The following is a 55,738-nucleotide window of genomic DNA, read 5'->3' as shown; positions in this document are numbered from 1 at the left end:
AGGCGTTGACGCAGGAGCGCATGCAGGGCAAAGAAGTGCATTTGGCATACTTGGCCGACGAGCTGGTCGGCACTGTCTCTTTAGAGGACACGGTAGATGACGATGGGGAAAGAGTTCTCTACCTTGGTCAGTTGGCAGTGCTACCCGCCTGGCAAGGTCATGGCTTGGGGCGTGTGCTGCTGCGACTAGCGGAAAAAAGGGCGAAAGAAATAGGCATCCGCCGTATCCAGTTGGATACGGCGGTGCCAGCGATACATTTGGTGCGGTTTTACGAGAGCGAGAACTATATCATTGTGGATACAGCGCGCTGGGAGGGTAAGACATATCAGAGTTACATTATGGAGAAGACGCTCAGTGTTTGACTTTTTACTTGGTGAAGGTGGCAGCCCGCTCCGGCCCCACAGAGATGAGGGTAGCTTTTGCCTCTAGGTAGCCCTCGATGAGTGTGACGTAGTTTTGCGCCTCACTGGGCATTTCCGCAAAGCTTCTGGCCTTGGCGGTGGGTTTTTTCCAGCCAGGCACCTCTGTATAGAGCGGTGTCACTCTGTACAGCTCTGACGCCAGAGGCATGTAGTCTATGGGCTCCCCATCTAGCAAGTATCCTGTACAAATTTTGAGAGCTTCTAAGCCATCCAAAGTGTCTAGCTTCGTGATAGCAATTTCCGTGAAGCCATTTAACATGGCGGCGTACCTCAAGGCGACAGCGTCTAGCCAGCCGCAGCGGCGAGGGCGTCCGGTGGTTGCACCGAATTCCTGCCCAATTTCGCGCAAGTACTTACCGGTTTCATCATGCAGCTCGGTAGGGAAGGGGCCGGCGCCAACGCAAGTTGAGAAAGCTTTTACTACGCCGAGGACATGGTTTATTTTATGGGGCGGTATGCCCGCACCTGCCGCGGCGCCACCTGGCAGGGGATTTGATGAGGTGACATAGGGGTAGATGCCCCAATCTAAGTCACGCATAGTACCTAGTTGTCCCTCTAAGAGTATGCGCTTGTTGTGGCGCATACTCTTTTGCAATAGGGCCAAAGTGTCGCCGATATGTGGCGCTAGTCTCGCGGCGTGGCTTACTAAGCGGTCAATCGTTTTTGGTACGTCAATTGGCTCAGCGCCGAAATTATTGACCAGCACTTGATTGCCAAAGCTAAGAATTTCTCGCAGGGAAGCGGCGAGTTGAGCGGTGTTTTTGTACTCGCCCATTTGCAGCCCCACGCGCAAGGCCTTGGCGGCGTAGGCCGGAGAAATGCCGCGCAGGGTCGAACCATGCTTACGAACACCGCGCGCCGTCTCTAAAAGGCTCTCAAAGAGAGGATAAATGGGCAAAGACATATGGGCGCGTTCGCTTATGAGGAGGTTCGTAGTGTCGATGCCGCTTTGCTCTAGCATGTCCATCTCTTTGATGAGCTCCTCCACGTCTACGACCGTGCCGGTGCCGATGATGTTGACTGTACTAGGGTTAAATATGCCGCACGGAATTAAGTGTAAGGCAAATTTGCCCTTTTCGTTCACTACCGTGTGCCCCGCATTGGCCCCCCCTTGGTAGCGCACGACTACATCTGCCTCTTGTGCCAACAGATCAACGATTTTGCCTTTTCCTTCGTCGCCCCACTGGGCGCCGACTACTGCTGTAACTGCCACTGGAAAACCCCCCAAAAGCAGTAGGGACGGAGCCTACTGCTTGAATTTTAACTCTCCTACGCAAACCATGTCGTTACTTGGTCTAAGGTCTTTCGCGGGCGCGCGGACGGCGCCTCATCTGGGTAGCCGAGCGCAATGGCCGCTACTAACTCGTCGCTACGCCCCAGAAACACATTTATGGCCGTCTCCGCATAGAACACATCGCAAATCCACAGCGTCCCAAGCCCTAATTCTTCTGCCCTGAGGAGCATGTTTTGGATGGCGGCACCTATGCTTTGCGTGTCGACAAGCGAGCGATAGCGATTCACTCCGTTATGGTCCTCGTCAGGGGAGAAGTGAGGATTATGAACGACAATGCATACCGGGGCTTGGCGCATAACTTTTGCGGTAAATTCAGCACTCCCTGTGGCCTGCCCACGTTCCTTTAGAGCCTGTACTCCAGACTCTAAGAGATCAACGAGCTGTTCCTTGTTGTCACCTTGCAGCACTGTAAAGTGCCATGGTTGCCTGTTCTTGCCCGAAGGAGCAAGGCTCGCCGCCGTGATGAGACTCTCGATAACCTCTGCGGAAACGGGTGTGGCGAGAAACTTACGGATGCTTCTGCGACTAGACATCAGTGTAAAAATTGACACAATGCCCTCCCTTATCATGCGCAAATTCTATCTATGTAGTTTGCATGTATACAACCAAGTTCTATTCTAGGAAAGGGCAATCTTCTCCTGCCTGGCCCACGAAATATCGCTCTAGTCTCAGCCAGCAGGGTACTTGTCAAGGAGTAAAATGTGTGATAACTTTAATGATATTAAGAATCAATATCATTGGAGGTAGCGGCAATGTCCATTGTCCTTATCGGGGGTCACTCTCGCATGCATGAGCACTACCGCAGCCTAGGGCGCTCTCTAGGTCATGATGTCAAAGTATTTACCCATATGACTGCGAACTTAGAGAAGTGTATTGGCTGTCCGGGGGCCATAGTGGTCTTTACCTCTACAGTTTCACACTCCATGGTCACGGTCGCCGTTAAGACGGCGCGCAAGAAGAATATTCCTCTTATTAAGACACATAACAGCAGCAAAGAGGCTTTAACTGTAGCACTTAGTTCATTTGGGCTCCCCGAGTAGAGTTAGCCTGGGGTAAGGGGGACTATTTCACTAACATACCGCGCGGAAAGCGTATTTTTGCGGACGGGCCTTGCAGGGCCTTCTTTTTTTGCCTCTATGACAGAATGTTAAGCACATCTCATATTATTTCTTATGTTCTCAATAAACATTGCTAATATACGTTGCCCTTCAGTATAATTCTAGTGCTTCCAGAGAAGAGGCCGGGCGCCTCAAAATGAAAGGGGATTTTTTGGTGAATAGTCAGGACGTAGTGCAGAGCATTCGCGCCAAGGCAGAGGGGTATTTTTCCCGGGGAGAATTCTTTTGTTCAGAGGCTGTGGTCCATACCATCAACGAGGCACTGGGTTGGCCTTTTCCAGCCGAGATAACTAAGCTCTCGTCGGCATTCCCCATAGGTCTTGGCAAGTCAGGCTGTCTATGTGGTGCTGTCAGCGGTGGCGCGATGGCGCTCGGCATGGCCTATGGGCGCAAACATGGTGAACCGATGCCAGAGGGGATGTTCCGCGAGGCCGCGAAATTGCACGACCACGTTAAGGAAGTTTATGGCTCTACTTGTTGTCGCGTGCTAGTCAAGGGTTATGTCTTTACTTCGCCGGAGCGCAAAGCTCACTGTGTAAATATCACCGGTGAAGTTGCTGCATTTGTGGCAGAGCAGATGCAAAAAGATTCCACGCTAGCGGCTAAACTGACAGCAGTAGGGGAGTAGACAGTTATGCAATTTACTCTAAACGCTGCACAAAGCGTCGCGGCGGTACTCGCCTTTCTCTTGATTGGCTATGCCCTGCAGCGGCACATTCCCCTGCTTAAAAACAATTATGTGCCTGCGCCGTTTTTGGGGGGAGTAGCTCTCTACCTCGCCATGGCCTTAACTAGGCCTATACTGGACATAACTTTAGATTCATCCTTAGTCGTCATTTTCTCCACCGCGTTCTTTGCCTCAATTGGGCTGCGCATTAATCGCGCCCTGTTAGCGCAGGGTGTGAGGCAGCAAGTCTGCTTCTTGCTGCTTGTGGTTGGAATTGCTGTGGCGCAAAACATACTGGCTTTGCTTGTCGGAGGCATTCTTGGTTTGTCTGCCGCAGAAACACTGCTGCATGGATCCCTCGTCTTTATGGGCGATGCTACCCTAGCCCCACTCTTTCAGCAGCTAGGTGGTACGGCAAACTTACTGCCTGAGCTTAACGCGGTTTCGCTGCTGGCCGTTTTAGTAGGTACTCTCCTCGGAGGCCAGGTGTTTGTCGCTTTAAAGAGCAAGGTCGATTTGTCCGGGACACTGAAACCGCCGGCACCTGCTTTCACACCGCTCGATCTACTACGCTATCTCTTCATTTTTGCACTGGCCATGGCGATAGGGTTTCTGCCCAGCCAGCATGGGCTCGGGCAATGGTTCTCACCAGTGGGCGGCGCTTTCGTGGCGGGTCTAGCACTACGGATGATTCTCGATAGAACAAAGTGGATGGAAGTCAGCCTGCCTCCTGTAAATTTGCTTGGCAATGTCAGCTTGTCGCTATTTTTGACCTTTGTTTTCGCCACCCTCCCCTGGCAAGGGCTGCACGACATCACACTTACAGGTGTACTGCTGGTATTGTTCAACTCGATCCTTCTCGTGGTCGTAGCGGTATATGGCGTTGGCAGGATTATGGGGAGAAATACTTTGGCGACCTATGTGGCTGCTGGTCTGCCGGGCTTTAGCTTAGGGAATCCTGCATCTACTATGGCTACTTTGCAGTGCATTAAAGAGAACCATGGTGCGTTACCATTAGCGATTTTCATCGTCCCGCCTGTCGGCGCGTGGCTAATCAATGTCATTAACCCCTATATTATCAGGCTATTTTTCTAGAAACTATCATCTGCACGCAAGAAAGTGCTAGGGTCGGTGCCGCGCGTCGCGGTGCCGGCCCTTTTGCACTAACAGGGCTCTTGTGGCTTGCAGGATTTACCGCTTGCTTGTTGAATTATTCCGCATATCTATTTTGATAGGAAGGGTGGGCGTCAAATGAACACTTCTCTCTTGTTTAGCCCCCTAGCTATTCAAGGCGTCTCATTGCGCAACCGGGTGGTGATGCCGCCCATGTGTCAGTATGCGTCTGACGAATGTGGGCAGGTCAAAGCCTACCACTTAGCCCATTATGGAGCTCGCTCCCTAGGTGGTGTGGGACTCGTAATTGTCGAAGCGACGGCCATTTTGGCGGACGGACGTATTTCGCTCGCGGATCTTGGCCTGTGGGCAGACGACCAGGTGGCAGGCTTAACAAGGCTGGCGCAGGCCGTAAGTGAGCACGGTGCGGTGCCCGGTATTCAATTGGCGCATGCTGGCCGCAAGGCGGGCAAAGGAGTACAACGTCGAGTCGCGCCAACACGTCTAGCCTTTTCTGCGGAGATGGGCCTGCCAGAGGAGCTGTCTACAGAGGAAATCAAGGACATAGTGCATGCTTTCGCCGAGGCGGCTCGGCGAGCTGTCGACGCGGGCTTCAAAGTGCTTGAGATTCATGGTGCACATGGCTACTTGATACACGAATTTTTGTCGCCGCTATCTAATTTAAGGGATGACCAGTATGGAGGAAGTGCCGAAAATCGCAGGCGCTTCTTGTTAGAAGTAGTGGCCGCCTGCCGTGCTTCTATCCCCCCAGAGGTAGTTTTGGCGGTGCGGCTATCGGGGAGTGAATACAGTGACCTTGGCTATTCTCTAGGCGAACTCGGCGAGGTATGTCACGATTTGTACCAGGCAGGCATCAGCTTGCTACATATTAGCAGTGGTGGCAATTTGCCTGCACAGCCTGAAGTGTGGCCGGGTTATCAACTGCCCTTCGCACAAGCTGTAAAAAAAGCAGTACCCTTGCCAGTTATTGGAGTGGGACTGCTCAAGTCACCAGATTTCGCGGAGTTCGCCCTGCGGGAAGGCTACTGTGATTTGGTTGCTGTAGGTCGTGCCTTGCTCTCTGACCCCCACTGGGCGATAAAGGCCGCTGCCGCTCTTAATGCGGTCCTGCCCGTTCCAGCGCACATGGCGCGGGGTCTGCAGCGTTAGGGCCGGTCTAGCCTGACGCCCTAAGGCCGTGGGAAGGTGATGCGTTTTAATCTGTAACCCTCTTCGGGCTTTACCATCACGACATAGAGGGTGTGGCCTACCCACACAGCCTCGGTGACTTTGCCGTGGGCCGTGAAGAGGGGAGTCTCCCTCCCGCTAGCGTCGACAAAAGAGCCGATGGTTAGGCTTAGTTCCTCGCCCTCCTGCAGTGTCTGCCGCAGCAGAAATAGGGAGCCGCTCGCCTCATGATAAGCGGCGCTCGCCACACTATGCCCACTTGGCGGGTCTATCAGTGTGGTCAGCTGGTCGGTCGCAGGGTCGTACAGCCAAATTTGACGCTCTATGAAGGAGCCATCACCCGCAATACCCAGCAGTTCAGTAAGTACTAAGAGATTGCTTCCTTGTATCACAGCCATGACGGTCAGCTTGTCGGGCAAAACGCGTGCTAAGCGTAGTTCGCCGTCGTTGTAGCTATACACTGCCGTCCCCGCAAAGGAATCATCTGTGGTGCTCCTTAGACCTACAGCTACAAGGCTATCGCTCGCCCAAGTTAAGGGGCCGCTTAAGTTGGGCCTGCCGGCCTCGTCGCTCGAAGAAAGCGGGACTTCTACGCGCTCGCCCTTCTGCAGAACGAGGTCGTAAATCCAAACATGTGACGGCAGAGGTAATTCCCCTGTCCTAAAACTCGGGCGCAAGATTAACATAAGCTCATTTTCGGCGGGCGACATAGCAAGGGAAGTGGCGCTGTACCCCTCCTGTCCAGCCAAAAGTTCCGTGTTAGTCTGGGTCTCGGGATTGTAAACGAACAGCCCAAGGAAGGCCTCATGGGCAGCTTCCTCGGTAGAAAGTGTGTAGTACAAGAGGCCGTTAGACCATAAGTGTCCAAAGGGGGGTTTCTCGCCAGCAGAATTAGGCAAGAGAAAAGAACCGCGGCGAGTGTGCACATAGATACCGCCGCCATCGCGAGTGATGACATAGGACAAAGACCCGCTCACAAATTGCCCTTGACTGGCAGTATAGATGCGCTGCCCTTTGCCCCTCGGCGCGACTAGGCCTACTCGACCGTTAGCCTCATAGGCCAGTCTATCGCCGTGCCTCCAGATGCTCACTTCCTCTTTGCTCTGCATAACCGTTGTAACGGTTGCCTCGACACCGGCCGCAAACTCAATGTCCGCTCTAGTATCGTGGCTTTGCTTCTGCTTGAGAGTCAGGTATCCAGCTAAGAATGCTACGGCCATGAGGACGATAAATATTCTGACTTTCAAAAAACAATCCCTCGTTTCCCGAATTCGACTGTAATGCTATCGTTGCAAAAATTCGCTGTGGGGAAGCGATATCCTGCCCGTCCTAGCAATCTTACTTCACAAACTCGAGTTGGCAATTTTTATCGCCCCTAGAGTGTAGATTAGGGGAAGTTTGTACTACATCAAGTAGAAGGGATGATGGCTATGCTTTCGCAAATTAAGTCGCAGTTGCCCGAGATGTTAGAGTTGCTAAAAACCATGGTGGAATACGAGTCTCCCTCACACGACAAGGAAGCCTGTGACGCCCTGGTAGAGTGGCTCAGGGGGGTTGTGACAGAGCGGGGCGGGTTGGCAGAAGTCATGCACAGTGAGGGGAGTGGTAATCAACTGCGCGCGACATGGGGGAGTGGAGAGCAGCAAATTCTCATCCTCTGCCACCTCGATACAGTGTGGGACAAGGGCGAAATCGCCCGCCGGCCCTTTCGCGTTCAAGGTGACCTAGCTTTTGGGCCAGGTATTTACGACATGAAGGCGGGAGCAGTAATCACTCTCTTTGCCCTTTCTCATCTCTTCTGGCAAGGTTGGCCACTGCAGAAAAAAGTAGTCGCCCTCTTTACGTCTGATGAAGAAGTCGGCAGCCCCGTCTCGCGGCCCATAATTGAGCGAGAGGCTAAGAAGAGCACCGCTGTGCTAGTTCTTGAGCCTGCCATGGCCGTAAGTGGTGCACTAAAGACGGCACGGAAAGGCGTGGGTGATTTTCACATCAGAATAGAGGGCGTCGCCGCTCATTCTGGCTCTGCCCCAGAGAAAGGCGCCTCGGCTGTTCTAGAGCTAGCCAAGCAAGTAATCGCCCTACACGCTATGACCGATATGGCACAGGGCACCACGGTCAACGTGGGTGTCGTGTCCGGTGGAACGCGCGCTAATGTGGTGGCCGCTTTAGCCGAGGCCCATGTTGATCTCCGTGTTTCTACTATGGCGGAAGCAGAGAGAGTTATCCCCCAAATTTTGGGGCGTGTAGCCGATACCCCGGGCACTACAGTCACCATTACGGGCGGTCTCAATCGTCCACCCATGGATAGAAGTGTAGGCATTGCCATGCTCTATGCCGCAGCCCAGTCGGTCGCTACGTCATTAGGCATAACCCTGTCTGAGGGGAGCGCCGGTGGCGGCAGCGATGGCAACTTTACGGCGGCCCTCGGCATACCAACTCTTGATGGCCTCGGAGCAGTTGGCGACGGGGCGCATGCACTCTATGAGCAGGTATCCATTCCCCATTTGGCCGAGAGAACGGCTTTGCTCATTGGTCTCTTAGAACAAATTGGGCAGTAGTGAGCTTGTCTTTATCTTCATGTGCAAATCTGCTAGAGTAGGTAGTGGTTCAAGTTACGGCGGAGGTGCACAATGCTAAGAATTATTGTCGTCAGACATGGAGAAACCGATCACAATAAAAACAATATCTTGCAGGGACATCTGGATATTCCCTTGAATGAAACTGGCGTAAAGCAAGCAGAGCAGCTCGGCACTTGGCTCAGCCAGCGCTACACTATTGACCATATCTACAGCAGTCCGCTCGCTCGTGCGCTAAAAACGGCCGAGTTAGTAGCCGAGAAGCAGCCAGCCAGGCTGACCCTGCTGCCTGGCTTGATGGAGATAAATGTGGGTACGTGGCAGGGTTTGACGAGCGAACAGTGCAAGTTAGCAGACCCAGAGCTCTGTCAGCAGTTGCGCGAAGATGGCCTCCATACGCGCCGACCCCAGGGGGAATCCTACTGGGACCTATACCAACGTACTTCAGCAGCCCTTGAGCATGTAGTTAAAGAGCACACTAGGGGCACTATCGCCTTGTTTACGCATGGCGGCTGTGTGCGTACCATAATTGCGCACGCTATGTCGGCTCCGCCAGAGCTTTTTGCTTTCAATTCGGCTCTCATGGTGGGCAATACATCTTTTTCGCTCCTGGAATACCTGCACGGTTCACGTAGATGGCAAGTCCGGACGGTCAACTCCACCTGCCACCTGCATCACTGAGGCAGTAGGGCTCGGCGCACTGTCTACTAGTTAGTGGCGTCCTCCTCGTCTTGCACATAATATGAGTAAGATTGAGCATGGGAGGCGAGGGGATGACACTGGTGGGTAGGCATTTTTTCCCGGGGGGAAACACTCCTAGTGGGTTTTTTTCGTTTTACGACTACGTTGGTGGCGGGCACAATACCAAAACTTTTGTCCTTAAGGGTGGTCCTGGCTCGGGAAAAAGCAGCTTTATGAAGCGAATTGCGGCCGAGTTACAGTATGAGATTTCTGAGACGGAGTTTCACCATTGTTCTGCCGACTACCACTCCCTTGATGGGATTTCTTTCCCGGCCTACGGCATCAGTGTTCTAGACGGGACATCGCCGCATGTCGTAGACCCCAAACTACCAGGGGTGGTCGATGAAATCATCAATTTAGGTGAGTACTGGCATACACCCTCACTGCGCAAACACCGTGACAATATTACGGGCATAACTACTGAGATTTCTCGGTCATTTCGCAAAGCCTATAGTTTTTTAAGGGTAGCACGCAACTACTATGATGACTATCAGAGTTACTTTGTGGACACAGGCGCTATTAATATAGCGCGACTAAACGAGGTGGCGGCGACTATACAGGCCGAGCACTTTCCGCAGAGGGTCTTTGTACAGGGGTCTAGAGAGCGGCATCTTTTTGCTACCGCCCTCACCCCCATCGGACCGATCAATTTTCTGCCCTCGGTCACCGCAAACTGTAATCGTCATGTCGTTCTTCTAGGCGAACCTGGCACAGGTGCGGAATACGTAGTTGATTTACTGCGTCGTAGAGCACTGTGCAGCGGTTTAACCGTGGAGTCTTACCACTGTGTGATGCGGCCTGATGTGGTCGAACATTTAGTCATACCGCAACTATCCTTAGCTATAGTTACCAGCAGAGAAGCTCATTCTTACCAAGCTCCATCAGGTGGTCATGAAGTTCTAGGAGCAGTAGTGGAGTCCACTCGTCTAGCAGCCCTGCGTGCCGATATGGCTTACGTCGACGCGGAAAGCAAACGCGCCCTAGCTCAAGCCATCGCATTCTTGGCTCGGGCAAAGGCGCTGCATGATGAACTAGAGACTTACTATGTGCCGCACATGGATTTTTCGCAAGTTGACGCACGGCGGGAGCAAGTCTTGGCTGAGATCAGGGGGCTTATCTGCGAGAAAGACGGTCTAAAAAGTAGCTTGTAAAGAGAAGCGGGCGCCGTTGTAGAAAGTGCTTGCTACTATTCGTTAACGGCGCAGATTGAGCAGCAACTTCACGGGGTCGATAACGATAACCATGCGGTCTTTAAGTCTGGCTACGGCTTTTGGTACCGAGCTCATGCCTTCAATGGCTGCCGGCACTTGGTCAAAAGCGTGATCCGGGATATTGATGACATCGCTGACGTCATCAACTAAGAAGGCGGCGGTGTGCCCCTCTTCTTCTAGGACAATGGCGCGCAAGCCCTCGCCGGCAGTAGGCAGTGACAGCAAGCGCCCGAGGTGAATAAGGGGTATGCTCCGCCCCCGGAAATCTATAATGCCAAGCACATAGGGCGGCGCCTCGGGTACAGTCACGACCGCAGGTTTGCGAAGAATTTCTTGGACGGCCAAGGCTTCAATGGCGTATGAGTCTTTGCCTAAATCAAGAATAACTACTTGCATGTTGACACCTCCGATTAATTGCAACGAACGCATGTTTGGTATAAGATATGTGTTACAGGGATAGGGGGTGTGCACGGTGCTGATTGCAGTGATAGGCAGTCGAGCATGTTCGAGCAAAGAAAGCGAGATCGCCTACCAGCTAGGCGAGGGTTTGGCCGCCCATGGCTGTGTGGTGATGTCTGGCCTAGCCAAGGGGATCGATACGGCGGCGCTAACGGGGGCCGTGCGCGCCCAAGGCAAAACAGTGGCCGTTTTACCTACTTCTCGCCAAGAGCAAGTCTACCCCCGTGGCAATTGGGCGCTAGCGGCAGAGTTGCGAGCGGCGGGCGGAGTACTTGTCACACCTTTCGCCACGCCCTGCCAAGATGTTAATAGTTTGCGGCGAAGACTCATAGAGCGCAATTTCCTCATGGCTCTTTACTGTGATGCGGCCATCGTCGTCTCTGACAGCACCCATATCGCGGGAGGTACGGCTTGGATGTTAGCATTCTGTCAACAGTTAGGGCGGCCTATCTACCGCTTGAATAGTGCGCGGGAAATCGACTGTGCGCTAGCGCCAGTACGGCGCACTACATGGTGGCAACCAGAGCTGGTGGAGCTAAGGAGCCATATCGGGCAACACATCTCTAGCTGACTATTCTAGGACATTATCGTATCTCCTGCTTTGCTGTCGCGCTATATTTGCGGTAGCAAAGCAGGATTTTTTCCACGCGGCACGAAGTAAGTGTTGTTATCGGTAACGGGATTCCAACAAATGAAATGAGGTGGCTGCCATGGCGATTGCGACTACTTTTGCCAAAGGACTAATGGTGCTCGAACTATTCACCGTCGAGAGACCTCGTCTGACCCTGCGACAGGTTGCCGAGCTCGCGGATCTCTCTAAGCCAACGGCTTTGCGTCTGCTTAACACGCTCGAAGACAAGGGCTTTCTTATGCGCGACAAGAGCAAGGCCTACTGTCTGGGCATGAAGCTCTTAGAATTAGGTAACTTGGTCGCCGAACGCCTCGATGTGCGGGCCGCTGCCATCCCCTACATGGAAGAGCTGTCCGTGATGGCAGACCAGGCCGTCAACCTAGTGATACGCGATGGCTTAGAAGGTGTTTATATTGAAAAGAGGGAGACGAGCCACCCCGTGCGCCTCTACACTCGCATCGGCCGCCGTGCTCCTCTCTATGCTGGCGCGTGCCCTCGCGCTTTGCTTGCCTTCTTGCCAGAGCGCGAGAGGGCCGAAATTGTAGCGCAACTTAAGTTTGTCGCTGTCACCGCCACAACCCCAGCTACTGCTTCTGCTCTAGAAGAAGTGATGAGGCAGGAGCGAGAGCAGGGCTATACTCTTAGTCTAGGCGAACTGCACGAGGGGACAGCAGCCATAGCCATGCCAGTTCGCGATCATACCGATAGAGTAGTTGCTAGTATCAGCATTGCCGGCCCTCTAGGAAGCTTTATCCCCGAAAAGCGCGATTACTTAGTCCGAGCCTTGCAGCGCTCGGTGAGGGCCTTGTCGCAGGAGCTAGGCTTCGTAGCCAAGGAGAGCAAATTGTGATGCCTATGACTTCATGTGACCTTAACTGCGACATGGGTGAGGGTTTTGGCGTTTATCGGCTAGGTTTTGAGCGCGAGCTCATGCCATACGTCTCGTCAATTAGTATCGCCTGTGGCTTTCACGCTGGCGACCCTAGCACTATGCGTGAGACTATAGCCCTGGCTAAAGCTAAAGAGCTAAGTGTTGGGGCTCACCCTGGGTATCCTGACTTAATCGGGTTTGGGCGACGACCCATGCAACTCACTCCCGGTGAGGTTTACGATGCCGTGGTCTACCAAGTGGGGGCATTTCTTGGTGTAGCAAAGTCTCTTAAAATAGAGGGTACTCATGTTAAAGTTCATGGGGCTCTCTACAATGCCGCTTCCGCCGATATAACCTTAGCCTCTGCCGTGGCGCGGGCCGTACGCGCAGTTGACGGGGGGCTGACTCTAGTTGGTCTTGCCGGTGGCAAACTTATTGAGGCTGGGCTCAGCGAAGGGCTCTGTGTCGCGCGCGAGGCCTTTGCCGACCGACGCTACCATGCAGATGGTAGCTTGGTGCCGCGTAGCCATCCTCTGGCACTTTATCACAGTTTTACTGAGGCCAAGGAACAGGTACGAGAACTGCTCACCACGGGCTGTGTCACGTCTCTGACGGGAGAAAAAGTGGCTATTGCGGCAGATACCATTTGTGTGCATGGCGACAGTGCGCCGGCGGTCGAGTTCGCCAGTGGCCTTCGCTCGCTCATGACTGAGCTAGGCGTAGCCCTCTCTCCCCTTACCCGAGGCTAAGGATATGCGACATTATTTCGACGCCGGTGAAAGCCATCTTATCGTTGAATTTGGCGATACCATTGACCCGAGTATTAACCGTGAGGTGCACGCTCTAGGAAAAGCGCTGCAAAACCTCGGTGCCCCTTGGCTACGGGAAGTACTGCCCACCTATCGCTCTCTTATGATTTCTTACTGCCCTTTATCTATCACGCGGAGTGAGCTACGGGAGGTATGCGAGAGCATGGGCACTTTGTCCCTCTCGTGCTCTAGTGAGAGTCAAGAAGTAGTCGAAATACCGGTCTTGTATGGTGGAGAGTGGGGCCTAGACATGCTAGAGGTGGCCAAAGAAACAGCGATGTCTGTTGACGAGGTTATTCTTTTGCATACGTCACGCCCCTATCCTGTCTACATGATCGGATTTCTGCCGGGCTACCCCTACCTGGGCGGGCTCGACCCGCGGCTCTCCCTGCCGCGCCTCAAAGTGCCACGCACCAAGGTGCCAGCAGGTTCAGTCGCCATCGCCATGCAGCAGACCGGTGTTTACCCGCTCGCTAGCCCAGGCGGGTGGCGGATTATAGGGCATACCCCACTCTGCCTTTTTGACCCCCACCGCAGCCAACCAAGTCTACTTCGGGCGGGGCAATGGGTGCGGTTTAGGTCAGTTTCCTTATCTGAATATCATACCATCGTCGCTCTTCTCCGGGCGGGGCAGTTCAGTCCCTATACTGAGCTGATGGAGGTGTCTCATGGCTAGCCTTACTGTCCTCGACCCAGGTTTCCTGACCACGGTGCAAGATCTAGGGCGGCAGGGCTACCAGCAAGTTGGTGTTCCAGTCGGGGGCGCGATGGATACTTATTCTTTGCGAGCTGGCAACCGCCTGGTCGGCAATGAGGATCACTTGGCCGCGCTTGAGGTCACCCTGCAGGGGCCAAGGCTCATAGTCAGGGGTGAGACCGTTATGGCCGTGACAGGTGCGAAGTTAAAGGTGTTTAAGAATGGTCAGCGTGTTCCACAGTGGGAGGCGCTCTACCTCGGTGAAGGCGATGAGTTAAGTCTTGGCGAGGTTGAAAGAGGTGCGCGAGCCTATCTCTGTGTGGCGGGGGGCCTTGACGTGCCGCTTCTTTTGGGCAGTCGTTCCACCTTTCTCGGTGGCGGTTGGGGTGGTTTTCACGGACGAGTACTGCGTGCACGAGATATTTTGCCCCTTGTTGCCGCTACTCGCGAACGCCTTAAGACAGTGGGAAACTTTGCTCTGCAAGAGGATCAGTCAGTGCTACCCGTAGCTGTGACGCCTATACGGGTGATGCTAGGCCCACAAAGCAGTTTGTTCCCGGCCGCGACTTTAGAAACCTTGTGTGCGGGTAGTTATCAGATTTCACATCAGGCAGACCGCATGGGGTACCGGCTGGCGGGGGAAGTGCTCGTTAGCTCAGTCATGGCTGACGTAATTAGCGATGGTATCGCTCCAGGTAGTATTCAGGTGGCAGGGAATGGACAACCGACGATCATGCTCGCTGATAGGCAGACTACAGGAGGATACGCTAAAATTGCTACCGTCATTGGTGCCGACTTATCGCTGCTCGGGCAAATGAAGCCACAGGATAGAGTGCAATTTGTGGCCGTAAACTATGAGGCAGCCGTGCAGGCACTCGTTAACAGCGAAGACAAGCTGGCTCGCCTGCCAAGGCGCCCCGCTCCTAGTCGCATCTTTCAGGTTTTACTACAGGGAAGTAGAGTCCGTGCGGAGGTGAGCGAGATTTGAGCTTTAGCAATATGGCGAGCAGGAGTGGAGCAGCATGGCGTGAGCTGTTTCGTGCGGGGCATGAGGTGGCAACTACAGCTGGTCTCGCCCCTGGCTTGGCACAAGCTAACTTGGTCATACTGAGAAAAGAGTTGGCCTATGATTTTCTGCTTTTTTGCCAGCGCAATCCAAAGCCTTGTCCCATCCTCGAAGTAACCGAATTGGGCTGCTATGAGGCGAAAGAGACTGCCCCTGGCTCAGACTTGCGGACCGACCTGCCCAAGTATAGAGTTTATCGGTATGGTGAACTAATTGATGAGCCGACTGATATCAGTAAGTACTGGCAAAACGACTTTGTCAGCTTCCTTCTGGGCTGCAGCTTTACGTTTGAGTCAGCCCTGCAGGAAGCGGGCATCGAAGTTAGACATATCACTATGCAGCGCAACGTGCCTATGTATATTACCAATAGACCGTGCCAAACGGCAGGCATTATGCAGGGTCCACTGGTAGTGAGTATGCGCCCCATGTTACCGAGTATGGTAGCTAAGGCGGTGCAAGTAACTTCGCGTTACCACGCTGTGCACGGGGCCCCCGTGCATATTGGTGACCCGCTTAGCTTAGGCATCGTAGACCTGTCAAAGCCCGATATGGGTGAGGCGGTTGATGTTTTACCCGGTGAGATCCCTGTGTTCTGGGCTTGCGGGTGCACACCGCAAGCTGTAATAATGCGTGCTAAACCACAGCTAGTTATAACTCACGCGCCCGGGCACATGTTTATTACGGATTGGCAGGACAGAGATCTGTTAACTTACTAGCGTCACTCTGCCTAGACAAGTATACTTTTCTTAGAGAGAGAAATTTGCTAAAGCACAGAGAAAACGCGAAAAGGAGCATCAATATGCGCAAACTTGGTCTTGCTTTGTCTGCGGTAGTCCTGGTTTTCTCACTGCTTGGCTGTAGTCGCGATACCACGCCCCCCGCAGTTGTCAAAGTTTCGCCTGTGCCCCATAGTGAAGGGGTGCCGCTTGAGAGCACTATTTCTATCACCTTTACCGAGCCCATGGACAAAGAAGACGTACTAAGATTGCTGCGAGTGGTCCCTTCGACCGAAGTTCGGTTAGAGTGGCAAGGTAATGAGTTGCGACTCCTGCCTTTGCAACCTCTTGCACCGGACACTCTCTATCGCGTAAGCTTTGCTACCCATCCGAGCGATCGAGCAGGGAACTTGCTCCCAGATTTTTCGCTGGTCTTTAGAACCAAAGTACTTTCGCAGGCCTACAACAATTTGGAGACACTCCTGTGGATGCCGGACAGCCGGAGTTTGCTTTTTACTGCCGAAAGTGGTGGGGTGCCTAGACTGCACTCGCTGAACATTTACAGTGGGGAGGTTGAAAGTTTTAGTGATGCTCCAGGCTATCAACTTGAGCCAACAATTAACAAGAGCGGGACGAGCATTGCCTTTGTGGGGGGTGTCGGTGAACCTAGGTTGCACCTCGTTGACCTAGCTAGCTACACTACGACAGAGGTCGAGCTCCCCATGCAGGGACTTATGCCTAGTTCGCCTAGTTTCTCTCCCGACGGTCATATGTTGGCTCTCTATGGCGTCACCGGTAGGTCGGATGCCCACTCGGACATTTACCAGAGTCTGTGGGTTTACAACCTCACGACGCAAGAGGCACAACTTGTTAGTCCTGAGGGAGGTTCCGTGCGCTTCCTTGGCTTTAGCGCCGATTCGCGCCGTTTGTACTTTCTCAGTACTTTTGGGGAGTATATTCACTCCCATAATTTTCGCTACGACCTCTGGGAGGCAGACCTCGTCTCCGGGGAAGAACGCCAGCTTTCGCAGGGAGGGTTAGTGCATAATTTTTATGCGGGGCATCAATCGGCGAGCGATGGTCGATTCGTTTACAGTACATGGGAAGCGCGAGACATAGAGGCCAACATCGTTCTCTATCCGCGCGACATATACGTGCTACAAGTGTCTCCCTTTGTGCATGAGAGGCTTCTCCTCGGGGGCAGTAATGCTAGCCCACAGTTTTCGCCTGCCGGCACGGCCGTAGTCTTCGTCAGTGACCGGGCGGCGGGTTCGGGGCAAGACTTGTTTGTCATGAACGCGCGGGGAGAAGATATTAGACAGCTGACCTTTACCACTTCACCGAAGCTCTTTCCGCGATGGTCTCCCGATGGGCGGCGTATAGCATTTATCGAAAGACAGGGTGAGTCTTTCGTCATCTACATCATGAATGCCGATGGAACAGAGCTTCGCCGGACCATGGAGCTAGTGTTCGCTACTCAGTAGAAAATAGTGACGATTTAGGCAAAGGGGCGACGGTTGTGAATGATTTTTGCGCGAACCCAGGTAAGAAGGTCTCGATTGAGGTTCTTGGCGCGACCTACTTACGCCATGCCATTAAGACACACTTTGTAACTCCAGGCGAGAGTTACATTGAGCTGGTCCGTCAATATGTCAGCCCCTTGTACCAAGAGGGAGATATCCTATCGTTGAGCGAGAAAATTGTGGCCCTCTGTCAGGGTCGCATCTTAGACATGGAGGATATTAAGATTGGCTGGTGGGCGCGCTTGCTCTCTCGTTTTGTCCATATGACGCCAGCAGGTGAATCCGTGGGCAATCCTTACAAGATGCAAATTGCCATTCGTTTGGCGGGCTTGCCGCGCATCCTTCTGGCGGCAGCGGTCGCGGCAATTACCCGACCCCTTGGCATCAGGGGCATGTTCTACCGCATCGCCGGGCATGGCATCGCTGGCATCGATGGTTTTTGTGCCGATGCTTTTGACTATTACTTAACTAAGGGTGTGTTGGTGCCGGATAAACCTGATGCCGTCTGTAACGAAATCCAGTCGGCTCTCGGAATTCACTGCATGGTAGTGGATGCCAATGATCTCGACGTAGAAATCCTAGGCCATTCCGCGGGCATCCCCTACCCTAGACCCACGCTCAAGGCCCTCATTCGCGACAACCCCGCTGGTCAGGGCGGAGAACAAACCCCACTCATCCTCATTAGACCGGCATCTCGTGCCGAAAAAGCAGAGAAGGCCCTGTAAAGAGAGGAGCTTGCGCCTACATTGGGCAAGCTCCTCTTCCTTGTCGCACGTCTTGGGTTTCGGTCTAGGGTTACTAGCAGGAAATAGGTGAAGGATGCCGAACTTGCACTAAAGAAGAAATTAGGGCGGTGGACAAGGTGAGCCAGGAAGAAGTGCGTGTGTACCTTCTGCGCTGTGCTGAAGCTTTTGCCGGACGGCGTGGCCGTAGCGGTGTGGTCAACTTTCTTCTCGGTCAAGCAAGCCCGAGCACATTATCTCTAGCGGCCCAGCAAGGGGTAAGTAATCTCTTTGCCATCTTAAAAGATGCCGAGCAACAAGAGCTACTGCAGTCTTTTAATGCCCTACAGCAGCTAGGCATGCTTGAACTGCGCCACGTAAGCCTAGGTGATAAGTCGCTGCCCTTAGTGTTTGTTACTTCACGCGGCTTAGCGGAGCTCGAACTCCATCGTGCTAAATTGCCAGTGCCCATGACTATAGAGCAGCGAGCAACTGATAACATGTTGCTTGTTCTACAGAGAATAGGCATGCTCATTAAGGCCTTGCGCCAGGTAACAGGGGAAGAACTGCCCGCTGTGGTCGGCTTGACCAGAGAACAGCTTCAGCACTACTTAGAGCTGCTGTGTAAAGCTCTTCACTTGCGCCCGGAAACAGTCCTGTTGTCACCAGGTTCGCAACAACACTTTGCTGATGCCCTGGAAAAAGGTCTCTCTGCTCTTATCTTTGGTGAATTGCGCGAAGTCGAGGCCCAATGTCTACGTCTCCATGTCGACTTAAGCATGCCGCATCAACTAGACAAATCGAAGCTGCTGCATTACTATGGGGTAGTGTCTATCGATGAACAAGCGCGTAAGGCGGCTGCTCGCTTAGTCGCACGGGAGTGGCAGGCCAAGTGTCAGCTGGTTTCGGTTCTCAGCTTTTTAGCACTGGCCGAAGGTCTAAATGCGCGGCGAGAAGTGAGAAGCGGTATATGAGAAACAAATGCGCAGGGTGGAGGGGATGCGAGAGATGAAGGGTCCACAGATGAGGAACAGTCTTCCTGAGGCGCTATTAAAATCGCGCCGTACCCCCCGCGAGACCGATCTTAGGGGAGATTACTTTCGCGACGTCACAGCCATAATTCATTCCACGCCCTTTCGTCGGCTTAAACATAAGACACAGGCCTTTTATGCTCCGCAAAACGATCATATTTGTACGCGCATTGAACATGTGCTGCATGTGTCCACCATAGCCGCAACTATCTGTCGGGCCTTAGACTTAGATTCTGACATGGCACAGGCCATCTCGCTCGCTCATGACCTAGGGCACGCGCCTTTCGGCCATGAGGGAGAACGAGTGCTCAACAAGAGAACAGTCGCCGCGGGCGGGTTTATTCATGAACTACATGGCCTACGCGTGGTCGACGTGCTCGCTAGGGAGGGCCAAGGTTTAAACCTCACCTATGCTGTGCGTGACGGTCTCGTTTCGCACTGTGGTGAGAGTTTTGAGCAACGACTGTACCCCCTTCATGCCGAAAAAGATTTGGCGACTTTGGTGGATCGGGGGCACATGCCTTCTACCTTTGAGGGCTGTGTGGTGCGCGTCGCCGACAAAATCGCCTACCTAGGGCGCGACCTCGAAGACGCCATCACCGCAAAATTCATCACCATCGGTGAAGTTGATCCGCTCGTGCGCGAAGCCTTAGGCTCGACGAACGGTCAGATTATAGGCACCTTGGTGGCCGATGTGGTGGCAGAATCCTGTGGTAAAGACTACATTGGCTTTTCCGATCTGCGGATGGACATCATCCATCGGCTCTATGCCTTTAACAAGCAGCGCATTTACCGCCACCCGCGCATGGAGCGTTACCGCGTGTTTTGTCAGCGCATTATTGATGGTATTTTCGACTACCTGCTGGCGTTGTTCTCGGCCCATGAGTGGGATATCGCGCTCTATCAAGCCGGGGTCATACGTCTAGAGCGCCAATTTGGTAGTTTCTTAGCAGGAATGGAGTCGCACTACAGGGCAGAGCAGGCTACGCCCGTTCGCATAGTGGCTGACTACGTGGCTGGCATGACTGACGACTATGCTATTGAATGCGTTAAACAAATCATCATTCCCGAACCTGTAGACATCAGTATTTATCACTAGGGGAGGTCAACATGCTCTATTTTTTTACCCTACTCCATCTGCTCGCCGGAGTAGCCTTTATTGGGTATTCTTTAACACAAAAGAATAAGACCCCTCTCTACCTACATGTAGGTTTGGGAGCCTTAGGTCTCGGGGCCGGCATGCTCTTTATGCTTCTTGCTCTACTATACCTATCCCCAAGTTAAATGAGGCCGCGGTCTCATTTTTTGTTTTTGGTGGTTCTAGGTGGGCCGCACTGCGCCCGACGGCGACGCTCAACTCGATAAACCGATAGCGCGTAAAAAAGCAGTATGCAGCCAAAGAACAGGGCTAGGGTCATGTTGAGGGGAAAGTTGCTGCCATATCCGACCGCCACCTGTTTATCTACGACCGTTAAGTCATCTCGTACTCTGTAAGTGTAGGTAACGGGGCGCGTGGTATCACCCGCTGGAGATAATTCAACCAGGTAGCCGTCGTGGTGGCGGCGTACCACTTGGGTGCTGTTCTCCCATACTTCAAGTGGCACGACCTGTCTTAAGGCCTCCGTATGGGCTATCGGTAGGCTGACTGTGGGGGGTGTCAGCAACAGAAAAGCGGCGACGACGCCGACTGCCGCCAAGCAGATGATGATGGTCAGTCGTTTAGTCCTGTGGTCCACAGCCAAATACCTCCCCTAAGCGTAGTATGACCTACAAAGTAGTACGCAACACTCTGGCCAAAGTTTCGCTAGGCGAGAAAACTTTTGTTTAGCACTCGCCTCCTTTTAGAGTATGGGCCAGGCGTTTTGTTCACTTAAAGCCTGTAGCACAGCTACACCGGCCACGCTGTTCCCCTTGGGGTCGAGAGCGGGCCCATAGACGCCTATGCCTAGTCTCTCAGGCACCACCCCCATAATGGCACCCGAAACACCACTCTTAGCGGGTATGCCTACTTTAATGGCGAACTCGCCCGAGGCATCGTACATCCCACAAGTGAACATAAAAGTACGTATGATGCGAGCATAGGCAGGGGGGATGCGGCACTGCCCAGGCCTCATAACAGACAGGCTCTGCCCGAGGTGTGCTAGCGTTACGCAGTCCACCTCGATGGAACACTGGCGAAAGTACAAGTCTAAGCATTCCTCGGCTTGGCCGTCGATGGCCTTGATGTCGCGCAAGAAGTAAGCGATAGCGCGGTTGCGATCACCCGTTAGGCTTTCCGATTTATAGACGTCAGCATTAAAACCAACATGGCAACTAGGGGCGAGCTCCTGTATAAACGTGAGTATCCTTGCAAATTTCTCCGCGGGGGAACTGCCCTTTATTAAGGCCGTCGTGGCGATGGCCCCTGCGTTGACAAGCGGATTAACTGGCTTAAGCGAGGAAAAAGTCTCAAGCTTCATCAGTGAGTTAAAAGAATCGCCCGTAGGCTCCATGCCGATGCGTGAGAATACAGCTTCTCTGCCATTGTCCATCAGGGCTAGGGCTAGGGCAAAGGGCTTAGATACGCTTTGCAGGGTAAATTTAACGGCCGTATCACCACAAGTCTCGACCATGCCGTCATCATGGCAGATGGCAACGCCTAGACTTGCTGGGTTGGCTTTAGAAAGCTCCGGAATGTAGCGTGCGACGCGACCTTCGGCGGTCCTAGGGCGTAGCTTGGCGAGTAGATCTTCTAGCATGTAGCTCATAGCCATCCTCCTCTGTCACTACGAAGATTATACTTCGCAGAGACTCAGTCGGCTAGGCTACTGGCCAAGAGAAAAGAGCAGGCTTTCGCCTGCTCTTGGGAGGATAAGGGTGGGCGTTTTAGTTATCTGCGCTTGGCCTTTTCAAGGGCGCGGGCAACAGCGGCCATGGCGTTAGTTGAGGTGATGGTTGCGCCGGTAAAGACGTCTACAGTGGCACTGTTCGCAGCCACAAAACGCTTGGGGAGTTCAACCCTAGCCTCATGGTAAGGAGCAAAAGCGTAGAAATCGGGGCTCGCAGCGTCTACGTTCTTGCGTACGAACTGGTCGGGGATAACTGCGCCGGTAGCATCTCTGGCAGCGGTTGTTTCATGGATGACAACATTCGTGATCTTGTCGTTGCCGATAGTGACCCAAGCGATGGCCCAGCCTAACTGGCCGCGGTCTGACATGGCCATGTAGGTGCCGTCAAAGAACTGCGCGGTGGTGGAGGGGGTGACGCGCGCTTTTTGCAATGCCCTTAGTGCGGCCATGCGTACTTGGTTTGAAGAAGCAGTAGCGCCGGAGACCAAGTCGATGTCCCAGCTGTTTTGCGCTACGATACGCTTGGGGAGTTCCGCCTTGGCGGTGAGGAAGGGTTGATGGCGGTAGGTTTCTGTCTTTTCTAAGGCTAGACCGTCAAAACCGCGGACATGGGCTTCAGTAATTTTGTCGTTCTTAATAGTCAGTTCTACTTCCATGTAGCCTCTGTCTGTGGCGTCAGAAAAGGCTGTGAATGTACCATCATTGTAAACTCGGGCGGGCTGGCAGCCTACGAGTAAGACGATGGCCATGACAGCCACCATAAGGGCAATTGCGATTTTCTTCACTTGACCGACCTCCTTGAATGCTAAGTTAAGAGTTGCTCGGCAGTCCATCACTATCTCTCCCCCCAGAAGCAAATGAAGAACTTGCCTTAACGCTTATATTATACTTCGTTAAACTAGTTATATTTCCTCCCAGTCAATAAAAAATTAAATTAATATTTAACCGGGTCTTGTTAATTCATGCCAAGTAGCCTCGTCTTGAAAGCTAGCGCGGTGGTAGAGGGCGTGAGCTTCAGGGCTTTGGCGCGGGTTGACGAAGAGCTCACAAGTACGGTAGCCGTCGCGCCGAAGTTGCTGCAGGGTATGCCTTAATAGTAGTTTGCCTATACCCTGTCCCCTAGCCTCCCTCCTCACCTCAAAATCGCATAATGCCGCGCTCCCTGCCTGAAGCATGGGATACCAAGCGGTATGACCGATAATGCGATGGCCTTTTCGTAAGACGTAGGCTGAAAGTGATTCGTTACGCAGACCGAACTCCCCGGCGGAGTTTTGCCCATACCAGTCATAGGCATTGTACCAACAGTCGTCCCCTCGCAAAATCTCGAACACTAGGCCATCTGGCAGCAATCTTAAACTAAGGGTGCTGTCCTGCTCTAAAAAGGACAATTGCTTGGTCATGGTAACATAGTTTTCTCGGTCAACATATCCCCTTTGCCAGAGAAACTCTTTCAGTAATGTGTCCGCGCCACTTACTTCGAGAGTCTCGGTTCCTCCCCACAGGGGTTGGAAGCGCCCCTCGACAGCTTGATACAGGGGAGTGTAAGGTGAGCCAATAGTGATGCTGGTAGCAGCAGACAGCGCACTGTGCGCGGCATCGATAAGCAGAGGCCAGACCATATGTTCTTCACCTGGCACAGATAAAAGGTAGGCGAGGTAGCCCTGTCGCTCTTTGCCGAGAGTAAAAACATGGCAGGCACCGAGCGGGCGGTGCTCGTCACTAAGCATCAACAGTTTCCCTGCTGTTCCGCGCCTGCCGCGAGCGAGAATTTGGCGTATTTCATTACGACTGACGGTGCTGTAGTTACGTTTCCCCTGGCAGCACGCGTTCATGAGGGCCGACAGACTCTCTTCTTCTCCGGTGACGAAAAAGTGCTTTGGCATGGCTTTCCTCCCTGTAGAGATGGTGCAGTCACCTTCAAGTAGTATATAATATCCGCAAGGAATGTTGGAGGTGGATCTATGCTCATACATGACAAAGCACACGAATTAGCGCGAGCCCTGAGGGCGACCCCCGAATTTCACACGCTTAAACAATGGCAAAGCAAGCTCAAAGAAGACCAACCCGCCTACAAGATGTTTGTTGATTACAGGCGTAAAGAAATAGCCTATCAGGCACAGCTCATGTCTGGGAAAGCCCCAGAGTCAGAGCAAGTTCAGGCGATGCAACGGCTATCTGAAATAGTCGCACTCAATAGCATTGTGCGAGAGTATTTGCAAGCCGAAGCTAAATTTGCCACTATATACAATGATATTCAGCGCATTATCGGTGACTCTATCGAGGAGATCAGCTCAATCTACACGGAGGAACAGGAAGGCGGTAACAACTAGATGCCATCATGCGGTATAATCGGGCTACCCATGTCCGGAAAAACGACAGTATTTAACTTGCTGACAGGGGCTAGGGCCCAAACAAGCGCTTTTTTCTCTGGTAAGACAGAGGCCAATCTTGGTATGGCTAGGGTGCCAGATCGCCGGGTCGATTTTCTCACCGCACTTTACAGACCTAAGAAGACCACCTATGCTCAAATAGAGTTTATGGATATGCCAGGCTTAGTTAGGGGCGCATCCGAGGGGCAAGGGGTTGGTAATGCCTTCCTCGAGTCGGTGCGCAGGGTGGACGCCTTGGTACATGTGGTGCGGGCCTTTAATAACAGTGACTGTGAGCATGTCGAAGGTAGCGTGTCTCCCTTGCGAGACGTGCAAACCGTCTCTTACGAACTGCTTATGGCTGATATGGCCTTTGTTGACAAGAGGTTAACTCGACTTAAAGAGGGGAAAAAACGCCCACCTCAAGCCGAGGAAGAAATCGCCTTACTCGAAAAAATCCTCACCCACCTTGAGAACGAACGCCCCCTAAATACACTTTCACTTAGTGCTCTAGAGCGCCATGCACTCACGCAGTACACTTTCTTAACGGACAAACCCATGATCTTGGTCATTAATCTCGACGAGAGTCAGTTGTCTACGATGGATTACTCGGGTAAGGCAGAGCTTATGGCCTATGCTGCTAGCTACGCGTGGCCCATTATCCTCCTTTCTGCTAACACGGAAGTGGAGCTATCTGAACTTGAAGAATCAGAGAGACAGGAGTTCTTGCGGGAGCTTGGTATCACCGAGCCTGGTATTGACCGCATTGCTAAGGCCTCGTATGACGTGCTGGGGTTGCTCTCATTTTTTACAGTAGGAGAAGACGAAGTACGAGCCTGGACCATACGTCGCCACAGCACAGCCAAGCAGGCTGCAGGTAAAATTCATTCCGATCTCGAACGCGGCTTTATTAGGGCCGAATTGATGCGCTATATAGATATGGAGACCTTAGGGTCGCCTGCCAAAGTAAAAGAAAAAGGTCTGTTTTCGCTCGAGGGCAAAGACTACATCGTGCAGGATGGAGATATTCTCAGTATTCGCTTTAACGTGTAGTAAGGGGGAACTTCTCATAGAAACTTCCACGGTAGCGAGCAAACTCGTTTCTTGGCTTACCAAGCAGGTTGAGTCGGCAAACATGCAGGGCGTCGTCTTTGGACTTAGTGGAGGTATCGATTCGGCCGTGGTGGCAGGGCTCGCGAAGCGCGCCTTCCCCCACAAGGCTCTAGCGGTATGCTTGCCATGCCATTCAAACCCGCTAGATCGTGAGCATGCCGCGCTCACAGCAGAGACCTTTGGCCTCGAAATGCTTACAGTTGATTTGTCGTCCGCTTTTGACCAGCTGGTGTCCACTCTCGCCCTAGGACAGCAGGGTAGGCCCGTGGTGCCAGAGCTAACCCTAGCTAATGTCAAACCGCGGCTACGCATGACAGCTCTCTACTACTATGCTAGTATCCATGCCTACCTAGTCTTGGGCACCAGTAACCGTAGCGAGCTGACCATCGGCTACTTTACCAAGTATGGGGATGGCGGAGTTGACCTCATGCCTCTCGCTGGCTTGGTCAAGACTGAAGTGCGCGAGTTGGCAAAGTACTTGGGTGTACCACAAGTTATAATTGATAAACCACCCACGGCGGGGTTGTGGGCTGGGCAGACCGATGAGGGCGAAATGGGGCTTACATACAGGGAGCTAGATGAGTACATACTCATAGGTGACGCCGCCCCCCACATAAAAGAAAGGGTAGATAGCTTAGCGGCTACCAGCACACATAAGAAACGCCTGCCACCCATCCCAAGACTCTAAATTAGAGCTAATGAGGCCCCGGCGCAAGCCGGTCTTTTGTTGGCTTGAATTATGAAGGTATCTCGAGGCAAGTGGCGAACTAATGTTCAGGGGGGATAGGGATGTTGGTCCTAGGTATAGACCCAGGCCTAGCTTTGACCGGCTTTGGCGTTGTAGAAGAGATAAACAACAAAGTACAGCTCCAACGCGTAGGCTGCATTCGCACCCCAGCCACTCTTCCCGCAGCAGAGCGCTTACAGATCATCTTTAACGAATTAGCGGCGGTTCTTGTGGAGGGCAAAATCAACACGGCTGCGGTTGAGCAACTGTTTTTTAATACCAATGTGACCACAGCGCTAGCGGTAGCGCAAGCGAGAGGAGTTATACTCTTAGCGCTGGCCAATCAGAACATACCCACGGCTGAATACACCCCTTTGCAGGTCAAGCAGGCACTGACGGGCTTTGGCAGAGCGGATAAGGGGCAAATCCAGCGCATGGTGCAATCCATGCTGGGATTAAAAGAGATCATTAGACCGGATGATGCTGCCGACGCTGTAGCGATAGCGCTCTGTCATTTGCAGTCATATCGGTTCTCCCAGGCCATAGGGAAAGGGGGGCAGCGCTAGTGTACAGCTATATTTCCGGCCTACTAAGAGCTAAGACGGCTCAGGCCGCTATTATTGATAATAATGGCATAGGTTACCGTATTTTTACCGCGCAGCGCGCTCTCGAGCCCTTGCGCCTTGAGGATACAGTTAAGTTCTACACTTATCTTCTGGTTCGAGAAGACGAGCTATCCCTCTATGGCTTTCCCGAAATGGAGGCGCTAGCCCTTTTTGAAATGCTTTTGACTGTCACGGGGATCGGGCCTAAGGCGGCCCTCAACATATGCGGTGCAGGCAGCTCGGCCGAAATCTATGGTGCGATCGTCACGGGCGATGTAGGCTGGCTAACCAAGGTGCAGGGCATAGGCAAGAAGACAGCGGAACGCTTGATACTCGAGTTAAAGGAGAAAATCGCCCGCAACATGGGTGATGGTGGTGGGTTCATGCTATCAACAGGGGCCCAGCCCTTAAGTACAAGTGGCGCTCTAGGACAGGCTTTAGGTGCGCTCCTGAGCCTAGGGTATCAAGAACACGAGGTGGACAAGCACCTCAAGCAGGCGCGTGCACTTTTTGGGGCTGAAGCGACGGTAGAGGAACTGTTAAAAGCTGTTTTGAGAACCATGGCAGAAGGACGGTAGAGAGATGGCAGAGCGCGTAGTAAACCCCCTTCCGCAGGCGGGGGATGAAAACATTGAAGGCAGCCTGAGACCACGCTACTTGCGCGAGTATATCGGTCAAACAAAAGTAAAGAGCAATTTGCAGGTGTTTATTGAGGCCGCGCGCCTACGCCGCGAAGCGCTCGACCATGTACTTTTGTACGGTCCTCCGGGCTTAGGCAAGACGACGCTCGCCACTGTCATCGCTAATGAACTCGGCGTAAATTTGCGTATCACTTCTGGGCCAGCTATTGAGCGCCCTGGAGATTTGGCGGCCTTATTAACGAACTTGTCCGAATACGACTGCCTTTTCATCGATGAAATACATCGTTTGAGTCGCGCGGTTGAAGAGGTGCTTTATCCCGCCCTTGAAGACTACGCCCTCGACATTATTATTGGCAAGGGGCCGAGCGCGAGAAGCATTCGCTTGGATTTGCCCAAATTTACTCTTATCGGTGCAACAACTCGGGCGGGCTCCCTTTCGTCCCCTCTCAGGGATAGGTTTGGAGTCATCAGTCGCCTCGACTTTTACACGCACGAAGAACTAGAAGAGATAGTGATGCGTTCAGCCCGTATATTAGACGTCCAAATCGATTATCTTGGTGCGCAAGAAATCGCCAAGCGCTCGCGGGGTACACCTCGTGTAGTAAACCGCCTGCTTAGGCGCGTGCGTGATTTTGCCCAGGTCAAGGGGGAGGGCAGCATAACGGCGAGGCTGGCCGATTCCGCCCTTGCTCTCCTAGAGGTTGACGCCCTAGGGCTAGATGGAACCGACAAGAAGCTGCTGGCGACCATGATCAGTAAGTTTGAGGGGGGACCCGTGGGCTTAGACACCTTGGCCGCGGCTGTTAGCGAAGCCACGGAGACCATCGAAGACGTGATCGAGCCGTACCTCTTGCAGCTAGGGTTTATTCAGCGCACCCCCCGCGGCAGGGTGGTTACGCGCCTAGGTTGGGCTTACCTGGAGCAAGAGCCGCCAGACTCCTCTCGGCAGCAGAGGTTGTGGTAGTGCGCCTTTTACTCCACATTTGTTGCGGCCCCTGTGCGACCTACGTTGTTAAACATTTGCGCGAGGCGGGGCATGAGCTGACTGGGTACTTTTTTAACCCTAACATCCATCCGCCCGAAGAGTACGAGCGGCGACTCCTTGGCGCAAAGACTTTTTGCCAGAGTGTAGGCCTCGAGTTAGGCCTTGACGAAAAATGCAGCCAAGCAAGTTGGCAAGCCGCCACCCTAACAGATCTCGCGGAGCGCTGCTACCTCTGCTACGGGTTGCGACTAAGTAGAGTGGCCGAAATCGCCGTGCGCGAGGGTTATGACGCTTTTAGTAGCACACTCCTAATTAGTCCCTTTCAGCAGCATGACGAGATTAAGAGAGCGGGGGAGGTGGCCGCCCTGCGCTACGGCGTAGCCTTCCACTATGCCGACTGGCGTTCTTACTTTAAGCTCACTTACCAACTCGCCCGTGAGCGCGCCCTGTATCGACAGAAATACTGCGGTTGTTTTCTGAGTGAACGCGAACGCCTAGCCGAAAAGGCCCTTGTGCCACCTAAGCCCAAATCCTAGGCAATATTTACTAGTTGAGCCCTAGAGGAACTTTTGCGTAGTCGTCGAAATCAGCACTTACCTTGTGTGAAGGAGAGGGATGCACCATGTCGTTTCTTAACGCCAAGTCTCGCCTACTCATCATTGGCCTCATTGGCGCCCTGCTCTTGGGCCTGCCTCTCTGGTACGGTAGCCCCCTCTTTGCCGATGGGGGACCACTCTTGGCGAGTACATTTCGCATTGGTCTGCACAGTGGCAATTTAACTCTACCTGCCGCAACGCTACGCTACAGTGGGCAGGTGCGGTTCTTTATGGCCGATTTTCTCGAGAACACCGTTGAAATTATGGTCGACGACGCAGGCTCTTGGCGCATAGAACGCGAGGCCATTCGCCTACAAGTCGGGCCCTTTTCTACATTAGCTGAAGCCCAAACAACCCTGGGACGCTGGCCAGCAAGCTTGCAACCTAGCTTTGTGGTGCAAGAAGGCGCAGGGTTTTTGGCAGTGGGAGGACTATTTTTCACAGCTGCGCAGGCGAGTGAAGCCTTGCTATCCCTGCGGCAAGCCGGTATAGAGGGTAACGTGCGTGGAGCTATGTTCCTCGTCACTGATCATGCCTTTTCTACCCGTGCTGAAGCCGAGTTGCAGAGGGTCAGCCTCGTTGCTGCCGGTATTTCTACTACGCTTTTCTTCGACGGCACCTACCGCCTAGCCGCTGGCAGGGAGTTAGACTCCGTAGGGCTTAGCCGTCTGCGCGCGGAACTAGCCGTAGTTCTGCCTCTCTTTACTTTTAGCGAAGTCCCCACAGATTTTCGGCGCATTGAAGTGATTCGACAGGACGGCAGGCATTTGTTTACTTTTGCCAATCTTCCGCGTAGGGTTTTGCGCGCGGAGATCGTGCAGGGCCTAGATGTAGCCATGAGTATAGATGGGCGCCTGCACCGAGGTATTTTTGAGTTTGCCGTCAATAGTGCGCATCGCTTCTTAGTGGTCGGCATTATGGACGTTGACGATTATCTTAAGGGCGTTGTGCCGCGCGAGATGCCCGCCTCGTGGCCCCTCGAAGCACTAAAGGCGCAAGCCGTGGTGGCTAGGACCTATGCTTATGCCAATCGTAATCGTCATGGTGCGGACGGCTTTGATTTGTGTACCCTGAGCACTTGTTGTCAAGCCTATGGCGGGGTAGCCTGGGAACACGAAGCATCGAGCCGCGCGGTGGACGAGACGCGGGGAGTGATAATCTTAGCTAACGGTCGCCCAGCCGCCACCTTCTACCACTCAGACAGCGGCGGACATACCGAAAACGTAGAGAATGTGTGGGGCGGTACGCCGCAGAGTTTTCTGGTCGGGGTGCCCGATCCCTTTCCGGCGGCGGCAGGTAGCACACATACCACCTGGCATAATGAAATCACCCAAGAGACCATGCAGAGTATTGTGCGCCATAATAGGGGCGATGTGGGGACGATACTTTCGCTACATGTGGCGAGGCGCTACCAGTCTGGCCGGGTGGCAGAGCTCGTTATCAATGGGACTAGGGGCTCAGTCACTTACACGAGACAGCAGGCTCGCCTTTTTGACGGCAGTGCAGGGTTGTTTGCCTTACGTTCTACCATGTACAATGTAACAGCCACACTCCCGCAGTTGTTTGTTCACCAGGGCCAGTCGGTCGGTAGAGCGTCGTCGCTGCAAAACATGCATGTAGCCACGGCCGCGGGGCAGCAGGCTTTGCCAGCTAGAGAAACTTATGTTGTCCAAGGTGCTGCGGGCACTAGGAGCATCAATGCCGTACCCACCAGTTTTGTCTTTAGCGGCAGTGGTTGGGGACATGGTGTAGGCATGAGCCAGTGGGGCGCACGTGGCATGGCTACGGCTGGGCATACTTTCCGCGACATTTTGTTACATTACTACCGTGGGGTTGACCTTATCAACTTAGTCAACTAGTTTTTTTGCCGAAGTGGCGCGACCATGCAGTATGGAGGCGGTAATTTGCGAGTATCTGATTACGATTTTGAACTACCCGAGGAACTAATCGCGCAGCACCCCTTAGCAGAACGAACGGCTTCGCGTTTGCTCGTGCTCCATAAGAACAGCGGTGCCGTTGAGCACCGCCGTTTTCCTGATGTTTTAGAAATTTTAAACCCCGGCGACTGCCTCGTGCTCAATGATACGAGGGTGCTTCCGGCACGGCTCTTGGGGCGTAAGGTAGGGGGTGGGGCGGCGGTAGAGTTTGTCCTGCTTAAACCACTGGCGCATCATCTCGAATGGGAGGTGCTCGCTCGTCCTGGAAAGCGGTTGTCAAAAGGTACAGTGGTGCAATTTGGCGCTGGAGAATTGACGGCAGAAATCCTAGATGACACCGCAGCAGGTGGCAAGTCAGTGCGTTTTACTGTTGACGGGGATTTTTATGCCATGCTCGATAAACTTGGGCAGATGCCCTTACCTCCCTACATTAAAGAGCAACTGCTCGATAGGGAGAGGTATCAGACCGTCTATTCGCGACACTTAGGTTCGGCTGCTGCTCCGACGGCAGGCCTACACTTCACCGCGGAGCTACTCGACGAAGTTCGCGCTAGGGGGGTTAAGGTAGTCTTTCTTACCCTGCATATTGGCCTGGGTACTTTTCGCCCTGTGCAAGTGGACGACATTGCCGACCACAAGATGCACAGCGAGTATTTTGAAGTCTCGGCAGAGACCGCAGAGGTCATTACACAGACCAAGCAAGGCGGGGGCAGGGTAGTGTGCGTTGGCACAACCCCTATGCGCACGCTAGAATCCATTGGCACGGAAGATGGCCTAGTGGTGGCGAGTTCGGGGTGGACGGATATTTTCATTTACCCGGGCTTTAAGTTCAAAATTGTCGACGGGCTAATTACTAATTTTCACTTGCCGAAATCCACACTCATCATGTTGGTGGCGGCATTAGCCGGGCGAGAGAATGTGCTAGAGGCCTACCACGCGGCGATTCGCGAACGCTACCGATTTTTTTCTTTTGGCGATGCTATGTTGATAATTTAGGAGTGAAACCCCTTGGCCATTAAATTTACCCTACATAAAACTTGCGCACAGACTGGGGCTCGTCTTGGCACCTTGGAGACACCGCATGGTAGCTTCCCTACGCCTATTTTTATGCCTGTCGGAACTCAAGCCACAGTAAAGACGCTGACCCCGCAGCAAGTAGAAGGCATAGGCGCTAAGATTATTCTCAGCAATACCTACCATCTTTACTTACGCCCCGGCCATAAGTTAGTGGAGAAGGCAGGGGGCTTGCATAATTTTATGCAATGGCCAGGCAGTATTCTCACGGATAGCGGCGGCTACCAAGTTTTTTCGCTTAATGATCTGCGTAAGATCAGCGAAGACGGGGTGGAGTTTCGCTCCCATATCGATGGTTCGAAACACTTTTTGAGCCCCGAGAAAGTTATGGAAGTACAGAATGCCCTTGGCGCAGATATAATAATGTGTTTTGATGAATGTGCGCCCTATCCTGCCGAGCGGAGCTATGTGCTTCCGTCTTTAGAGCGTACCATTCGGTGGGCGAAACGCTGCCATGAAGCACACCACGACACCCACAGACAAGCTCTCTTTGGCATCATACAGGGCGGCATGTACCATGATCTGCGGGCGCGCAGCGTAGAGAAAATGCTAGAATTCGATTTTCCGGGCTACTCTATCGGCGGCCTAAGTGTGGGCGAGCCGAAACCTTTGATGTACGAAATTCTCGACAGCACTGTGCCCTTGCTGCCGCCTTTCAAGCCGCGTTACCTAATGGGTGTGGGTTCCCCAGATGCCTTGGTAGAGGGTGTCTTGCGCGGCATAGATATGTTTGACTGTGTTTTACCAACGCGCGTGGCGCGTAATGGTATGGCGCTCACTCGTTTTGGCAAAGTAGTGGTGCGCAACAACCCCTACGCGGAAGACTTTGCCCCTCTCGAAGAGGGCTGTGACTGCTACACTTGCCAGAAGTTTAGTCGCGCCTACCTGCGGCATCTCATCAAGGCGGACGAAGTGCTAGGCCTAGTGCTCGTCTCGCTGCACAACTTGCGTTTCCTGGTCAGGTTAATGGAACAGATGCGGCAAGCTATTAAAGAAGACAGAAGTGGCGACTTCGCCAAAGAAGTCCTCGAAGTACTAGGTAGCAATAAGAAATAAAAATTGTTTCGGCACTAGTGCAAAGAGGGTTTGGGGAAACGTTTTCAACCACAGAGATCACAGAGGCGTGGATCCTTTCGTCCAACCTCTAACTTCTAACCGTCCAACCTCCAACCTCTAACTTCTAACTTCTAGTTATACGGTGGTCCCCCAGCTAATAGTCTTTACAAAAGACAGATGGGGGGCTTTGTTATGGCGCGAGTAATGCCAGGGCGTAGAGCTGTGCGAGGGGCGGAGGCAGCAAAAACAGCATTTCAGGTAATGCCTATCCTCAAAGGCACGGGCGCAGCGATTCTTCTCTCGGTTGTTCTTTTTGGTGTCGTCAGTATTCTCTTCGCCTATACCGCCCTGCCCGAGCACTATATGTCGCTGGTTGCCACTCTTGCTGGGGTCTCTAGTGTGCTGTGGGGCGGCGGTTATGCAGCGCGTAAGAGCGGGCGCAGTGCCCTTTTGTACGGCAGTTTAGTGGGGTTAATGTACAGTGTGCTGGTGTTGGCGTTTGGCGCTATGGTCTTGGCGGAGCCCGTAGCCAGAGAAGTGTTGTGGCGCGTTGGCGGTGCCGTGGTCTGTGGAGGAGTGGGTGGTCTTCTCGCGCCTAAGGCAAGGGAGTCTTTGCGCCATCGCAGGTAACGACACTCCTTAAATCCAAGACTTTTTCGGCGTTGATGCTAACACTACGTCTGCCTGTACGCCGCACGGTGCCTTCGATGTAGAGCAGGGTCGCCTCTAAAGCGCAGGCGGCGTATTTTTGCTGGGCATGGGAAAACACGGCGACATCAATCAGGCCAGTGGGGTCTTCAATGGTGAGAAATATCACCCGCTGCTTACTCCGAGTAGGGGGTGTTTGCCTTGCCACGATAAAGCCGGCCACCTTGAGGCGTGCGCCATGCGTTTGTTTTAGCAGATCCGCACTGTAGGTTATATTTAGTTTGCGGTAGTAATCCTCATAGAGGCGCAAGGGATGCATGGTGTAGGTCAGACCGGTAATAGCTAGCTCTCCCCGCAAACGCTCTTTGAGGCTCGGGGGAGCCGAGCCATAGTCGCTGGCCTCCTCTTCAATCCAGAGAGAAAATTGGCCGCGGGTAGCTTTCTTTGTGGTAGCGAAAGAGTGCAAGATGGTGTTCGCCAAGCTACTGCGCGCGCCAAAACAGTCTAGTGCTCCGGCCTGAAGCAGGCTTTGCCATAGCTGCTCTGGGAAGGGGAGGCGTCTTAAGGCATCTGACAAGCTTTGCAGTTCTTGTGCGGTGCGGTTGTCCTCGAGCAGGGCGTAGTGGGCCGCTGTAAAAGAGGGGATGCACATCAGGCCGACACGTAGGGCACTACCTTCTACGGTAAAGTCATACTTGCTATGGCCAAGATCGAGAGGCAAAATAGCAATGCCAGAAAGGCGCGCTTCATTTAGGACAACGCGCGACGGGTAGAAACCCATCGGTTGGTTATTGAGCACCCCAGCGAGAAAATGGGCGGGGTAGTGCGCTTTAAGATAGGCAGTCTGGTAGGCGACCAGGCCGAAATTCGCGGCATGTCCCTTATTAAAGCCATATGCGGCAAAGGCCGCCAGCTGCTTAAACACCGTCTCCGCAACCTCGTTGGCAACGTGGCGTTCGCGGCATCCCGCCAAAAAGGCCGTCTGAATAGTCTCTAGCTCTTCTGGCGAGCAGTTCTTAGTCATGGCACGACGCAAAAGGTCGCCCTGACCGAGGCTAAAGCCGGCTAGTGCTGCCGCGACTTGTAGCACTTGCTCCTGATAGACAATGACCCCGTAAGTTTCGCCCAAGATGGGGCGCAAGCTTTCGTGGCTGTAGCTTACTTCCTCTTCCCCATGGCGCCGAGCTATAAAGGGTGAAATCATATCGGCCTGCATGGGGCCAGGGCGGAAAAGGGCGATATTGGCCACGACATCACTAAAAGTAGTTGGCTGTAGTCGCCCTAGGAGCTCGCGCATGCCAGGGCTCTCTAATTGAAAAACACCCACAGTGTGGGTCGACTGCAGTAGGGCGAAGGTCTTTGGGTCGTCTAAAGGAATTTCACTGGTGCTGATATGAACTTCAGCCCGAGCGAGAGAGTCCACGGCATACTGTATAGCCGAAAGCACTCTTAATCCCAAGAGGTCCATCTTAACAAGGCCGAGGGCCTCGATGTCATCCTTGTCGTATTGAGTGACAATAATGCCCTTAGCGCTCCATTCTAGGGGTACTAGGTCGGTAAGAGGTTCGCGGCTAATTACCACGCCCCCTAAGTGCACGCTTAAATGGCGCGGTACTCCCTCCAGTTCGGCACAAATCGCGAGTAGATCATCATAGCGTGGCCCCTTAGGAAAGGAGGATAGCTCTGGCAACTTCTCTATAGCCGCCTCCATGTTACTGGCCGCGGTGCGGGGCATAAAGGCGGCGAGATGGCTAATCTCAGAGCTAGAAAAGGAGAGGGCCTTAGCGACCTCACGCAGAGCACTGCGCGAACTATAGGTGTTGACTGTGCCCACCATGGCCACTTTGCTTTCGCTGTAACGGTGGTAGACATAGGCGAGCACTTCGTCGCGCCGCGCCGAATCGAAGTCTAGGTCAATATCGGGCATGCCGCGGCGCTCAGGGTTTAAAAACCTTTCAAAGATAAGGTTGTTGTCGACTGGGTCTGCCGCGGTTATGCCGAGTACATAGGCAACCAGCGAATCTCCCGCCGAACCCCGGCCAGAGCAGCGTATTTTTTCGCTGCGGGCGAAATTGACAATGTCCCACACCACGAGAAAGTACTCCACAAAACCTAGCTCGCGAATAACGCTGAGCTCGTAATCGAGACGGGAGAGCGGCGCAAGGTCTTTAGGGTAGAGCTGCCCTAGACCATCTAGGCAGAGCTCTTGCAAATACAAAAAGGCATCGCTTTTATCTGCTGGTAAAGGGAAGTAAGGAAAGCGATACGTCCCTAGCGGGAGCTCTAAGTTGCAGCGTGCGGCTACTTGGCTGCAGTTTTTTACAGCCTCGGGGTATTCCTTAAATAGAGAATCCATTTCGGTGGCACTCTTAAAATAGCGTTCGCTATTGGGATGTCGCGTCGACCCTAGATGCAGAGCGGTAACGTTCTCGCCCATGGCCGCTAAAATATCGCGACAACGGTGATCAGGGGGAGAAAGAAAGTGCACATTATTGGTGGCTACTAACGGCAACTCTAGTTCCTCTGCGAGATGAACAAGCTGGCGCAGGACGCGAGGGCTATCCTGTGTGAGGGGGTTCTCTAGCTCCACGTAGAGTCGGTCAGCGAAAATTTCTTTGAGATTAATCAGGCAGGCACGGGTAATTACTTGCCGCTGCGAGCAGGCGGTCAGGCAAATTAGATCCATACTGTGTTTTTCAACCATGGCGAGGGAGGCTTCCGTCTTCTTGCTAGGGTTTGAGAGGTGCATGGCTGTCACAAGGCGGCAAAGGTTGCCGTAGCCTTTGATATTCATCGCCAGTAAAACAAGGTGGTGTCCTGTGTCGAGGGTGATTTCGCACCCAATGATGGGTTTAACATCATGGCGCCGGCAAGCCTGGTAGAAACGAATAGCACCGGCTAGTGTGTTGTGGTCGGTGAGCGCTAGAGCCGACATTCCGAGCTCTTTGGCTCTTTGCGCTAGTCGTAGCGGGGAAGGGGTCGCGTCTTTAAAACTAAAATGCGAGTGAACATGCAGATGCACAAACATATTAATCAACGACCTTAAAGAGAAACCATTGCTTCTCTAGACACTCAAAATACAATTCGAAGACCCCTCGAGCATGGTTGTGGCTAGCCGCTACAAGGGAAAACTGGCGATCTTTGGCGTTTTTATGCCATAACCCGCTGCTCATGTTCCAAGATTGTAGGACTTGTTCGACGCGATAAAGTTTCTGTCGCCACACAAAGGCCTCTAGACGCGCCTCCTTGCCAAAGACACGAATTGGCTCGTTATATCGCTTGGACACAGCATTTCCCCCAAACAAGTGTTCGTATTTAAATTTATGATAGCACCTCCCAAGCCATTACGCAAGGCGTCTTCCCCCGCACCTATTATCGTGGTAGAATGAGTCGGATATCTAAAGGGGGGCTTTTGCAATGAATAAACACATCAAGACCCTAGTAAAAGGCAGCATCATAGCTACCGAAAAAAACACCGCCTGCAGGGAATGCCAAACTTCATGTCAATCTGCCTGCAAGACTTCTTGCACCGTTGGCAATCAGGTCTGCCAAAACAAGAACTAGCGTGCACGTATTTACTTTTCGCGGCACGACTTTAGTTTTAGACCCCATCACCGGCTCCCTGTTTGCCGTAGACGAGCTAGCAGGAGAGGTTATTAAAAGTTACGGCCAAGCTTCGCCAAGTGAAGTAAGGCAGAAACTCAGCGCTCGTTTTTCTCCCGCTGACATTGACGTAGCTCTTGAAGAAGTGAAAGCCCTTTGTGATGAAGGGCTTTTAAATGTCGCCCTGCCGCAAGAACCAGAGTTCGCCGAGGACAGCCCGCAGGTCAAAGCCTTGTGCCTGCATGTCGCCCACGACTGCAATTTGCGCTGTAAGTACTGCTTTGCCGCTACCGGCAACTTTGGCGGTGGACGCACTTTGATGGATGTAGAAACAGGCAAGGCGGCCATAGACTTTCTTTTGCGTTCGTCTGGTAGCCGCAAACATCTCGAGGTCGATTTTTTTGGTGGTGAACCACTGCTAAACTTTGCTGTCGTCAAAGAGATAGTTGCTTATGGCCGCAAAGAGGCAGAGAAAGAAAACAAAATTCTCCGTTTCACCCTGACGACGAACGGCACCTTGCTCGGGGAGGAGGAAACAAGTTTTCTCAATGAAAACCAAATGTCTGTGGTGCTGAGCCTAGACGGGCGGGCCGCAGTTAACGATTTCTTGCGCCCTTTTGCCGACGATGTCGGTAGTTACGCGTCAGTAAGCGAGGCTATCCTTAAATTCGTCGCTAGTCGTGGTGGAAAAAATTACTTTGTGCGCGGTACCTATACCGCTCACAATCTCGATTTTGCCAGGGACGTAGAGCATCTCTATGAGCTAGGGTTGCGGGAGATTTCACTTGAGCCGGTAGTGGGCGGAGCAGGTGAATCGTTCGCCTTAACTAGGGAACACGAGGAGGCTCTATGTCGGGAATACGATCGTTTGACAGATTTTTACCTAGAGAAACAAGAAAACGGGGACCCCTTTAATTTTTTTCATTTCAATGTGGCAACCTATAACGGGCCGTGCTTCGGCAAACGCATTATAGGTTGTGGTGCCGGGTGGGATTATGTGGCAATAACACCAGATGGTGATATTTACCCCTGCCATCAATTTGTGGGGAACGAGCCATTTAAATTGGGAACAGTGTTTGAGGGCTTGGTAAACCTAGACTTGCCGCGTGAACTCGCGCAAGTGAATGTTTACCGTAAACCAGACTGCCTGGCGTGCTGGGCTAAACTCTACTGCAGTGGCGGTTGCCATGCTTCTGCCTTCTATGCTCATGGCAACTTCCTCAAGCCCGACGCCTTAGCCTGCGTCTTGCAAAAAAAACGGATTGAATGCGCGCTAGGAATTAGCACCCTTAAAGCCACAAGGTAGAATCTGTAATTACTAATAATAGAAGAGCACCAATATTTTTAGCATCATCACTTCACGCTAAAGAGGGAACTCTATAGTTGAAAGGAGATGATGTCACGTGGCAAAAGGCAGCGCACAAATCGGTAAGAAAGTAGTGCCAGAAGCCCATAAGGCCCTCGACAATATGAAGTATGAAATCGCGGCAGAACTAGGGATCCCGGTTTACCAGGGTAGCGAAGACTACTGGGGACACATTCCCTCTCGCGACTGCGGCGCGGTCGGCGGTCACATGGTGCGCAGAATGATTGAAATGGCGGAACGGGCTTTAGTGAAGCAGCAGGGAACGTACTAGTTTACTTTTAAAGGGAGCCAAGCGGCTCCCTTTTTTATTCTGTTGAGGTGGTACTTTGTCGTTTATGGCGGCAAGAATTAGGGTTTCTAGGCCTTTTCGCGTTAGTTTACGCCCTAGTTTGGTCAAACTCCACCTTCGGCAAGTAGATCTTTACCTCGTACAATCTAGTCAGTGAGTCGGCCGACTTACAACAAGGGAAGGGAGGTGTAAACAAATGGCAATTCGTGAAAATCTACTCTCTCGCTTGCGCATCACCGTACAGGTAGGTCAAGACTTAGAAGGCGCGGCTATTCTGCGTCACCGGGCCTACAATCGTCTGCGCGATTCTGTCTCCGATACCGATGTAGCGGCCATAGCCGCTGTGCTAGCTAGTCTGCAGAAACATCCGGTGCTCTTTGTCCATCGCATTGACGAAGCTAGAGTAATTGGTTAGTAAGTGCAGGATTCACAACTAGTTGAGTAGTGAGGAAAGGAGGTCAAAAGTAATGAATAAGACTTTGCAAATGGTGTTTACCAATGCAGGCGGCCGGCCGGTTACCATTTCGGTGGTCGATCCGCGCGAAGACTTAACAGAGACTGAAGTGACTGCTGCGATGGACATGCTCATCGCCCGCAATGTTTTTGTGAGTGCGCAGGGCGCGTTGGTAGATAGAGTTGGCGCGCGAGTCGTCAGCCGCGGCGTTAGTACCATATTCGGTTAAGCCACGGAGGGGTGCGCGGCACCCCTCTTAGTTTTAGGAGGTGAAACATGCAGCTTTTCGAGAGTTTAAGAGAGACTTTGCGTCCGCCCACAATTAGGTTGCTCGGCCTAGTATGGTCCATCATCTACTACCTCGTGGAGCCAGACGCCGCCTTTCTTGCTGTGTGGATTGCCGTTATGCTCGACCTAGTTAGCAAGCTGGTGGCGATTTCGGCCCAAAAAGGTGGCTTCATGGTGGCGCTGACAGCGGGTGAAATTTCAAGCAAAAAAGCTTTTCGGGGTACTTTTATCAAGCTAGTGGCCTACTTTACGCTGGGTGTCCTCTGTGCGCAAGTAGAACATGTGGCGGGTACAGAAGTAGTTGCCGTCATGAGCAAGACCTTGGTCTACGGCTTCCTTTTTACCGTCGAAAGCATAAGCATTCTCGAAAACCTAGTTGCGGCGGGACTGCCTAATCTGGCACCTTTGCTAGCGCAACTTAGACGGGCAGCGCGGCGTGAGGCCGAGTAAGAAGGCGCGAAAGAACTTAGCCTTAATTGAGCTAGGTTCTTTCAATTCAGCAGAAATTTACGTCACTTACGGAGATGTAGTTGAGAAATAGAGCGTTAAAGCTATGTAAAATGAGAGCGGGGTAGTGTGCAGAAGGTAGCTTTAAGTGGCGGCATTTTTCTTTGGCCAAGCTGTCTGTTAATATGAGGGTGTCACAATTTGTCGAAATATGCGTTGAAGTGTGGCAAGTATCCTCAATAAATATTTTTACCCATGCTGCAGGAATATGCGATGCGCACGGCAAATAGTTATGCGTGAGGGGCTTAATTTTCCCTTGTCTAGGCAGGGGATTGATATATAAAAAATAGGGAGGTGAAAAAATGAAATTAGTCCCGGGTAATATTTTTGGTTTTTGGACGATGCTTTTTGTCTCTATCTGCATTCTGTTAATCGTAAAGTTGGCCAAGGATGGTAAGTTCGTAGTAAAACTCCGTCGCATCGCTGGTCTGGAGGCTATTGAAGAGGCTATCGGTCGTGCTACTGAAATGGGCAAGCCGGTGCACTTCTCCCCTGGAATTGCCGACGTCACTGGTGACACTGCCCCCCAAACCTTCGCCGCACTCGAGGTGCTCGGCTATGTAACAGGCCTTTCTGCCAAGTACAACGCAGAGCTCATCGTCAGTATCCGCATTCCTAACGTTTTTCCTCTCGCTCAGGAAGTTGTGCGTCAGGGATACATGGCTGCCGGAAAGACAGACCTTTTCAAAGAGGACACGGTGCGCTTTCTCTCTAGCGAGCAGTTTGCGTACATCGCCGGTGTACTAGGTATTTTCGCCCGTCAGCGCGTGGCTGCTAACTTGATGATCGGTGCCTTCTGGGCTGAATCTCTCTTGATGGCAGAAGGTGGTGCCCAAGTTGGTGCCATTCAGGTGGCTGGAACTGCGAATATGCATCAAATTCCCTTCTTTGTCGCCGCGTGTGACTACACCCTCATCGGAGAAGAAATTTACGCCGGTGGCGCCTACCTATCGCAAGATAAGGTCAGGCTGGGCAGTATTGCCTCTCAAGACTATATTAAGCTCGCCTTGATGGCTGTGATTTTTGTCGGTGCCGTCATGATGACCGCTGGTAACGATTGGCTGCGAGTACTACTCGTTAAGTAGTACTATAAGAGTTCTTCTTGTCAAGTAGTGTGAACTATGGTTACTAATAGATAATCCTCAAAAAGGAGGTGTAACAGTTGCGTAGAGAAATTCCACTTTTTATAACTTTCTTGGTGGGTGTAATCTTCTTGTTTGGTCCCATCACTACTGGTGATGTTCCGCTCGTGGGGATGCAGTTCCGTGAGATCGTCAGCGTTTACTTGAGCCCGTGGACGACTATCATTTCCGCGTTCGCCATTGGTCTAGCGTCGGTTAACCTGCTTCGTCTACACGGCAACTATGTAGCTCGCAAGCGTCCAGGCTGGATTAACAGCGCAGCTCTCGTTTTCTCAATGCTATTTTTCACTGTGGCTCGTACGATTCGCGAGCTCAGGCCCGCTGACCCAGACATAGTAGCTTTCTACAGCCGTATCTTCGACAATATCGCTGCTCCTCTTTCGGGTGCGATGTTCGCCATCCTAGCGTTCTACATTGCCTCAGCTTCCTACCGTGCCTTCCGCGCCCGTAGCTTAGAGGCGTCGGTGCTCTTGGTAGCAGCTATTGTGGTAATGTTGGGCGCAGCTCCTATCGGTGCTATTATTTGGGACTACTTTCCAAGCTTGCAACGCTGGCTCTTGGCAGTGCCCAACACAGCAGGTCAACGCGCTATTATTATCGGGGCGGCCATCGGCGGCTTTGCCACGAGCTTGCGCATCCTCTTCGGACTTGAACGCGGATATCTCGGTGGCGAGTAATCCATTCTTAGAGAAAGGAGGTGCCCTTAGATGAACTGGGCCAAACAATTACAGAATATCGACCGCAGAATTATTTACACTATCTTGATGATTGGCTTGATTGTTCCCCTCATCTGGCCGATAGGTATTCCGTTGTCGACGCAAGAGGTCACTCGTTCTATTTACAATATTATTGAAGACCTAGATCCGGCCACTGATGTAGTGCTGTTGTCGTTCGACTATTCTCCGGCGAGCGCTCCCGATCTGCATCCTGCGTCTGTCGCCCTTGTCGAGCATTTGACTGCGCGTGGTATTAGATGGGTTGCCGTATCTTTCTGGCCGGAAGGTCCACAGATGTCGGAAATGATTATGCGCGATTTAGAAGCACGCGGTCTAACGTATGGCGAAGATTTCATTGACCTCGGCTTTATGGCCGGTGGCGAGAACGCCATCATGTCCTTCGCTCAGGATTCTCGCGTTATTAAAACAGATGTGCGGGGCAACAACATTGATGCTCTCACCCTGATGGATGGCATAGTAGACATGAATGACTTCGCCTTCGTCATCGGTCTCTCTGCTGGCGACCCTGGCTACAATGCCTTCATTCGCCAAGCTGTCGACCCCATGGGCGTGAAGTTCGCCGCGGCTGTCGTTACCGTGAGTGTACCTGCCGCCATGCCTTTCGTATCCTCAGGGCAAATGAAGGGTCTTTTAGGAGGTCTGCGCGGTGCAGCCGAATACGAGCAGCTAACCGGCATTATCGGACAGGGTGCTGCCATGATGGATGCGCAGTCCATAGGGCACTTAATCATTGTCGCCTTTATCATTGTTGGTAACGTGGCCTACTTCTTTAGCAAGAAGAACTAGTTTAGATCAGAATCATTTAATAGATACCTCACCACTATAGAGGAGGTGAAACAGTGAATATTTCCATGAGTGTTTGGACTTGGGTAATGGCAGCATGCATGCTGGCTATATTCTCCTTCATCTACAAGGAGAACCCCATTTATCGCTTTGCAGAACACGTTTTCGTGGGCTCAACGGCTGGTCACGCTATTGGTACCGCTATCGGCAACATCCATCGCTTTGGCTATGTGCCGTTGACGACTAGGAACGAGTGGCACTTTATTGTTCCGTTCGTCCTAGGTCTGATGTTGTACGCGCGCTTTATCAAGGGCTATGCGTGGGTCAGCCGCTGGCCGATTGCCTACTTGGTGGGTAATGGTGTGGGATTATCGCTCTTTACATCGCTGAACTCGCAAGCTATTCTGCAAGCTAGGGCGACGATGATTGACATCATAGTGCACGATACGGCTGGTAACTTCTTGCTCAACAGGACATTTGATAATTTCCTCATCGTCTTTGGTGTCTTGGTGGTCCTGACCTACTTTGTCTTCTCCATACCTCAGAGTGGTCCAGTCAAGAGAATTTCGCAAGCTGGCCGTTGGGTGATGATGATTACCTTCGGGGTATCTTTCGGTAACGTTGTTGCCGGACGTATCTCGCTACTACTGGGTCAACTAACCACGTTGCTCAGTACCTGGCTAGGTATCATTTAGGAATCGTAGTGTAGCAGTAAGAAAGGCTGACTGGTGCCCTAGGCACTAGTCAGCCTTTTGATGATTTTGTGTTACGCCTCTTTTAGACCGGCGCTAAAAGCCGCCATGTTAAGAGCGAGAAAGGCGGGTGCTACTGTGCGGCGAATAGCTTCGTGCCAATCCTCCTTGGGGATCTCCATTTTGCGGGCTAGAGCACCTAGTAGCACCACATTGACTGTTTTAGCGCTTCCGGCCTCTCTTGCTAATTGTAGCGCGTCTAAGATATTGACATCATCGGCACGCTCCAGCAGAGTATCTAAGATCTCTGGGGGGTAAACAAATTGGCCGGTAATCACTGTCATGGGGTCAATCTGCTGGTTGTTGACCACGACCACGCCGCCCGGCCGCAGGTAATGTATCCAGCGCAGTGCTTCGAGTTTCTCAAAGGCGACTATAAAGTCGGCCTCACCTTCATCGATAACGGGCCCGTAAATCTTCTCGCCCATGCGTACTTGTGTAACTACACTGCCGCCGCGTTGAGCCATGCCGTGAATTTCGGACATCTTGACGTCTAAGCCCTGCATCATGGCGACTTCGGCCAAGATCTTGGAGGCGAGGATGGTGCCCTGGCCCCCGACACCTACCAATAGGATGTTTAGTGTTTTCATGAGCGGACCTCCTTCGCTATAGCGCCAAACTTGCATAGCCCCACACATAGACCACAGCCTATGCACAGAGAGCTGTTGATATGGCTTTTCTTATCGACGAAGCTTATGGCAGGGCAGCCAATACGCCCACACATCTTGCAGCCCACGCACTTTGTCGCATCAACGGCGAGGGCTTCTGTTGTTTGTTTGACTATCAAGGCGCAGGGACGTCTAGCGACAATGACCGAGGGCTCCCGCGTGGCTACTTCTCTCTTCAGCAAGTCTTTTAGACCGTCCATCTCAAAGGGGTCGACGACGAAGGTGCGGCTGACGCCTATGGCACGGCATAGTGCAGCTATATCAATTTGCGGGGTAGTTTCTCCACTAAGGCTTTTGCCGGTGCCAGGATGCTCTTGATGCCCAGTCATGGCCGTCGTGCTGTTGTCTAGTATGAGAACGGTTGCGGTACCCTGGTTGTAGACTATATCCATAAGACCAGTAAGCCCCGAATGCGCAAAGGTGGAATCACCAATTACTGCCACAGTCTTTTCCGCGAGCTCCGGATGAGCTTTTTCGAAGCCTAACGCCATGGGTATGGAGGCCCCCATGCAAATACACGTATCCATGCTATCTAAGGGCGAAAGCGCACCTAGCGTGTAGCAACCAATATCGCCCGTAACAACTAGGCGCAGTTGCTTTAGGACATAAAACACCGCGCGGTGTGGGCAGCCTGGGCAGAGTACGGGTGGGCGATTGGGCACCCTGACCGAGGAAATAGTTGTTGCTAAGGCGCTAGTACCAAGTGCGCGGCGAATGATGGTAGCGGAAAGTTCACCCATGATGGGGAAGAGGGCTTTTCCTTCCACTTGCAGGCCGAGCGCTCTTATTTGTTCTTCGAGGTAAGGCTCATTCTCTTCAATGACATAGAGAGTCTCTACTTCTCTGGCAAAGCTACGGATAAGGTTCTCTGGTAATGGCCAGGTAAACCCGAGTTTGAGTACAGAAGCCATGGGTAGAGCCTCTTTGACATATTGATAGCTTATTCCTGAAGTAATAACACCGACTTTTTTGTCCTGCCATTCAATGCGGTTTAAGGGGGTGGCTTCGCTATACTCTTTGAGTTGGCGATGGCGTTCTTCAAGCAGGAGGCGTTTTTGCCGCGCATGGGCAGGTATCATGACATTTTTTTGTATGTCCTTAGTATAAGGCTTAACAAGGCGCTCCATTGGTTCGTTTAGATAGACAATAGTCTTAGAGTGAGCTATGCGCGTGGTGATGCGCAAGAGCACTGGCACATCAAACTCCTCACTGAGGAGGAGGGAGTGCCCCACAAAATCCTTGGCCTCTTGGCTATCGCTAGGCTCCAGCATGGGAATTTTACTAAACATGGCATAGTAGCGGTTATCTTGCTCATTTTGTGAGCTGTGCATGCCTGGGTCATCAGCTGTAACGAGTACAAGGCCACCTTGTACCCCAGCGTATGACATGGTGAATAAAGGGTCGGCCGCGACATTCACACCGACATGCTTCATGGCAACGAGAGTACGCGCCCCAGCAATGGAGGCACCTGCTGCAACTTCCATGGCTACTTTTTCATTAGGTGACCACTGTGCTTTGATTTCTTTGTACTTGCTGATATTCTCTAGAATTTCGGTACTTGGTGTGCCTGGGTATGCTGTTGCCACGGCTACGCCATATTCGTAGGCGCCTCGCGCAATGGCCTCGTTGCCCGTAAAGAGTGCTTTCATAGCCTGACCTCCTGTGTAAATTTTCACTAGCGGCATCATTCGATTCTAGAACAATGGTACCATGATTTGTAGCGCCATTGGTTGTTTGTAGTATAAAAAGTATATTGGCTCACGCCTTGCATCACTGTGTGCTCGTTTTTTGGTATAATAAGTTGTCACCTAAGGGGAGGGAAAACATGGGCTTAGAACGTAGCGTCACCCTGACTTATCTTAAAATCGCCTGGAAATCTTTCTTGCTACTTGCCGTCATCTACTTGGGGTATCGTTTTTTGCTACTGTCCATGGTGCTGTTGGCGCCATTTATTTTGGCGGTTCTCATTGCCCTCATCATCGATGCGCCGGTGCGTCTCTTGCAACGTCATTTTCGCCTCTCACGCCATATCTCCCCACCTTGCTGGTGCTAACAAGCTTGTGCTATGTCGCAGTAGCGTTTTCAGTGTGGATAGTAGGCAGGTTAATTGCGGAACTCACCTACTTTGTCAGCAAGCTACCTCACTGGCAGGCCCTTCTCACTGAGCAGGGAGAGGCAATTGTGTCCCTGGTACAAGAATACTTTGCTTTCTTGCCCATCGACCTAAGGGCGCTCTTGGCCTTAGATTTTAATTTTGCCAACTTGGCTGAACAAATGAGTGCCACCATTCCGGTTATCATTACCGCCATTGTGGGCTTCGCTTCGTTGGTCCCTACAGCTGTGGTTTTTATAATCGTCTTAGTAGTGGCGGCCTTCTTTATTACGGTGGATTTAGATGGGCTGAAGTCCCGCGCAGTTAGTTTGACTCCACCCGGGACAGCACGGCCACTGCTCGATGTACTTGCTCGCCTCACTAAGGCCACCTTGGGCTGGGCAAAAACGCAATTAATCATGATGGTTGTGACGTCCATCATTGTCTTAGTGGGCCTCGTTCTCTTACGAGTTCGTTTTGTCATGCTCCTTGCTGTCACTGTCGGCGTAGTCGATGCCTTGCCCGTGCTTGGTCCGGGGGCTATCTTTGTGCCTTGGATTGTCTGGTCCTTGCTGGCCGACAATATGTTCTTGGCAGGTGGCTTGGCCATAATATATGCCCTTACTCTGCTGGGGCGGTATAGTCTCTCGCCGTATATTCTTTCAGAAAATATTGGCATTGAGCCTCTGCCTACGCTAATTGCGAGCTATGTGGGGCTGGTGCTGCTAGGGTTTGTCGGCCTAGCCATGGGACCCCTACTCCTAGTCGTATACAAGGCTTTAGCCGAAGTCGGCTTGATCGGCAAGGTTAAAGGGTGGCTCTTGTCGTAAGTGGCCTAGTCTATATCTTGAGATTGCCGACAGTGCGCGGGCAAGGGATGACATCGCGCACATTGCTTACGCCTGTCAAGTACATAATCAGGCGCTCAAAACCAAGGCCGTAACCTGCATGCTTAACCCCGCCGTACTTACGTAGCTCCAGGTACCACCAGTAAGGTTCTAGCTGCATGCCGAGTTCATTCATGCGGGCGACCAGCACATCTAGGCGCTCTTCCCTCTGGCTCGCGCCGACTAACTCACCTATACTAGGAACCAGCAAGTCTGTGGCGGCCACAGTGATTCCATCATCGTTTAAGCGCATGTAAAAAGATTTAATACCCTTGGGGTAATTGGTTACGAACACAGGCCTCTGATAGACTTCCTCGCAGAGGTAGCGTTCGTGTTCAGTCTGCAGGCCGTCCTCCCACGAAGGAGGGTAGACAAAATCCTTCCCCGATTCTTGCAGAATAGCGATCGCTTTGCTGTAGTCGAGCCGCACAAAGTCTAATTCCACCAGCTTTTCTAGCCGCTCTAACAGGCCAGGTTCCACATACTGATTGAAAAACTCCATTTCCTCGGGGCATTCCCGGAGTACATACTTTACGATATATTTTACAAGAGCTTCAATATTGTCCATGTTGTCGGCGAGGTCGGCGAAGGCGAGTTCTGGCTCTATCATCCAGAACTCAGCGGCATGGCGCGCTGTATGCGAATTTTCGGCCCGAAAAGTAGGCCCAAAGGTGTAGACATTCTTAAACGCTAAGGCGAAAATCTCGGCCTCTAACTGCCCGCTTACCGAGAGGAAGGTTTCTTTGCCAAAAAAATCTTGGGTATGGTCAACTCGCCCTGCCGTTTTCGGTGGATTTAGCAGGTCGAGAGTAGTTACTCTGAACATTGCTCCGGCGCCTTCGGCGTCACTGCTAGTGATAATGGGGGAGTGGATGTAGACGAAGCCTTGCTCTTGAAAGAAAGAATGGATAGCATGGGCCGCAACGGAACGCACGCGAAACACAGCCGAGAAGAGGTTAGAGCGAGGGCGCAAGTGGGCTATTTCGCGCAAGAATTCTAGAGAGTGCCGCTTTTTCTGCAAAGGGTAGTCACTGTCCGAGCCCGCCTCTACGGTGATTTCGCTTGCCTTTATTTCGAAGGGTTGCTTGGCACCTGGCGTTGCTACCACTACGCCTCGTACGCCTATGGCCGAAGCGACGGCAAGCTTCGTGATAGTGGCGAAGTCGGCGAGAGTGTTGTCGAAAACAATTTGCACATTCCTAAAAAAGGTTCCGTCATTGAACTCGATAAAGCCTACTGTGTTAGAGGCGCGTATGGTGCGCACCCAGCCTTCGAGGTGTACCTCTTGGTCAACATTGTGCGCTAGTTCACGGTAGAGGCTCTTGGCGGTAGTTGTTGGCATGGTCAGTCCCCCTTATCTGAATTTGTGGAACTATAAAAGCCCTTCATTCCAAGATTGCTCTTGGGACGAAGGGCTAATTCGCGGTGCCACCCAAGTTGCCCTAGTGGGCCAACTCCATAGCTGTAACGGGCAACCCGTCCGAGCCTACTCGCAAAACTGCTTTCGGGCGGAAGCTCAAGGATGTTCTTCGCTCTAGTCTAACGCACTGGGTCCCACCATTCCCAGCTCTCTTGAGCCTTGTCTAGAGTTACTCTTCCTCTCAATGCTGCTTTTCAATTAGCATGAGTATAACGAGCCTAGGTGCGTTCGTCAAGAGAATGGCTATTCATCGTTACCTGTGGTAGACTACACCATATATACAGCCGAGGAGGGCCAACACATGCCATTCAAAAAACCTTTTAAAAAGCCATTTGGAGATAGAAAAGAGACCGTGCGCGAGGATGTTTCCGAGAGAGGCGTTCCTTCTGGCACTCTGCGAAAGCAATCTACCGACAGGTCTAGATCGCGCCAAAAAACCTATAGTAAACCCGATCAAAACAAGCAAACATACGGAAAAGCCGAAAGGCGCAGTCCCGCCTACGGTATAACCGACGAGCGAGTACCGCCCCACGAAAGGCCGGATCAACGCCAACAGCCCTATGGCAAGCAAGGTCAAAGTAAACAAGCCTATGGCAAGCCAGACCAAAGTAAACAAGCCTATGGCAAGCCAGACCAAAGTAAACAAGCCTATGGCAAGCCAGACCAAAGTAAACAAGCCTATGGCAAGCCAGACCAAGGTAAACAACCCTATGGCAGGTCAGACCAAGGCAAACAACCGTATGACAGGCCAGACCAACGCACGCAAGCTCACGTCAAAATGGAACAACGCAATATAAGCCACGACAAACCAGCGGAGCGCAGCCAGCGGATTGATGCAGCCTACCGCCAAGCAGATATGGTGGCCACGAAGCGCGCCCCTAGATCTCCCCTGCCAAAGACAACTCCGCCTCCTGCACCGCGGCGGCCGGAGGAGACGCACTGGGGAGATGTGGCACTGTGGTATGACAAGCATGTGGGAGACGAGGGTAGCGAATATCATCGTGAAGTCATCCTGCCTGGAGTCCTCCGCCTGTTGAACTTAGACAAAATAACCTCGGGCAAGCCGCGACTACTAGATATAGCTTGCGGACAAGGCGTCTTATGTCGTGCTTTGGCTAAGGAGGGCTGTCAAGTTGTTGGTATAGACGCTGCTGCAGAACTTATTGCCGCGGCCAAGCGTCGCAACAGTGGAGACAATTTGTCCATAGATTATCGTGTGGCCGATGCCACTAAGCTAATCGAGGGTATAGGCAAGACCGCAGATGGACTGCGGCCTGGTAGCTTTGACGCGGTGACCATCGTCCTCAGTATCCAGAACATGACGCCGCTATCTCCGGTCTGGCATGCGGTGTGGTCCTTGCTTAAACCAAAAGGAACACTCGTTATAGTTATGATGCACCCCTGTTTTCGGATACCGCGCCACTCTGATTGGATGTGGCATGAAAAGTCCTTGCAGCAGCAACGTGTCGTTTCCCAGTACCTAAGCAGTGCCGAAGTAAGCATTGTTACTCATCCCGGAGATGCGGCGCGCGGCTTGGGTAGTTCTACGACGACCCATTTTCATCGACCTTTACAGGCCTATATCAACACTCTGGGCAATGCCGGTCTTTTCGTTGATCGCCTGGATGAATGGACTAGCCATAAAGTGGACCAAGCTGGCCCTAAAAAGGCAGCTATGGATAAGGCCCGTGAAGAAATACCTCTCTTTTTAGCTCTACGTGCCCGCAAAATGTAGCTCTTTGATGACGCAACTGCCCTCAGTACCTGGGCAGTTTTTTCTCGCCAAAAAATATTCACGAAAAATTCTGTTTGGGGCAGGATATTGGCGAAGAGTGGCCAATAAAATTATTAAAGAGGACCTGCCGAGCCCCAGTCTCAATTGACAACTAGTAATAACTAGGAGGTGAGTATGATTAGCGTCAAACATGCACCCCGCAAAGCCCATGTCAGCGGTCCGCAGTTCCAGTTTATTCATAGCCAAAGCCTGTCCGCAGAGTTTAACGGCAAAGTGGTTGACTGTGTTGAAGTCTGCGAGGTCGCGTCGCCTGATTTTTCTCCCGTGCCGCTTAGGATGCGTATTTACTTTACCGATGGAACATTTCTCGATGTTGACCGTAAAAGCACGGCATTACCTCGAACTAAGCGCAAGATTATGCACCTTAACTTGGCTTGGCAAAGTCGCCACTAGCTCTATCAGAGTGAGGGTCCCCGTTGTGTGTGCGGGGGCCCTTGTCGTATGATTGTGGGCGAAGTGAAGAACATATTACTACTGGCAAGAGGTTTCTCGCCTTGCTGGTAGAACATAGTAAGAGAAAGGCAGGTCATGTCATGCCGTTAGTGGCCATTGCTCTCGCGCCAATCTTCGCGCTTTTTACCTATTTTTATGTTCGCGACCAGTACGAGAAAGAGCCGAGCCTACTCCTCCTCCTGGTTTTTGGCGGAGGCTTTTTAAGTGTTGTGCCGGTTATTCTGCTCGGGCAAATCTTCTACTCCATTCTCAACTTCCTTGTAGATCCACGTTGGCTGCTCCATGACCTTATTGAAAATTTTATAGTTATTGCCTTGGTCGAAGAAGGGCTTAAATTCTTGGTAGTGCTGCAACTTGCCTATCGCCACCCCGCTTTTAATGAGCCCTATGACGGCATGCTTTATGCCATCACCGCCTCTCTTGGTTTCGCTGCTCTCGAAAATATTCTCTATGTGTTAAATGGCGGCTTAGTCGTCGGCTTCGCTCGCATGGTGCTCTCTGTGCCGGCGCACGCCCTGTTTGGGGCCTTTATGGGCTACTATGCCGGGAGAGCTAAGTTCTCTGTAGCTCATAGCAAGCATTATTTGTTCGCGGCGCTCTTGTTTCCTACTCTACTCCACGGGCTCTACAACTTTCTCTTATCGATAAATCGCGGTGAGTTTGCCTTGCTCGTGGTGCCGCTCTCCCTGTTTATGTGGTGGCGAGCTTTGCGCCAAGTACGCATTGCCTCCTTGCGCTCACCATTTAGACCGCAGAATCTACCCCCAGGGGAAGACAGCTAGACTAGGCAGGAATTTAGATGTTTCATCGCGAACTAGACTGACTTGTAGTAGAATTTCTAAGATAATTAGTGGGGGTGTTTGTTTGTTGCGTCTGGCTACAGAATCTAGTCGATGCTCAGGATGCAAAGTCTGTTTGACGATTTGCGCCCTAAGTCATTTCGGCGAGAACAATCCCAAGAAGGGTGCACTGCGTGTAGAAGGCAAATTTCCTGTTCCTGGGGTGTTTGAAGTTGCGGTATGTAATCAATGCGGCGAGTGTGCTAAAGTGTGTCCGGTCGATGCCATCAGGGAAAGCGACGGAGTCTATATTCTCCACCGCGAGGATTGCATTAGTTGCATGAACTGCGTACCAGTATGTCCTTTTAATGTTCTTATCGTTCATAATTCCGAGAGCGCTCCTATCAAGTGCGACAATTGTGGCGATTGTGTGCGTTACTGTCCGCGCGAGGCTATCGTCGATGCAGAACGTGTTCTCACTCGTATAGGTGGATAGGGAGGGCTAGAAATGAACGGTTATGCAGGGAATATTCTGCGGGTAGATCTTTCCGCTAGGACGCATCGTATCGAACCGCTGCCGCAAGAATTAGCCGATAACTTTATCGGCGGGAGAGGTTTCGTGGCTAAACTCATGTGGGATGAAATCCCACCCGGGGCCGACCCCTTAGGTCCAGATAACAAGATAATTATCGCCCCGGGGCCGCTCACGGGTGTTTTTCTGCCCGGTGCTGGCAAGCTTGAGTTTGGCGCGAAGTCCCCCGCATCGGGTGGCTACGGCGACTCGAATGTCGGCGGGCATATTTCCCCAGAAATCAAGCAGGCTGGCTTTGACACCATCATTCTCTCCGGACAAGCATCATCGCCGGTTTACCTGGTGATAGACGATTTCAATATTTCCATACGTGAGGCGGGTCATCTTTGGGGCAAGGGTGCCATTGAGACAGAGACTGCCCTTAAACACGAGCTTGGCGAAGAATTTCAGATTTGCACTATCGGACCAGCTGGAGAAAACTTAGTTCTCTTTGCCTGCATCAGCCACGACTATGGACGACAAGCCGGGCGAACTGGCATTGCTGCGGTGATGGGCAGCAAGAACCTCAAGGCGATAGCAGTGCACGGCACGAAGAGCATCCCCCTTGCAGACCCAGAAGCGGTTCTTAAGAAGGGGAAAGAGATGTTTGCAGCCTGCTTTGACAAACCGGGCTTTCTAGAGTGGACACCTCAGGGCACCGCGGGGGTCACGGATTGGGTCAACGAAGTTGGCGCTTTCCCCACGCGCAATTTCCAAACAAGTTTTTTCCCCAAGCACAAAAACATCAACGGCGAAGCCTTAGTCAACAGGATTAAGATAACGGACAAGGCCTGCTTCGGCTGTCCTATTCCTTGCGGCAAGTACTCACGCGTTAAGAGACCCCAGTATGACGTGCACGTCGAGGGGCCTGAATACGAGACCATAGCCCTTATTGGCGGCAATACCGAGATCGACAATATTGAAGACTGTGCTTACGCTAACTACATTGTGGATGAGCTAGGCCTTGATTCTATATCGGCTGGCAATGTCGTTGGTTTTGCCATGGAATGTTACCAGAAGGGTATCATCACCACAGCAGATTTAGATGGCCGTACTCTCAACTTCGGGAGTGTTGACGACTTTGTCTGGCTAGCGCAGGCCATGGCACACCGTCAAGGCATAGGTAATATTTTAGCCGATGGTGTGAAAAGAGCGGCGGCAGTTTTTGGACAGGGTTCTGAGCGTTTCGCCATTCATGTGAAGGGCGTAGAATGGACTGGGTATGAGGCCCGCTATGCCCCCGCCATGATGCTCTCGTACATGACGGCCGATGTCGGAGCGCACCACAATCGCTCCTGGGCCATCACTTTTGACGTGGCCAGCGGCCGCGACAAGTTAGAGGGCAAGGCCAAACGCGTAGTCGAGTTGCAGCATATTCGTCCGCTCTTTGACATGCTCTGCCTATGCCGCCTGCAGTGGGTGGAATTAGGCTTCGAGCTCGACTGGTATCCGCAAATTTTTGCCGCCGTTACCGGCAAGGAGCAGAGCTTTGATGAGTTGCTCAAGTTCTCAGAACGCGTATGGAACCTCACACGTTCCTACAGCCTGCGCGAAATCGAAGGCTTTGGCCGCGATTTTGACTACCCGCCTAAGCGTTTTATGGAAGAGCCCATTCCAGATGGTCCGGCCGAGGGCAAGTTTATGCCACGCGAAGTTCTCGACCGTCTCCTAGATGAGTACTACGCCTTGCGCGGCTGGGACGCGAGGGGAATTCCTTCGCGGCACAAGCTGGCGGAGTTGGGTCTCTCCTTTGTGGAGCCGGTTATCGCTCCTCTGCGCAACTAATGGGGGAGGTCCGAGTAAGCGTACGTGGGCATGTCGTCAAGTACTTTCCAGGGGAGGCGGAGCGCTTTGTCGTAACGATAGAAGAGCCTCTGGCTATAGTGGACTTGCTCCGGCAACTAAAGGTAGACCCCCTGCTCATTATGATGGTTCATGTAAATGGACGTAAGGAGCCGAAGTCGAGCCTGATTCACCCTGGTGATGAAGTATTGTTTTTTAGCCCACCGGCGGGAGGTTAAGCTCGCGCACTGGGAAAATGACTTGAATACTGGTGCCCCCCTGGTCGGTCTGCACCTTGATTTGCGCCTGATGATGTTCGGCAATCTTACGGCACACCGCCAGACCTAGGCCCGTGCCATGTTCTTTCGTGGAGACAAAGGGTGTAAAGAGTCTTTCCATGACATGTAGGGGGATGCCGCAGCCCTGGTCCTCGACACACAGGACAACAGCCCCGTATTCGCCCCTTATGTCAATGTTAAGCACTCGCCCGCCGTTTTCCATAGCGTCCATACCGTTTTGGAGGAGATTGAGCAAGAGCTGCTTAATCTCCTTTTCGTGAAGCCAAAGCAGGGGAAGGTCGGGCTCAAAATGGGTCTCGATGGTCATGTCTCTGAGCAGCGCCTCGGCCTGAATGAGGGGGAGCAATGATTTTACCACGCTACACAATGAACATAGTTGCTTCTCACCCCGCGTATGTTGGCCTAGCGAGAGAAACTGTGTGATCAACTCATTTATCCTGTCAAGCTCCTGAATCATGAGGTCAAAGTGGAACCGATACATGGCGAACTCTTCCTTGAGGCGCAAAAGCTGCAAGTAGCCCCTTACGGTGGTCAAGGGGTTGCGCACTTCGTGGGTCACCCCCGCGGCCATTTCGCTCAATGTATACAGCCGGTCTAGGCGCGCAAACTCCGTCATCATGCGTTTTTGTTCCGTAACATCTCTAATCGCGCTAATAAAGCCAATCTGATGCCCCTCTGGGGAGCAGAGGGGGGAGATGGAAGCTAGTACGTCAAGCAACTCCCCCTCACTCGTCAAGCGCTGTGTTTCCATAGGGGTAGGAGCATTGCCGCCCCCTAAGCCGCGGAGGACTTCCTGCTCAGTGGGCAAGACATGCCCTGGGACAAGATTCCACACACTAGACCCCACAGCTTGCTCGGCCTGCAACTTGAACAGGCGTTCCGCAGCGGGATTAAAGCTCGTGATCGCGCCCTCTAGGTCGTAGGTAGCAATGGCGTCGTGGCTGCCGTCGATGACAGTGTGGGCAAGGCACAAGGCCGTTCTGAGCTCTTTAGATTGGCATGAGTTATGGCTACAAGCTAGCACATCCGTAGATACTCTCTTTAGCGGCATTTGCGCACCCCTCGTCCACTGTCTCTGACACAACGGTACTCATTACACTTCTTGTGATGAAATACCTGCAGAGGCGCGAAAAGATAGTGAGATAATTTAGAGTTCGCGGGATTTCATAAATCATGGCCTTGGCAAAAGGCAAGCAAAGGGAGGGAAGCAAAATGAAAAAACCACAAGTAGGCATTAGTCAGGGCATTATGTTTGGCCTTGGCATCGGTACTAGCTACGGATTTTTGTCGGGAGCCATACTGCCTAGTATGGGGGTAGGCCTGCTCTTTGGTCTGGCCGTGGGCTTGTTGTTCCCCGAAGCATCTAAAAAATAGACTTCCGACAGTGGGCGACAAAGGGGACGTTGCGACAGCGGGGACGGTTCTTTTTGTCGGAATTGCGCGACAAAAAGAACCGTCCCCGCTGTCGCAAACACGCCTTCTTCTCTCTTGCCTCTTGCCTCTTGCCTCTTGCTTCTTGCCTCTTGCCTCTTGCTTCTTGCCTCTTGCCTCTTGCCTCTTGCCTCTTGCCTCTTGCCTCTTGCATCTTGCCTCTTGCCTCTTACTTCTTGCATCTTGCCTCTTGCCTCTTGCCTCTT

Annotated in this window: 63 protein-coding genes and 1 other annotated feature (1 of these 64 cut by a window edge); of the genes, 49 read left to right on the top strand and 14 right to left on the bottom strand. The window is 52.4% G+C overall.

Annotated elements, in window-relative coordinates; translation table 11 throughout:
- A protein-coding gene (locus KGZ92_01440; GenBank protein MBS3887950.1) for an N-acetyltransferase crosses the window boundary here: on the top strand, positions 1-362 show its 3' portion. It extends 130 nt beyond the left edge of the window; 362 of the gene's 492 nt are visible here — the last part of the coding sequence; the start codon falls outside the window, past its left edge; it ends in the stop codon at positions 360-362.
- A gap of 4 nt (positions 363-366) precedes the next feature.
- Here KGZ92_01440 and KGZ92_01435 read toward each other — a convergent pair whose 3' ends face one another.
- Complete coding sequence (locus tag KGZ92_01435) at positions 367-1,635, bottom strand: adenylosuccinate synthase (GenBank protein MBS3887949.1); 1,269 nt, start codon at positions 1,633-1,635, stop codon at positions 367-369.
- 56 nt (positions 1,636-1,691) lie between these two features.
- Positions 1,692-2,249 carry a nitroreductase family protein gene (locus KGZ92_01430; GenBank protein ID MBS3887948.1) on the bottom strand — a complete coding sequence of 186 codons (558 nt, stop codon included), beginning with the start codon at positions 2,247-2,249 and terminating at the stop codon, positions 1,692-1,694.
- A 219-nt stretch (positions 2,250-2,468) separates the two neighbouring features.
- On the opposite strand from KGZ92_01430, the gene KGZ92_01425 reads away from it, so the two are divergent.
- The 4 genes from KGZ92_01425 to KGZ92_01410 all read left to right on the top strand — a co-directional run bounded on the left by KGZ92_01425 (position 2,469) and on the right by KGZ92_01410 (position 5,784).
- Complete coding sequence (locus KGZ92_01425; protein MBS3887947.1) at positions 2,469-2,756, top strand: DUF2325 domain-containing protein; 288 nt, start codon at positions 2,469-2,471, stop codon at positions 2,754-2,756.
- A 214-nt stretch (positions 2,757-2,970) separates the two neighbouring features.
- On the top strand, positions 2,971-3,462 hold the full coding sequence (locus KGZ92_01420; protein ID MBS3887946.1) for a C_GCAxxG_C_C family protein: 492 nt from the start codon (positions 2,971-2,973) through the stop codon (positions 3,460-3,462).
- A gap of 6 nt (positions 3,463-3,468) precedes the next feature.
- Positions 3,469-4,596, top strand: coding sequence for a hypothetical protein (locus KGZ92_01415; GenBank protein ID MBS3887945.1), 1,128 nt, complete (start codon positions 3,469-3,471; stop codon positions 4,594-4,596).
- 156 nt (positions 4,597-4,752) lie between these two features.
- Positions 4,753-5,784, top strand: coding sequence for an NADPH dehydrogenase (locus tag KGZ92_01410; protein MBS3887944.1), 1,032 nt, complete (start codon positions 4,753-4,755; stop codon positions 5,782-5,784).
- 20 nt (positions 5,785-5,804) lie between these two features.
- Here KGZ92_01410 and KGZ92_01405 read toward each other — a convergent pair whose 3' ends face one another.
- Positions 5,805-7,049: a hypothetical protein gene (locus KGZ92_01405; GenBank protein ID MBS3887943.1), complete on the bottom strand. Its 1,245-nt coding sequence runs from the start codon at positions 7,047-7,049 to the stop codon at positions 5,805-5,807.
- Positions 7,050-7,223: 174 nt separating this feature from the next.
- Here KGZ92_01405 and KGZ92_01400 point away from each other — a divergent pair, with 174 nt between their 5' ends.
- From KGZ92_01400 to KGZ92_01390, 3 genes are all read left to right on the top strand, one after another.
- The gene (locus KGZ92_01400; protein ID MBS3887942.1) at positions 7,224-8,360 is read left to right on the top strand and encodes a M20 family metallopeptidase; all 1,137 of its coding nucleotides are present in this window, start codon (positions 7,224-7,226) and stop codon (positions 8,358-8,360) included.
- 72 nt (positions 8,361-8,432) lie between these two features.
- Positions 8,433-9,059, top strand: coding sequence for a histidine phosphatase family protein (locus KGZ92_01395; GenBank protein MBS3887941.1), 627 nt, complete (start codon positions 8,433-8,435; stop codon positions 9,057-9,059).
- Between the two features lie 92 nt (positions 9,060-9,151).
- Positions 9,152-10,270, top strand: a complete 1,119-nt coding sequence (locus tag KGZ92_01390) for a hypothetical protein (protein MBS3887940.1) — start codon at positions 9,152-9,154, stop codon at positions 10,268-10,270.
- 42 nt (positions 10,271-10,312) lie between these two features.
- Here the strand turns inward: KGZ92_01390 and KGZ92_01385 are convergent, their stop codons facing one another.
- Positions 10,313-10,726: a purine-binding chemotaxis protein CheW gene (locus KGZ92_01385; protein ID MBS3887939.1), complete on the bottom strand. Its 414-nt coding sequence runs from the start codon at positions 10,724-10,726 to the stop codon at positions 10,313-10,315.
- A gap of 76 nt (positions 10,727-10,802) precedes the next feature.
- Between KGZ92_01385 and KGZ92_01380 the strand changes: the two genes are divergently transcribed.
- The 11 genes from KGZ92_01380 to KGZ92_01330 all read left to right on the top strand — a co-directional run bounded on the left by KGZ92_01380 (position 10,803) and on the right by KGZ92_01330 (position 20,139).
- Positions 10,803-11,360: a DNA-processing protein DprA gene (locus KGZ92_01380; protein ID MBS3887938.1), complete on the top strand. Its 558-nt coding sequence runs from the start codon at positions 10,803-10,805 to the stop codon at positions 11,358-11,360.
- A gap of 139 nt (positions 11,361-11,499) precedes the next feature.
- Positions 11,500-12,270 carry an IclR family transcriptional regulator gene (locus tag KGZ92_01375; GenBank protein ID MBS3887937.1) on the top strand — a complete coding sequence of 257 codons (771 nt, stop codon included), beginning with the start codon at positions 11,500-11,502 and terminating at the stop codon, positions 12,268-12,270.
- A 5-nt stretch (positions 12,271-12,275) separates the two neighbouring features.
- Positions 12,276-13,040 carry a LamB/YcsF family protein gene (locus tag KGZ92_01370; GenBank protein ID MBS3887936.1) on the top strand — a complete coding sequence of 255 codons (765 nt, stop codon included), beginning with the start codon at positions 12,276-12,278 and terminating at the stop codon, positions 13,038-13,040.
- Between the two features lie 4 nt (positions 13,041-13,044).
- On the top strand, positions 13,045-13,776 hold the full coding sequence (pxpB, locus tag KGZ92_01365) for a 5-oxoprolinase subunit PxpB (GenBank protein ID MBS3887935.1): 732 nt from the start codon (positions 13,045-13,047) through the stop codon (positions 13,774-13,776).
- On the top strand, positions 13,769-14,785 hold the full coding sequence (locus tag KGZ92_01360; GenBank protein ID MBS3887934.1) for a biotin-dependent carboxyltransferase family protein: 1,017 nt from the start codon (positions 13,769-13,771) through the stop codon (positions 14,783-14,785). The genes pxpB and KGZ92_01360 overlap by 8 nt, the downstream gene beginning before the upstream one ends.
- Positions 14,786-14,796: 11 nt before the next feature.
- Positions 14,797-15,579, top strand: coding sequence for a putative hydro-lyase (locus KGZ92_01355; protein ID MBS3887933.1), 783 nt, complete (start codon positions 14,797-14,799; stop codon positions 15,577-15,579).
- An 83-nt stretch (positions 15,580-15,662) separates the two neighbouring features.
- Positions 15,663-17,063, top strand: coding sequence for a PD40 domain-containing protein (locus KGZ92_01350; protein ID MBS3887932.1), 1,401 nt, complete (start codon positions 15,663-15,665; stop codon positions 17,061-17,063).
- Positions 17,064-17,098: 35 nt separating this feature from the next.
- Entirely contained in the window at positions 17,099-17,827 is a 729-nt protein-coding gene (locus KGZ92_01345) for a coenzyme F420-0:L-glutamate ligase (GenBank protein ID MBS3887931.1), read from the top strand.
- A 137-nt stretch (positions 17,828-17,964) separates the two neighbouring features.
- Positions 17,965-18,798: a hypothetical protein gene (locus tag KGZ92_01340; protein ID MBS3887930.1), complete on the top strand. Its 834-nt coding sequence runs from the start codon at positions 17,965-17,967 to the stop codon at positions 18,796-18,798.
- A 34-nt stretch (positions 18,799-18,832) separates the two neighbouring features.
- Complete coding sequence (locus KGZ92_01335) at positions 18,833-19,954, top strand: HD domain-containing protein (protein MBS3887929.1); 1,122 nt, start codon at positions 18,833-18,835, stop codon at positions 19,952-19,954.
- 11 nt (positions 19,955-19,965) lie between these two features.
- Positions 19,966-20,139, top strand: a complete 174-nt coding sequence (locus KGZ92_01330; protein MBS3887928.1) for a hypothetical protein — start codon at positions 19,966-19,968, stop codon at positions 20,137-20,139.
- A 14-nt stretch (positions 20,140-20,153) separates the two neighbouring features.
- On the opposite strand, the gene KGZ92_01325 is transcribed toward KGZ92_01330, so the two are convergent.
- From KGZ92_01325 to KGZ92_01310, 4 genes are all read right to left on the bottom strand, one after another.
- The gene (locus tag KGZ92_01325; GenBank protein ID MBS3887927.1) at positions 20,154-20,591 is read right to left on the bottom strand and encodes a hypothetical protein; all 438 of its coding nucleotides are present in this window, start codon (positions 20,589-20,591) and stop codon (positions 20,154-20,156) included.
- A 105-nt stretch (positions 20,592-20,696) separates the two neighbouring features.
- Positions 20,697-21,602, bottom strand: a complete 906-nt coding sequence (glsA, locus tag KGZ92_01320) for a glutaminase A (GenBank protein ID MBS3887926.1) — start codon at positions 21,600-21,602, stop codon at positions 20,697-20,699.
- A gap of 122 nt (positions 21,603-21,724) precedes the next feature.
- Positions 21,725-22,468 carry an FMN-binding protein gene (locus KGZ92_01315; GenBank protein ID MBS3887925.1) on the bottom strand — a complete coding sequence of 248 codons (744 nt, stop codon included), beginning with the start codon at positions 22,466-22,468 and terminating at the stop codon, positions 21,725-21,727.
- A 156-nt stretch (positions 22,469-22,624) separates the two neighbouring features.
- Complete coding sequence (locus KGZ92_01310; protein ID MBS3887924.1) at positions 22,625-23,566, bottom strand: GNAT family N-acetyltransferase; 942 nt, start codon at positions 23,564-23,566, stop codon at positions 22,625-22,627.
- Positions 23,567-23,644: 78 nt separating this feature from the next.
- Here KGZ92_01310 and KGZ92_01305 point away from each other — a divergent pair, with 78 nt between their 5' ends.
- From KGZ92_01305 to KGZ92_01255, 11 genes are all read left to right on the top strand, one after another.
- Positions 23,645-24,013, top strand: a complete 369-nt coding sequence (locus KGZ92_01305; protein ID MBS3887923.1) for a YlbF family regulator — start codon at positions 23,645-23,647, stop codon at positions 24,011-24,013.
- Positions 24,014-25,105, top strand: a complete 1,092-nt coding sequence (gene ychF, locus KGZ92_01300; protein ID MBS3887922.1) for a redox-regulated ATPase YchF — start codon at positions 24,014-24,016, stop codon at positions 25,103-25,105.
- Positions 25,071-25,853: an NAD(+) synthase gene (gene nadE / locus KGZ92_01295; protein ID MBS3887921.1), complete on the top strand. Its 783-nt coding sequence runs from the start codon at positions 25,071-25,073 to the stop codon at positions 25,851-25,853. Before ychF ends, nadE begins: the two co-directional genes overlap by 35 nt.
- 101 nt (positions 25,854-25,954) lie before the next feature.
- Positions 25,955-26,458 carry a crossover junction endodeoxyribonuclease RuvC gene (ruvC, locus tag KGZ92_01290; GenBank protein ID MBS3887920.1) on the top strand — a complete coding sequence of 168 codons (504 nt, stop codon included), beginning with the start codon at positions 25,955-25,957 and terminating at the stop codon, positions 26,456-26,458.
- Positions 26,458-27,075 carry a Holliday junction branch migration protein RuvA gene (gene ruvA / locus KGZ92_01285; protein ID MBS3887919.1) on the top strand — a complete coding sequence of 206 codons (618 nt, stop codon included), beginning with the start codon at positions 26,458-26,460 and terminating at the stop codon, positions 27,073-27,075. Before ruvC ends, ruvA begins: the two co-directional genes overlap by 1 nt.
- 4 nt (positions 27,076-27,079) lie before the next feature.
- The gene (ruvB, locus tag KGZ92_01280) at positions 27,080-28,102 is read left to right on the top strand and encodes a Holliday junction branch migration DNA helicase RuvB (GenBank protein MBS3887918.1); all 1,023 of its coding nucleotides are present in this window, start codon (positions 27,080-27,082) and stop codon (positions 28,100-28,102) included.
- Positions 28,102-28,659 carry an epoxyqueuosine reductase QueH gene (locus KGZ92_01275; protein MBS3887917.1) on the top strand — a complete coding sequence of 186 codons (558 nt, stop codon included), beginning with the start codon at positions 28,102-28,104 and terminating at the stop codon, positions 28,657-28,659. Before ruvB ends, KGZ92_01275 begins: the two co-directional genes overlap by 1 nt.
- Positions 28,660-28,745: 86 nt before the next feature.
- On the top strand, positions 28,746-30,578 hold the full coding sequence (locus KGZ92_01270) for a SpoIID/LytB domain-containing protein (protein MBS3887916.1): 1,833 nt from the start codon (positions 28,746-28,748) through the stop codon (positions 30,576-30,578).
- Between the two features lie 45 nt (positions 30,579-30,623).
- The gene (gene queA, locus KGZ92_01265; protein MBS3887915.1) at positions 30,624-31,652 is read left to right on the top strand and encodes a tRNA preQ1(34) S-adenosylmethionine ribosyltransferase-isomerase QueA; all 1,029 of its coding nucleotides are present in this window, start codon (positions 30,624-30,626) and stop codon (positions 31,650-31,652) included.
- Between the two features lie 12 nt (positions 31,653-31,664).
- On the top strand, positions 31,665-32,786 hold the full coding sequence (gene tgt / locus KGZ92_01260) for a tRNA guanosine(34) transglycosylase Tgt (GenBank protein ID MBS3887914.1): 1,122 nt from the start codon (positions 31,665-31,667) through the stop codon (positions 32,784-32,786).
- A 192-nt stretch (positions 32,787-32,978) separates the two neighbouring features.
- Entirely contained in the window at positions 32,979-33,416 is a 438-nt protein-coding gene (locus tag KGZ92_01255; protein MBS3887913.1) for a TIGR04086 family membrane protein, read from the top strand.
- Here the strand turns inward: KGZ92_01255 and KGZ92_01250 are convergent.
- The gene (locus KGZ92_01250; GenBank protein ID MBS3887912.1) at positions 33,382-36,462 is read right to left on the bottom strand and encodes a DNA polymerase III subunit alpha; all 3,081 of its coding nucleotides are present in this window, start codon (positions 36,460-36,462) and stop codon (positions 33,382-33,384) included. The genes KGZ92_01255 and KGZ92_01250 overlap by 35 nt on opposite strands.
- A gap of 1 nt (position 36,463) precedes the next feature.
- Complete coding sequence (locus KGZ92_01245) at positions 36,464-36,721, bottom strand: hypothetical protein (GenBank protein MBS3887911.1); 258 nt, start codon at positions 36,719-36,721, stop codon at positions 36,464-36,466.
- 130 nt (positions 36,722-36,851) lie between these two features.
- On the opposite strand from KGZ92_01245, the gene scfA reads away from it, so the two are divergent.
- From scfA to KGZ92_01195, 10 genes are all read left to right on the top strand, one after another.
- A complete protein-coding gene (gene scfA / locus KGZ92_01240) occupies positions 36,852-36,998 on the top strand; it encodes a six-cysteine ranthipeptide SCIFF (protein MBS3887910.1) in 147 nt (48 codons plus the stop codon).
- 1 nt (position 36,999) lies between these two features.
- Positions 37,000-38,343 (top strand): thioether cross-link-forming SCIFF peptide maturase, encoded by a 1,344-nt coding sequence (gene scfB, locus KGZ92_01235; protein ID MBS3887909.1) that lies wholly within the window; start codon positions 37,000-37,002, stop codon positions 38,341-38,343.
- 97 nt (positions 38,344-38,440) lie between these two features.
- On the top strand, positions 38,441-38,674 hold the full coding sequence (locus KGZ92_01230) for an alpha/beta-type small acid-soluble spore protein (protein ID MBS3887908.1): 234 nt from the start codon (positions 38,441-38,443) through the stop codon (positions 38,672-38,674).
- A 214-nt stretch (positions 38,675-38,888) separates the two neighbouring features.
- Entirely contained in the window at positions 38,889-39,107 is a 219-nt protein-coding gene (locus KGZ92_01225) for a DUF1659 domain-containing protein (GenBank protein ID MBS3887907.1), read from the top strand.
- A 52-nt stretch (positions 39,108-39,159) separates the two neighbouring features.
- Complete coding sequence (locus tag KGZ92_01220; protein ID MBS3887906.1) at positions 39,160-39,375, top strand: DUF2922 domain-containing protein; 216 nt, start codon at positions 39,160-39,162, stop codon at positions 39,373-39,375.
- A 47-nt stretch (positions 39,376-39,422) separates the two neighbouring features.
- A complete protein-coding gene (locus tag KGZ92_01215) occupies positions 39,423-39,884 on the top strand; it encodes a phage holin family protein (GenBank protein ID MBS3887905.1) in 462 nt (153 codons plus the stop codon).
- A 359-nt stretch (positions 39,885-40,243) separates the two neighbouring features.
- Positions 40,244-41,026, top strand: coding sequence for a hypothetical protein (locus tag KGZ92_01210; protein ID MBS3887904.1), 783 nt, complete (start codon positions 40,244-40,246; stop codon positions 41,024-41,026).
- 77 nt (positions 41,027-41,103) lie between these two features.
- On the top strand, positions 41,104-41,760 hold the full coding sequence (locus KGZ92_01205; GenBank protein ID MBS3887903.1) for a hypothetical protein: 657 nt from the start codon (positions 41,104-41,106) through the stop codon (positions 41,758-41,760).
- Between the two features lie 30 nt (positions 41,761-41,790).
- Positions 41,791-42,606: a hypothetical protein gene (locus KGZ92_01200; protein MBS3887902.1), complete on the top strand. Its 816-nt coding sequence runs from the start codon at positions 41,791-41,793 to the stop codon at positions 42,604-42,606.
- Positions 42,607-42,659: 53 nt separating this feature from the next.
- A complete protein-coding gene (locus KGZ92_01195) occupies positions 42,660-43,298 on the top strand; it encodes a hypothetical protein (GenBank protein MBS3887901.1) in 639 nt (212 codons plus the stop codon).
- Positions 43,299-43,369: 71 nt separating this feature from the next.
- Here the strand turns inward: KGZ92_01195 and KGZ92_01190 are convergent, their stop codons facing one another.
- Both KGZ92_01190 and iorA read right to left on the bottom strand, forming a co-directional pair.
- Positions 43,370-43,945: an indolepyruvate oxidoreductase subunit beta gene (locus tag KGZ92_01190; GenBank protein MBS3887900.1), complete on the bottom strand. Its 576-nt coding sequence runs from the start codon at positions 43,943-43,945 to the stop codon at positions 43,370-43,372.
- On the bottom strand, positions 43,942-45,672 hold the full coding sequence (gene iorA, locus KGZ92_01185; protein MBS3887899.1) for an indolepyruvate ferredoxin oxidoreductase subunit alpha: 1,731 nt from the start codon (positions 45,670-45,672) through the stop codon (positions 43,942-43,944). Before iorA ends, KGZ92_01190 begins: the two co-directional genes overlap by 4 nt.
- A gap of 176 nt (positions 45,673-45,848) precedes the next feature.
- Here iorA and KGZ92_01180 point away from each other — a divergent pair, with 176 nt between their 5' ends.
- Positions 45,849-46,076 (top strand): hypothetical protein, encoded by a 228-nt coding sequence (locus tag KGZ92_01180; protein MBS3887898.1) that lies wholly within the window; start codon positions 45,849-45,851, stop codon positions 46,074-46,076.
- A 5-nt stretch (positions 46,077-46,081) separates the two neighbouring features.
- The gene (locus tag KGZ92_01175) at positions 46,082-46,945 is read left to right on the top strand and encodes an AI-2E family transporter (GenBank protein ID MBS3887897.1); all 864 of its coding nucleotides are present in this window, start codon (positions 46,082-46,084) and stop codon (positions 46,943-46,945) included.
- Between the two features lie 10 nt (positions 46,946-46,955).
- Here the strand turns inward: KGZ92_01175 and asnS are convergent, their stop codons facing one another.
- On the bottom strand, positions 46,956-48,344 hold the full coding sequence (asnS, locus tag KGZ92_01170; protein MBS3887896.1) for an asparagine--tRNA ligase: 1,389 nt from the start codon (positions 48,342-48,344) through the stop codon (positions 46,956-46,958).
- Positions 48,345-48,402: 58 nt separating this feature from the next.
- Positions 48,403-48,616 (bottom strand) — a binding site (T-box leader).
- 662 nt (positions 48,617-49,278) lie between these two features.
- Here asnS and KGZ92_01165 point away from each other — a divergent pair.
- The 6 genes from KGZ92_01165 to KGZ92_01140 all read left to right on the top strand — a co-directional run bounded on the left by KGZ92_01165 (position 49,279) and on the right by KGZ92_01140 (position 54,041).
- Positions 49,279-50,157 (top strand): class I SAM-dependent methyltransferase, encoded by an 879-nt coding sequence (locus KGZ92_01165; protein ID MBS3887895.1) that lies wholly within the window; start codon positions 49,279-49,281, stop codon positions 50,155-50,157.
- A gap of 174 nt (positions 50,158-50,331) precedes the next feature.
- Complete coding sequence (locus KGZ92_01160) at positions 50,332-50,610, top strand: hypothetical protein (protein ID MBS3887894.1); 279 nt, start codon at positions 50,332-50,334, stop codon at positions 50,608-50,610.
- Between the two features lie 101 nt (positions 50,611-50,711).
- Entirely contained in the window at positions 50,712-51,452 is a 741-nt protein-coding gene (locus KGZ92_01155) for a PrsW family intramembrane metalloprotease (protein MBS3887893.1), read from the top strand.
- Positions 51,453-51,537: 85 nt separating this feature from the next.
- A complete protein-coding gene (locus KGZ92_01150) occupies positions 51,538-51,945 on the top strand; it encodes a 4Fe-4S binding protein (GenBank protein MBS3887892.1) in 408 nt (135 codons plus the stop codon).
- A gap of 12 nt (positions 51,946-51,957) precedes the next feature.
- Positions 51,958-53,805, top strand: coding sequence for an aldehyde ferredoxin oxidoreductase family protein (locus KGZ92_01145; GenBank protein MBS3887891.1), 1,848 nt, complete (start codon positions 51,958-51,960; stop codon positions 53,803-53,805).
- Complete coding sequence (locus tag KGZ92_01140) at positions 53,805-54,041, top strand: hypothetical protein (protein ID MBS3887890.1); 237 nt, start codon at positions 53,805-53,807, stop codon at positions 54,039-54,041. Before KGZ92_01145 ends, KGZ92_01140 begins: the two co-directional genes overlap by 1 nt.
- On the opposite strand, the gene KGZ92_01135 is transcribed toward KGZ92_01140, so the two are convergent.
- Positions 54,019-55,152, bottom strand: a complete 1,134-nt coding sequence (locus KGZ92_01135; GenBank protein ID MBS3887889.1) for a PAS domain S-box protein — start codon at positions 55,150-55,152, stop codon at positions 54,019-54,021. The genes KGZ92_01140 and KGZ92_01135 overlap by 23 nt on opposite strands.
- Before the next feature lie 161 nt (positions 55,153-55,313).
- Here KGZ92_01135 and KGZ92_01130 point away from each other — a divergent pair, with 161 nt between their 5' ends.
- Positions 55,314-55,475, top strand: a complete 162-nt coding sequence (locus KGZ92_01130; protein ID MBS3887888.1) for a hypothetical protein — start codon at positions 55,314-55,316, stop codon at positions 55,473-55,475.
- Positions 55,476-55,738: the final 263 nt, after the last annotated feature.

It is taken from the genome of Bacillota bacterium (assembly GCA_018333655.1).
GTDB lineage: Bacteria > Bacillota > UBA994 > UBA994 > UBA994 > BS524.
The sequence above is the reverse complement of the archived record's forward strand: the minus strand, read 5'-3'. Positions and strand labels throughout refer to the sequence as shown.

Coding starts and splice junctions, on each gene's coding strand:
- KGZ92_01430 (MBS3887948.1), bottom strand. CDS start 2,249: ATGTCTAGTCGCAGAAGCATCCGTAAGTTTCTCGCCACACCCGTTTCC.
- KGZ92_01425 (MBS3887947.1), top strand. CDS start 2,469: ATGTCCATTGTCCTTATCGGGGGTCACTCTCGCATGCATGAGCACTAC.
- KGZ92_01420 (MBS3887946.1), top strand. CDS start 2,971: ATGAAAGGGGATTTTTTGGTGAATAGTCAGGACGTAGTGCAGAGCATT.
- KGZ92_01415 (MBS3887945.1), top strand. CDS start 3,469: ATGCAATTTACTCTAAACGCTGCACAAAGCGTCGCGGCGGTACTCGCC.
- KGZ92_01410 (MBS3887944.1), top strand. CDS start 4,753: ATGAACACTTCTCTCTTGTTTAGCCCCCTAGCTATTCAAGGCGTCTCA.
- KGZ92_01400 (MBS3887942.1), top strand. CDS start 7,224: ATGATGGCTATGCTTTCGCAAATTAAGTCGCAGTTGCCCGAGATGTTA.
- KGZ92_01395 (MBS3887941.1), top strand. CDS start 8,433: ATGCTAAGAATTATTGTCGTCAGACATGGAGAAACCGATCACAATAAA.
- KGZ92_01390 (MBS3887940.1), top strand. CDS start 9,152: ATGACACTGGTGGGTAGGCATTTTTTCCCGGGGGGAAACACTCCTAGT.
- KGZ92_01385 (MBS3887939.1), bottom strand. CDS start 10,726: ATGCAAGTAGTTATTCTTGATTTAGGCAAAGACTCATACGCCATTGAA.
- KGZ92_01375 (MBS3887937.1), top strand. CDS start 11,500: ATGGCGATTGCGACTACTTTTGCCAAAGGACTAATGGTGCTCGAACTA.
- KGZ92_01370 (MBS3887936.1), top strand. CDS start 12,276: ATGACTTCATGTGACCTTAACTGCGACATGGGTGAGGGTTTTGGCGTT.
- pxpB (MBS3887935.1), top strand. CDS start 13,045: ATGCGACATTATTTCGACGCCGGTGAAAGCCATCTTATCGTTGAATTT.
- KGZ92_01360 (MBS3887934.1), top strand. CDS start 13,769: ATGGCTAGCCTTACTGTCCTCGACCCAGGTTTCCTGACCACGGTGCAA.
- KGZ92_01355 (MBS3887933.1), top strand. CDS start 14,797: ATGGCGAGCAGGAGTGGAGCAGCATGGCGTGAGCTGTTTCGTGCGGGG.
- KGZ92_01350 (MBS3887932.1), top strand. CDS start 15,663: ATGCGCAAACTTGGTCTTGCTTTGTCTGCGGTAGTCCTGGTTTTCTCA.
- KGZ92_01335 (MBS3887929.1), top strand. CDS start 18,833: ATGAAGGGTCCACAGATGAGGAACAGTCTTCCTGAGGCGCTATTAAAA.
- KGZ92_01330 (MBS3887928.1), top strand. CDS start 19,966: ATGCTCTATTTTTTTACCCTACTCCATCTGCTCGCCGGAGTAGCCTTT.
- glsA (MBS3887926.1), bottom strand. CDS start 21,602: ATGAGCTACATGCTAGAAGATCTACTCGCCAAGCTACGCCCTAGGACC.
- KGZ92_01310 (MBS3887924.1), bottom strand. CDS start 23,566: ATGCCAAAGCACTTTTTCGTCACCGGAGAAGAAGAGAGTCTGTCGGCC.
- KGZ92_01305 (MBS3887923.1), top strand. CDS start 23,645: ATGCTCATACATGACAAAGCACACGAATTAGCGCGAGCCCTGAGGGCG.
- ychF (MBS3887922.1), top strand. CDS start 24,014: ATGCCATCATGCGGTATAATCGGGCTACCCATGTCCGGAAAAACGACA.
- nadE (MBS3887921.1), top strand. CDS start 25,071: ATGGAGATATTCTCAGTATTCGCTTTAACGTGTAGTAAGGGGGAACTT.
- ruvC (MBS3887920.1), top strand. CDS start 25,955: ATGTTGGTCCTAGGTATAGACCCAGGCCTAGCTTTGACCGGCTTTGGC.
- ruvB (MBS3887918.1), top strand. CDS start 27,080: ATGGCAGAGCGCGTAGTAAACCCCCTTCCGCAGGCGGGGGATGAAAAC.
- KGZ92_01270 (MBS3887916.1), top strand. CDS start 28,746: ATGTCGTTTCTTAACGCCAAGTCTCGCCTACTCATCATTGGCCTCATT.
- KGZ92_01255 (MBS3887913.1), top strand. CDS start 32,979: ATGGCGCGAGTAATGCCAGGGCGTAGAGCTGTGCGAGGGGCGGAGGCA.
- KGZ92_01250 (MBS3887912.1), bottom strand. CDS start 36,462: ATGTTTGTGCATCTGCATGTTCACTCGCATTTTAGTTTTAAAGACGCG.
- scfA (MBS3887910.1), top strand. CDS start 36,852: ATGAATAAACACATCAAGACCCTAGTAAAAGGCAGCATCATAGCTACC.
- KGZ92_01225 (MBS3887907.1), top strand. CDS start 38,889: ATGGCAATTCGTGAAAATCTACTCTCTCGCTTGCGCATCACCGTACAG.
- KGZ92_01220 (MBS3887906.1), top strand. CDS start 39,160: ATGAATAAGACTTTGCAAATGGTGTTTACCAATGCAGGCGGCCGGCCG.
- KGZ92_01215 (MBS3887905.1), top strand. CDS start 39,423: ATGCAGCTTTTCGAGAGTTTAAGAGAGACTTTGCGTCCGCCCACAATT.
- KGZ92_01210 (MBS3887904.1), top strand. CDS start 40,244: ATGAAATTAGTCCCGGGTAATATTTTTGGTTTTTGGACGATGCTTTTT.
- KGZ92_01200 (MBS3887902.1), top strand. CDS start 41,791: ATGAACTGGGCCAAACAATTACAGAATATCGACCGCAGAATTATTTAC.
- KGZ92_01190 (MBS3887900.1), bottom strand. CDS start 43,945: ATGAAAACACTAAACATCCTATTGGTAGGTGTCGGGGGCCAGGGCACC.
- iorA (MBS3887899.1), bottom strand. CDS start 45,672: ATGAAAGCACTCTTTACGGGCAACGAGGCCATTGCGCGAGGCGCCTAC.
- KGZ92_01180 (MBS3887898.1), top strand. CDS start 45,849: ATGGGCTTAGAACGTAGCGTCACCCTGACTTATCTTAAAATCGCCTGG.
- asnS (MBS3887896.1), bottom strand. CDS start 48,344: ATGCCAACAACTACCGCCAAGAGCCTCTACCGTGAACTAGCGCACAAT.
- KGZ92_01165 (MBS3887895.1), top strand. CDS start 49,279: ATGGTGGCCACGAAGCGCGCCCCTAGATCTCCCCTGCCAAAGACAACT.
- KGZ92_01160 (MBS3887894.1), top strand. CDS start 50,332: ATGATTAGCGTCAAACATGCACCCCGCAAAGCCCATGTCAGCGGTCCG.
- KGZ92_01145 (MBS3887891.1), top strand. CDS start 51,958: ATGAACGGTTATGCAGGGAATATTCTGCGGGTAGATCTTTCCGCTAGG.
- KGZ92_01140 (MBS3887890.1), top strand. CDS start 53,805: ATGGGGGAGGTCCGAGTAAGCGTACGTGGGCATGTCGTCAAGTACTTT.
- KGZ92_01135 (MBS3887889.1), bottom strand. CDS start 55,152: ATGCCGCTAAAGAGAGTATCTACGGATGTGCTAGCTTGTAGCCATAAC.
- KGZ92_01130 (MBS3887888.1), top strand. CDS start 55,314: ATGAAAAAACCACAAGTAGGCATTAGTCAGGGCATTATGTTTGGCCTT.